The sequence below is a fragment of the Bombiscardovia coagulans genome, from assembly GCF_002259585.1.
Lineage (GTDB): Bacteria > Actinomycetota > Actinomycetes > Actinomycetales > Bifidobacteriaceae > Bombiscardovia > Bombiscardovia coagulans.
On sequence record NZ_MWWS01000004.1, the window covers coordinates 344890 to 402560 of the forward strand.

50 protein-coding genes, 1 tRNA gene and 1 CRISPR repeat array (2 of these 52 only partly in view) are annotated in these 57671 nt (G+C 48.3%); of the genes, 17 read left to right on the forward strand and 34 right to left on the reverse strand.

Annotation, left to right across the window (positions count from 1 at the left end; all coding sequences use genetic code 11):
• The 10 genes from BOCO_RS03185 to BOCO_RS03230 form a co-directional block, all read left to right on the forward strand.
• Positions 1-192: the final stretch of a DUF58 domain-containing protein gene (locus tag BOCO_RS03185; protein ID WP_094722642.1), read on the forward strand. Its footprint begins 750 nt before the window's first position; the window shows 192 of its 942 coding nt (coding positions 751-942); the start codon falls outside the window, past its left edge; the stop codon is at positions 190-192.
• Complete coding sequence (locus BOCO_RS03190) at positions 189-761, forward strand: hypothetical protein (RefSeq protein ID WP_094722643.1); 573 nt, start codon at positions 189-191, stop codon at positions 759-761. Before BOCO_RS03185 ends, BOCO_RS03190 begins: the two co-directional genes overlap by 4 nt.
• Positions 758-1861 carry a vWA domain-containing protein gene (locus BOCO_RS03195; protein WP_094722644.1) on the forward strand — a complete coding sequence of 368 codons (1104 nt, stop codon included), beginning with the start codon at positions 758-760 and terminating at the stop codon, positions 1859-1861. The genes BOCO_RS03190 and BOCO_RS03195 overlap by 4 nt, the downstream gene beginning before the upstream one ends.
• Positions 1858-2883: a vWA domain-containing protein gene (locus tag BOCO_RS03200; RefSeq protein WP_094722645.1), complete on the forward strand. Its 1026-nt coding sequence runs from the start codon at positions 1858-1860 to the stop codon at positions 2881-2883. Before BOCO_RS03195 ends, BOCO_RS03200 begins: the two co-directional genes overlap by 4 nt.
• On the forward strand, positions 2880-3440 hold the full coding sequence (locus tag BOCO_RS03205) for a DUF6466 family protein (protein ID WP_094722646.1): 561 nt from the start codon (positions 2880-2882) through the stop codon (positions 3438-3440). The genes BOCO_RS03200 and BOCO_RS03205 overlap by 4 nt, the downstream gene beginning before the upstream one ends.
• Positions 3441-3542: 102 nt before the next feature.
• The gene (locus BOCO_RS03210) at positions 3543-3833 is read left to right on the forward strand and encodes a hypothetical protein (RefSeq protein ID WP_094722647.1); all 291 of its coding nucleotides are present in this window, start codon (positions 3543-3545) and stop codon (positions 3831-3833) included.
• Positions 3830-5341 (forward strand): esterase/lipase family protein, encoded by a 1512-nt coding sequence (locus tag BOCO_RS03215; RefSeq protein WP_094722648.1) that lies wholly within the window; start codon positions 3830-3832, stop codon positions 5339-5341. Before BOCO_RS03210 ends, BOCO_RS03215 begins: the two co-directional genes overlap by 4 nt.
• Positions 5342-5387: 46 nt before the next feature.
• The gene (gene purB / locus BOCO_RS03220) at positions 5388-6812 is read left to right on the forward strand and encodes an adenylosuccinate lyase (RefSeq protein WP_094722649.1); all 1425 of its coding nucleotides are present in this window, start codon (positions 5388-5390) and stop codon (positions 6810-6812) included.
• A gap of 2 nt (positions 6813-6814) precedes the next feature.
• The gene (locus BOCO_RS03225; protein ID WP_094722650.1) at positions 6815-9256 is read left to right on the forward strand and encodes a lysylphosphatidylglycerol synthase transmembrane domain-containing protein; all 2442 of its coding nucleotides are present in this window, start codon (positions 6815-6817) and stop codon (positions 9254-9256) included.
• 213 nt (positions 9257-9469) lie between these two features.
• Positions 9470-9754 carry an HU family DNA-binding protein gene (locus tag BOCO_RS03230; protein WP_033490389.1) on the forward strand — a complete coding sequence of 95 codons (285 nt, stop codon included), beginning with the start codon at positions 9470-9472 and terminating at the stop codon, positions 9752-9754.
• Positions 9755-9925: 171 nt separating this feature from the next.
• Here BOCO_RS03230 and BOCO_RS03235 read toward each other — a convergent pair whose 3' ends face one another.
• The 14 genes from BOCO_RS03235 to BOCO_RS07470 form a co-directional block, all read right to left on the reverse strand.
• Entirely contained in the window at positions 9926-10756 is an 831-nt protein-coding gene (locus BOCO_RS03235; protein ID WP_094722651.1) for an inositol monophosphatase family protein, read from the reverse strand.
• Positions 10757-11110: 354 nt separating this feature from the next.
• Complete coding sequence (fmt, locus tag BOCO_RS03240; RefSeq protein WP_094722652.1) at positions 11111-12085, reverse strand: methionyl-tRNA formyltransferase; 975 nt, start codon at positions 12083-12085, stop codon at positions 11111-11113.
• A gap of 68 nt (positions 12086-12153) precedes the next feature.
• Positions 12154-12858, reverse strand: a complete 705-nt coding sequence (locus BOCO_RS03245; protein WP_094722653.1) for an HAD family hydrolase — start codon at positions 12856-12858, stop codon at positions 12154-12156.
• 143 nt (positions 12859-13001) lie between these two features.
• Positions 13002-15248, reverse strand: coding sequence for a primosomal protein N' (locus tag BOCO_RS03250; RefSeq protein WP_094722654.1), 2247 nt, complete (start codon positions 15246-15248; stop codon positions 13002-13004).
• Positions 15249-15273: 25 nt separating this feature from the next.
• On the reverse strand, positions 15274-16488 hold the full coding sequence (metK, locus tag BOCO_RS03255) for a methionine adenosyltransferase (protein ID WP_094722655.1): 1215 nt from the start codon (positions 16486-16488) through the stop codon (positions 15274-15276).
• Positions 16489-16562: 74 nt separating this feature from the next.
• A complete protein-coding gene (gene rpoZ / locus BOCO_RS03260; RefSeq protein WP_094722656.1) occupies positions 16563-16850 on the reverse strand; it encodes a DNA-directed RNA polymerase subunit omega in 288 nt (95 codons plus the stop codon).
• Positions 16851-16956: 106 nt separating this feature from the next.
• Positions 16957-17634, reverse strand: a complete 678-nt coding sequence (gene gmk, locus BOCO_RS03265; protein WP_094722939.1) for a guanylate kinase — start codon at positions 17632-17634, stop codon at positions 16957-16959.
• 147 nt (positions 17635-17781) lie between these two features.
• The gene (gene nusB, locus BOCO_RS03270) at positions 17782-18390 is read right to left on the reverse strand and encodes a transcription antitermination factor NusB (protein ID WP_094722657.1); all 609 of its coding nucleotides are present in this window, start codon (positions 18388-18390) and stop codon (positions 17782-17784) included.
• Between the two features lie 22 nt (positions 18391-18412).
• Positions 18413-18976 (reverse strand): elongation factor P, encoded by a 564-nt coding sequence (efp, locus tag BOCO_RS03275; RefSeq protein WP_094722658.1) that lies wholly within the window; start codon positions 18974-18976, stop codon positions 18413-18415.
• A 210-nt stretch (positions 18977-19186) separates the two neighbouring features.
• Positions 19187-20386, reverse strand: a complete 1200-nt coding sequence (gene tuf / locus BOCO_RS03280) for an elongation factor Tu (protein WP_094722659.1) — start codon at positions 20384-20386, stop codon at positions 19187-19189.
• Positions 20387-20574: 188 nt separating this feature from the next.
• Positions 20575-22701 carry an elongation factor G gene (gene fusA, locus BOCO_RS03285; RefSeq protein ID WP_094722660.1) on the reverse strand — a complete coding sequence of 709 codons (2127 nt, stop codon included), beginning with the start codon at positions 22699-22701 and terminating at the stop codon, positions 20575-20577.
• 25 nt (positions 22702-22726) lie between these two features.
• The gene (gene rpsG, locus BOCO_RS03290; protein ID WP_094722661.1) at positions 22727-23197 is read right to left on the reverse strand and encodes a 30S ribosomal protein S7; all 471 of its coding nucleotides are present in this window, start codon (positions 23195-23197) and stop codon (positions 22727-22729) included.
• A 2-nt stretch (positions 23198-23199) separates the two neighbouring features.
• On the reverse strand, positions 23200-23571 hold the full coding sequence (rpsL, locus tag BOCO_RS03295) for a 30S ribosomal protein S12 (protein WP_094722940.1): 372 nt from the start codon (positions 23569-23571) through the stop codon (positions 23200-23202).
• A 644-nt stretch (positions 23572-24215) separates the two neighbouring features.
• Positions 24216-24392, reverse strand: a complete 177-nt coding sequence (locus BOCO_RS07470; protein ID WP_158520405.1) for a hypothetical protein — start codon at positions 24390-24392, stop codon at positions 24216-24218.
• Positions 24393-24858: 466 nt separating this feature from the next.
• On the opposite strand from BOCO_RS07470, the gene BOCO_RS03300 reads away from it, so the two are divergent.
• Positions 24859-24934, forward strand: a tRNA-His gene (locus tag BOCO_RS03300).
• Between the two features lie 184 nt (positions 24935-25118).
• Positions 25119-29671: direct repeats of the CRISPR family, unit length 28 nt; unit sequence GGATCATCCCCGCATGCACGGGGAACAC.
• Between the two features lie 327 nt (positions 29672-29998).
• On the opposite strand, the gene BOCO_RS03305 is transcribed toward BOCO_RS03300, so the two are convergent.
• Positions 29999-30724, reverse strand: coding sequence for a FadR/GntR family transcriptional regulator (locus BOCO_RS03305; RefSeq protein ID WP_094722662.1), 726 nt, complete (start codon positions 30722-30724; stop codon positions 29999-30001).
• A gap of 185 nt (positions 30725-30909) precedes the next feature.
• On the opposite strand from BOCO_RS03305, the gene BOCO_RS03310 reads away from it, so the two are divergent.
• The 3 genes from BOCO_RS03310 (at position 30910) to gnd (ending at position 34010) form a co-directional block, all read left to right on the forward strand.
• On the forward strand, positions 30910-32355 hold the full coding sequence (locus tag BOCO_RS03310) for a GntP family permease (RefSeq protein ID WP_094722663.1): 1446 nt from the start codon (positions 30910-30912) through the stop codon (positions 32353-32355).
• 34 nt (positions 32356-32389) lie between these two features.
• On the forward strand, positions 32390-33064 hold the full coding sequence (locus tag BOCO_RS03315) for a gluconokinase (protein WP_094722664.1): 675 nt from the start codon (positions 32390-32392) through the stop codon (positions 33062-33064).
• A 67-nt stretch (positions 33065-33131) separates the two neighbouring features.
• Positions 33132-34010 carry a phosphogluconate dehydrogenase (NAD(+)-dependent, decarboxylating) gene (gnd, locus tag BOCO_RS03320; RefSeq protein ID WP_094722665.1) on the forward strand — a complete coding sequence of 293 codons (879 nt, stop codon included), beginning with the start codon at positions 33132-33134 and terminating at the stop codon, positions 34008-34010.
• 1481 nt (positions 34011-35491) lie between these two features.
• Here gnd and BOCO_RS03330 read toward each other — a convergent pair.
• From BOCO_RS03330 to BOCO_RS03345, 4 genes are all read right to left on the reverse strand, one after another.
• A complete protein-coding gene (locus BOCO_RS03330) occupies positions 35492-36016 on the reverse strand; it encodes a hypothetical protein (protein WP_094722667.1) in 525 nt (174 codons plus the stop codon).
• A 72-nt stretch (positions 36017-36088) separates the two neighbouring features.
• Positions 36089-36892, reverse strand: a complete 804-nt coding sequence (locus tag BOCO_RS03335; protein ID WP_094722668.1) for a MerR family transcriptional regulator — start codon at positions 36890-36892, stop codon at positions 36089-36091.
• A 125-nt stretch (positions 36893-37017) separates the two neighbouring features.
• Positions 37018-37935 carry a sensor histidine kinase gene (locus tag BOCO_RS03340; RefSeq protein WP_094722669.1) on the reverse strand — a complete coding sequence of 306 codons (918 nt, stop codon included), beginning with the start codon at positions 37933-37935 and terminating at the stop codon, positions 37018-37020.
• A gap of 36 nt (positions 37936-37971) precedes the next feature.
• Entirely contained in the window at positions 37972-38646 is a 675-nt protein-coding gene (locus BOCO_RS03345; protein WP_094722670.1) for a response regulator transcription factor, read from the reverse strand.
• A gap of 163 nt (positions 38647-38809) precedes the next feature.
• Between BOCO_RS03345 and BOCO_RS03350 the strand changes: the two genes are divergently transcribed.
• Entirely contained in the window at positions 38810-39742 is a 933-nt protein-coding gene (locus BOCO_RS03350; RefSeq protein ID WP_094722671.1) for an ABC transporter ATP-binding protein, read from the forward strand.
• Positions 39735-40511, forward strand: coding sequence for an ABC transporter permease (locus BOCO_RS07380; protein WP_148140051.1), 777 nt, complete (start codon positions 39735-39737; stop codon positions 40509-40511). Before BOCO_RS03350 ends, BOCO_RS07380 begins: the two co-directional genes overlap by 8 nt.
• A 9-nt stretch (positions 40512-40520) precedes the next feature.
• Here the strand turns inward: BOCO_RS07380 and BOCO_RS03360 are convergent, their stop codons facing one another.
• From BOCO_RS03360 to BOCO_RS03420, 13 genes are all read right to left on the reverse strand, one after another.
• Positions 40521-41237 carry an HAD family hydrolase gene (locus BOCO_RS03360; RefSeq protein ID WP_094722672.1) on the reverse strand — a complete coding sequence of 239 codons (717 nt, stop codon included), beginning with the start codon at positions 41235-41237 and terminating at the stop codon, positions 40521-40523.
• A 54-nt stretch (positions 41238-41291) separates the two neighbouring features.
• Positions 41292-43385, reverse strand: coding sequence for a DNA primase (gene dnaG, locus BOCO_RS03365; RefSeq protein ID WP_094722673.1), 2094 nt, complete (start codon positions 43383-43385; stop codon positions 41292-41294).
• A 64-nt stretch (positions 43386-43449) separates the two neighbouring features.
• Complete coding sequence (locus tag BOCO_RS03370; protein ID WP_094722674.1) at positions 43450-44733, reverse strand: deoxyguanosinetriphosphate triphosphohydrolase; 1284 nt, start codon at positions 44731-44733, stop codon at positions 43450-43452.
• A gap of 93 nt (positions 44734-44826) precedes the next feature.
• On the reverse strand, positions 44827-45285 hold the full coding sequence (locus BOCO_RS03375; RefSeq protein WP_094722675.1) for an Ohr family peroxiredoxin: 459 nt from the start codon (positions 45283-45285) through the stop codon (positions 44827-44829).
• A gap of 113 nt (positions 45286-45398) precedes the next feature.
• Positions 45399-46757: an alanine racemase gene (alr, locus tag BOCO_RS03380; protein ID WP_094722676.1), complete on the reverse strand. Its 1359-nt coding sequence runs from the start codon at positions 46755-46757 to the stop codon at positions 45399-45401.
• A gap of 87 nt (positions 46758-46844) precedes the next feature.
• A complete protein-coding gene (locus BOCO_RS03385; protein WP_094722677.1) occupies positions 46845-47444 on the reverse strand; it encodes a hypothetical protein in 600 nt (199 codons plus the stop codon).
• Between the two features lie 285 nt (positions 47445-47729).
• On the reverse strand, positions 47730-48212 hold the full coding sequence (locus tag BOCO_RS03390; RefSeq protein WP_420835391.1) for an S-ribosylhomocysteine lyase: 483 nt from the start codon (positions 48210-48212) through the stop codon (positions 47730-47732).
• Positions 48213-48288: 76 nt separating this feature from the next.
• A complete protein-coding gene (locus tag BOCO_RS03395) occupies positions 48289-50217 on the reverse strand; it encodes a RecQ family ATP-dependent DNA helicase (protein WP_094722678.1) in 1929 nt (642 codons plus the stop codon).
• A gap of 85 nt (positions 50218-50302) precedes the next feature.
• Entirely contained in the window at positions 50303-51088 is a 786-nt protein-coding gene (locus tag BOCO_RS03400) for an ABC transporter ATP-binding protein (RefSeq protein ID WP_211278677.1), read from the reverse strand.
• A gap of 13 nt (positions 51089-51101) precedes the next feature.
• Positions 51102-51887, reverse strand: a complete 786-nt coding sequence (locus BOCO_RS03405) for an ABC transporter ATP-binding protein (RefSeq protein ID WP_094722942.1) — start codon at positions 51885-51887, stop codon at positions 51102-51104.
• Complete coding sequence (locus tag BOCO_RS03410; protein WP_094722680.1) at positions 51887-52714, reverse strand: ABC transporter permease; 828 nt, start codon at positions 52712-52714, stop codon at positions 51887-51889. Before BOCO_RS03410 ends, BOCO_RS03405 begins: the two co-directional genes overlap by 1 nt.
• 92 nt (positions 52715-52806) lie before the next feature.
• The gene (locus BOCO_RS03415) at positions 52807-53784 is read right to left on the reverse strand and encodes an ABC transporter permease (protein WP_094722681.1); all 978 of its coding nucleotides are present in this window, start codon (positions 53782-53784) and stop codon (positions 52807-52809) included.
• 12 nt (positions 53785-53796) lie between these two features.
• Positions 53797-55539, reverse strand: a complete 1743-nt coding sequence (locus BOCO_RS03420; protein WP_094722682.1) for an ABC transporter substrate-binding protein — start codon at positions 55537-55539, stop codon at positions 53797-53799.
• Positions 55540-55671: 132 nt separating this feature from the next.
• On the opposite strand from BOCO_RS03420, the gene BOCO_RS03425 reads away from it, so the two are divergent.
• The gene (locus BOCO_RS03425) at positions 55672-56454 is read left to right on the forward strand and encodes a type III pantothenate kinase (protein ID WP_094722683.1); all 783 of its coding nucleotides are present in this window, start codon (positions 55672-55674) and stop codon (positions 56452-56454) included.
• Positions 56455-56484: 30 nt separating this feature from the next.
• Here the strand turns inward: BOCO_RS03425 and BOCO_RS03430 are convergent, their stop codons facing one another.
• Positions 56485-57231, reverse strand: coding sequence for a pseudouridine synthase (locus BOCO_RS03430; protein WP_094722943.1), 747 nt, complete (start codon positions 57229-57231; stop codon positions 56485-56487).
• 32 nt (positions 57232-57263) lie between these two features.
• On the reverse strand, positions 57264-57671 hold the final stretch of the coding sequence (glmS, locus tag BOCO_RS03435; RefSeq protein ID WP_094722684.1) for a glutamine--fructose-6-phosphate transaminase (isomerizing). The gene runs 1485 nt beyond the window's last position; 408 of the gene's 1893 nt are visible here — the last part of the coding sequence; the start codon falls outside the window, past its right edge; its stop codon occupies positions 57264-57266.

The window sequence follows — 57671 nt, forward strand, 5'->3', positions numbered from 1 at the left end:
TTAGGTCTAGAAGTACAGACCCACCGGCATTACCAGAATTTAGCTTTGAAACGAGACTTAACTCGTACAGGCTCACAACTCATGCATGTGAGTTCCAGCGAAAGCATGCTTACAGAATTTACCCGCACACTATCAACTGCTCATTTGACTTCCTCGAAGAGACAAGTCAGACAACTGGGAACGGTTCAATGACGGCAACATTACTGACATACCACCCTCTCGCCATAAACCACACAGGGCGTTTTTTACTACTGAAACTGCCAGAAAATAAGCCTCTACCGCCACTGTCCTCCGAGCAAATACTGATAGGAATCGGTCTGCTATGCCTTGTAACAGCCCTGACCCTATGCCTACTCATTGCCTTTCTGTCCAAACCCAAGAAAAAGAAACTACCACCGCCTACTGAGTCTCGTATATTGACCGACAAGGATAAGTGGAAACATAGGATCGCCGAGGTTGTGAACAGCTATGAGAACGGGCACTATAATCAAGCTCAATCTATGGAACAACTAGCTGAAATTGTACGTTCTTTTGCCTCTCAGGCCACCGGAACTGATCTGACTACCCTAACCTTGGCCGAGCTCAACCAGCAGCCAAGAACGAACGACAATCGCGAACAACTCGACTTATTACGGCAAACGATCAGCGCGCTCTATCCGCCAGAATTCGCGAATCCCAAGATCAACAAACAAGCACAAGAAACTCAGGTTAGTGAAGCAGCTCACTGGGTCTCAACATTTGTGGAGAGGTGGCAGCAATGATAAGCTCGAACCTCACTTGGCGCTGGCCATGGTTGATGGCAATACTCGTCATCGTTACTATCGCAGCAAGCTTATTGACCTATTGGATAGCCGGGAAAACCCGAAAGCCTACGAATACTCTCTCGAACGACAAGCAGGGTACAGCTGTGGTCTACAGCTTAGCTGAAGACTTAGAGACTGAATCAGCTAAGACAAGATACCAAACATGGCATCGATTAAGTCGTTTTGGCACCCTTCTGCTTGCATTGATTCTATTAATTGCCACTCTCCTATCTGGTCGCCCTTCGAACGTAGACCACAGTCAAGTGAACAGTCGTTCACGCGATATTGTATTGTGCTTGGACGTTTCAGGCTCGACGCTACCTTACGATAGAGAAGTACTGAAAACCTATCTTGACTTGGTCAAGAATTTTCAAGGCGAACGAATAGCGCTCAGTATCTTTAATTCGACATCTCGTACAGTGTTTCCTTTAACAGATGACTACGAACTTGTTCATAAGCAGCTGACTCAGGCCAACACCATTCTCAAGGGAGTGCAAACTCAGCATGATATTGATAGGATGAGCGACAAACAATATCAAGCTATTTCCGATTGGTTGGAAGGCACACAAAATCGTAAAGATACCACTTCCCTCATTGGTGATGGATTAGTCGCTTGCGCTGCGATGCTGCCAGGATTCACCGCAGATCCCAATAAACAAGGTTCTCAAAGCGCTAGTAAAACACGTAGTTCTTCTATTGTATTAGCCACTGATAACGTCGCCTCAGGGAAGCCAACTTACACCCTTGAAGAAGCCCTTAAACTGACTCATGCTGCCAATATTAATGTAGATGGGCTGTATTCCGGTCCCCGTCAGAGTGAGCAAGACGAAAGCACCCTGCAGATGAAAGATCTCATTGAAGCCCAAGGAGGCGTATTCTTGCTCCAAAACAAGAATGATTCAATTAGCTCTTTAGTTACTGAGATTGAACGTAGACGGGGCAATGACGCGGATCACACAGAGGAATCTAACCTTGTAGATACTCCTGGTTGGTGGACTCTGACACTCTGCCTCCTCCTAGGCTGCTACCTACTATTGGTCTGGAGGTTACAGCGATGAGAGCCTGGACATTACATCCTTCATTAGGTTGGATTGCAGGAAGTATTATTGCCGCTATCATGCTGGTTCTTGCTATAGTAGGACCAATTCTGTACCACCGAACAGGCAGTAATACTGACACTAGCCGGATAGCAGTAGTTCGACGTAGCCTTATGGCAATCGTGCTAGCATTCATGGTCCTCACACCTAGTCAAGTTCAGCAGGTAACCAATAAGGCTGTGAGCGCCACAGATGTCTATATTGCTGTGGATGTGACCGGCTCTATGGCTGTTCAAGATGCTCACTATGGTTCCCAAGAGACGCTGACACGTCTAGCAGCTGCACAAAAAGCTGTCAATGATATCGTTGCCACATACCCTGCGGCATCCTTTGCTGCTATTCATTTCGGAACGAACGCAACCATAGACCTCCCTATTACTCCTGACGCTCGTGCTGTGACCAACTGGGCAGACAACCTTACCACCGAACCTACATCCCTATCGTCTGGTTCAAGTCTGGATGCCCCTATTGATCCACTTACAATAGCAATGAAAGAACGAAAAGATCAGCATCCCAACAACCGCATTGTTTTATACATCATTTCTGATGGCGAGCAAACAAGTGCCCAGCAAAGAAAATCCTTTTCTACCCTGCGCGCATATCTTAATACTGCTTTCACTGTTGGGGTAGGTTCTAGCCAAGGCGGAAAAGTACCAGTCAGTGATATTGGATTCAACGAGCAGAAACAAGGTGGACAATGGGTTATTGACCCGCAGACTGGTCAACCCGGTATTTCTAAGATGGACGAGCGCGAACTCAGGAACATTGCTGACGAAACGAGCGGCACCTATTTGCCAACCGATAGTGACCATACCGTTGCCAACGGTCCGGCAGCTAAGAGTTCTTCACGTTACCAGGTGCAAACTACTCAGAGTAAGCACGAACGAATCACTGCTGTGGTATGGCCCTTAGCTTTGCTTCTATTGGCCCTGCTTGTTTGGGAAATGATAGATTGGATTGTCAGTTCGAGGAGACTGCTATGAGCATCAGACATACCCCAAGTAAGCCAAAAACACGAGCGCCTCTCGCTTTGAGGATATTACTAGGTTTGTTAGCACTGCTTATTGTATGCGCTGGCTTCTTCAGCCTGTGGAACGCGCATGCTGTCAAGTCGTATAACCAAGCAAGCACCAGCTTGACAGATAATCTCAAAGCTGCCCGCCAGCCCCAGATTGACGTCGACAAACTTGCACATGCACAACAGCAAGTTGACACCCTCTTTTATGAAGCCCAACAGGGGTCCTTTGTCCTTCTCCCAACTGTGCGCCAACATATAGCTCATAATGCTGAAATATCTCAAGCTTTTACTCAAGCTCTCATCCAAGAACAGAGTAAGACCCAACCCCACACGAATTCCAAACAGTTAAGTGAGCAGCATTCCACAGAGAAGAAAGACCAGGATTCACAAGGTCTAACTCCAGAGCAACGACAGCAGGTTGAAGACTTACTGAAACGTAATCAAGATTTGCAAAACGCAAATCCTCAGCCCAGCAATGCACCTTCGAAAAGTAGTTCTAACAAACAGACGAAACCTTGGTAGGCTGCCACCTTTATCCACAGTATGTTGTAGCTATAAATCGACCTTTGACCACAACACAGTTATTCGTTGAACTGCGAGCTTCATAAGCAGTCAAATAGGGGTATGACGATATTTGAATATACACATCCATCGCTACACATCGAGGATGCTACTAACTGTCCCTGCCACAACATAGTCCAAGAATGCGTAAATACCATTGAACAAATACTGGCCTCTAGCACTCGCACTCTTGACGAAACCGAAGAAACCCTTGCTTCTGCCAGCAGGATCGACTGGCAGGGAGATGCTGCTCAGGCTTACCGAGAAAACCTGCAAAAGACGCAACTCATAATCAAACAGCACAGACACAATCAGGTCGACTGCCAACGCATATTGGCTCAGGCTCAGCTATGAGCAGGCAAGTTCGAGCCGCACTCAGCGGACAAGGTCTCAGTCAAGCGGAACTAGAACAATTTTCTTCCATTGCCCTAGCACTACAAGGAGCTTGCACCGATGTGAGGACGCTTTCGAAAAGTTGGGGGCAATTGTCAGGATACCTCATGCAAAAGCATGCCGTCATCAGTCAAACTCCATGCCGCTTATTAGGAAATGGTTCTGTTAGCGGACACGCCAATATAGCATTTGCAGCTATTGCATCCTCAGCAGACAATTATTCACAGACATGTAAACAGCTTGGCGATCACTTGGAAAATCTTGCCGCCAACTTAATCCGTACTTACTCACTCTACTCGCAAGCTGAGGAAAGATTAACGAGTCTGCTGAGCAGGGTCACACAAGGGGCTTTTAATACAGCACCTCTTTTCTTTGGCCTTGTTGCTACTGGCGTGGGTACTGCTCATGCAATTTTCGACAATCTAAAAGATGGCAAAGGTGTCGGTTTAGATCCATACGATATAGCGAGACATACCAAAGGAATCCATGAAAGCTTTATGGAAGGGTTAGCCAACAATCTTTACAGCAACAAACGATTAATAGCACTGCTGGCACCGAATGGTGAGCTTGATGTCGATCATAGTGTAAATGCATTTTCAGGTAAACTTTCTGTCCTCTCCTCTCGCCTGGCACATCAAGCAAGGGGAAACCATCTGAGTGTGACACAAGTACAACCGACTGAGAACTGCTTGAGCAGTTCCCACACCATCGATCAAGCTCTGAGTAATTTACACCGGCTTGGAAGCTGTGAACGAGGAATAAGCTACGCGACCGTTGCTGTCCAAAAATACCGGCATTCAGATGGAAGTGTGGGTTGGATTGTCACTATTCCTGGCACTAACGACCATCCGGACTCCCCTATGGGATGGGAGCAGAATCTTGAACTAATGAGCAACAATAAGCAGCAACGCATGCAGGCAGCTAGTGCGCGTTTCGTTCATGAAGCTATGCAACAGGCAGGAATAAAACCACAAGATTCAGTAGCTTTAGTCGGACACTCACAGGGAGGGATAGTTGCAGCAACCATCGCAAGCGATCTCAGTGAGAACTACCGTATTGAGCATGTCGTCACAGCAGGATCACCAATTGCCAACCATCCAATACCAAGGCGAACATGGGTGACATCGGTAGAAATGGATGACGAAATAGTAGCCAGTCTAGATGGAACAAAGAATCCGAAACGTGACAACTGGTTAACGGTGACAGGAAGCACCTTGCCTATACCTAGTTCAATGCCTGTAGCCGGACACACACCGGTAGCAGATGCTCGAGAAAGCCGTGAACTCTCACACGGCATGAATTACCAAAGAGCCGCATGGCAAAACGCCGTCAGCCAAGGTAGACCAGCCCAACGTCGGCATGACGACCATTTTGCTAGCATCAGCGAAGGTAGCTTGGAAGAAACCAACTATTATCAAGGCCGCCTTCACCATCAACAGGATGAAATCTCATCAAAAAGAACCCCCTAAACAACACTGAAACGGGCTGTTGAGACTCTCGCGTAGTCTAGAAAGCATGGAGTTGAGCAAGATAGAGCCGATGATTACTTTAAGTCCCTTGGATGGACGTTACCGCACTCAGACAGCGCCACTGGTAGAATTTTTGAGTGAGGCCGCCCTCAACAAAGAGCGTGTCGAAGTAGAAGTTGAATGGATGATCCTCCTATCAAATGGATACAACGGCAATGGTTCAAAGCCAGTACTAGAAGGTTTACAACCGCTCTCACGAACTCAAATAAGCTACTTACGTTCACTAGTTAGCGACTTTAATAGATCCAGCATGGATGAATTAGCAAGTTTCGAAGCTCAAACTCATCATGATGTTAAAGCGGTAGAGTATTTCATTGATAGCCGATTAGACCAATCACGAGATCCGCAACTCTCTGCTATCAAACCTCTCGTTCATTTCGGCTGCACCAGTGAAGATGTCAATAACATCGCTTATGCCCGTGCAATTAAAACAGCAATAACGCAAGTATGGCTACCGAGCATGCAGTCTTTACTGGAACAGTTGGAAGATATGTCGCAAACATATCGTTCCCTCCCCCTTCTCTCCATGACACACGGACAGCCAGCAACTCCCACCACCCTCGGTAAGGAATTAGCTGTATACGTCTATCGCTTGCGACGACAGCTTCAACACCTTGAACAACAGGAGTATTTAGGTAAGTGGAACGGCGCAACAGGTACATTTGGTGCCAGCTTCGTTGCAGTTCCGCACGTAGATTGGATAGCTCTGTCCCAACATTTCGTTCGCGAACGCATGGGTTTGGACTGGAATCCTCTGACAACGCAAATCGAGTCACATGACTGGCAAGCTGAGGTATACTCCACCATCAGCCACAGTAATAGGATCCTACACAACCTAGCAGTAGATATATGGATGTATATTTCCCGTGGCGTATTTGCGCAAGAACCTGTACAAGGTGCAACTGGATCTTCGACCATGCCGCATAAAGTGAACCCTATTCGTTTCGAAAACGCCGAAGCTAACTTGGAACTCTCTTGCTCGGTATTAGAGAGCCTGGCATCCACGCTCGTAGAAAGCCGTTGGCAGCGCGATCTCACTGATTCAACTACACAGCGCAATGTCGGTGTAGGCCTGGGGCACAGCTTGTTGGCAATTGCCAACCTACGCAGCGGTTTACAAGGTATTCATCCCAATACTACTGTCATGGAAACAGAACTCGATAGTAATTGGGAAGTACTAGGAGAGCCAATTCAGACTGCTATGAGGGCTGCTGCCTTACAAGGACAGAGTGGCATGGATCATCCTTATGAACGAGTGAAAGAGCTCATGAGAGGAAAAGACATCAACCAAACAGATGTTGAACACTTCATACACTCGCTTAACTTTACAGCACAGGATCAAGACCGTTTAGCCAGTCTCACCCCAGCTCAATACACAGGCTTAGCAGATCAACTAGTAGATTTTGAGTAACGATGTCCCACCAGCAACAGCAGCCACAAAAGTCACAACAAGTACAGATTGACGACATACCACCTCAACATGTACACGACTTGAACGACGTAATCCAAGCTGTCGTTAGTCTGTTCACTGTTGTTATCGTCACACTAATCGCTGTATATTTGCGAGGAGTTGCCGCTGGTGTAGAGTCAGATGTCCATAACGCCGGGCGCAAAATGGATTGGCTGGCCGATATCCCAAGCTCGCTACTCCAACAGAGCGTCACTATTGGCGTTGTTATTATTGTTTTAGCCCATCTCCTGCTCAGTAAGGAATGGCTACAACTCATCACTGCCCCTCTAGCTATGTTCTGTGGATACGGCGCCTTATGGCTAACCTCGACGCTTATAGTCCATGCTCAATCAGCACCTCTAATTAGTGCTTTTAGCTCCCAGTCAACCATCGGAACTTCAGTGCTGCTACCAGACATCTATGCCGGCATGGCAGCCTTCTTGTGTGCTGCCGGCCCCCGGAGAATGCGTCAGAGTGTAAAGTGGAGCTGGAATGCCCTGTATTTGCTAGCACTCATCATGGTTGTCATCTCAGCACATTCTATCAGTGCTGTTTTAGTTTCCTTCTCCATAGGCTGTGCTATTGGCTTGCTGATACGATTCGCTGCGGGCACGCAGAACAAGGGGATCTGGGGAACAGCCTTAGTTCAGAGTTTACAGTCAATCGGTCTTGAACCCACTCAATTAAGTCGTGTCACTACCGAACAGGATGAGAACAATCTGCTGGCCCCAACTCTCGATGATGATCTTGTCGAGTCCTCTCGAATTTATAGCTTAGAAACTCGTAATGGGAATAGATACATTGTTTCTGTATTGGATGGACAACTCCGTACAGCTGGGTATTTACTTCAGCTTTGGCAATGGATCAAGTTGTCAGGTGTATCCATGCGCCACGATCGTTCTGTACGAGACTTGACACAGCACCATATGGCGATACTCCTGGAACTTAAAGAACTGGGACTACCAGCTATGCATCCATACGGAATGGTAGAAAACGGTGAATCATTAGTCTTTGTTCTCAGTACTGATGAGCGCTTACAGGAAGTTCACCCTGCCGAGATGAGTGCGGAAGATGCCAGTGAACTCATGGAATACCTGTCCACTGCCCACAAACGCGGGTATACACACCGTCGCATAACACCCGATACCATTGCCCGTGATCAAAACGGCCACATGGTTATTGCCGGTTGGCATAACGGTGATAGCGCCTCGTCTGCTGCAAATATTGCTTTCGATAAAGTACAGCTTCTAGCACTCATTGCTTCGTATCTGGGTGTACAACAAGCACTTACTGGTGCCCGTAAAGCATGGGGAGATGAGACATTAGTGAGTCTTGTTCCCTTTATTCAAATGGTAGCTGTGCCCAAAACCACGCGTATGCAACCACAATGGTCTAAGCAGGTTTTGAGTGATTTACGCGAACAAATTCGTGCCTTAGCACCCACCCAAACAGCTGCTGTTGCCTCACCGGTAACACTATCGAGATTTAGCCTGCGCTCCTTTTTAGCAATAGCACTGCTAGTCGTAGCAGTTATTGTTGTTATCACTCAACTCAACTTCCAACAAGTTATTCAGGCTGTGCGAAGCGCCAACCCCTGGATGGCTGCTTTAGCTTTTGCTTTTGGATGTTTGGCATGGGTTGGTTGCGCCGTCACCCTTGGCATCTTTATAGATAAACAAAAGAGGCACCCATTCTCAATTCTGGTTTCGCAGGTAGCCTCTTCCTTCACCTCCGTATCAATGCCAGCAGGTGTAGGCCCAGCTTTCGTCAATCTTCAATACCTTCGCCATTGCGGATACAGCACCACGTTAGCGACAGCGATTATGAGTGCCGTAGTGGCTGTCCAATTTGCCACTACATTCCTACTACTCATTGTGATTGGGCTTTTCACTGGGCGCAATACACTTTCCGGCATGATACCAACCAATACCTTAGTGATCGTAATTGGCGTTGTTGCTATAGCAGCTGCTCTGGCGATGGCAATCCCCTATACACGTCAACTCATTGTTGACAAGCTTCTTCCTATAGTGTCTTCATATGCCCATCAACTCATAGATATCTTAACCCAGCCTCAACAATTAAGCATCGCTGCTGCAGGAGCTGTTCTCCAGTCAGTTGCTTTAGGGTTTAGCTTTTGGGCCTCCCTGTTGGCTTTCGGCTGGCATACCAATGTATTCGAGACCACCTTCGTCTTCCTCATCGCCAATACGTTAGGTTCAGCCGTTCCCACTCCAGGAGGACTCGGAGCAATTGAGGCAGCTTTGTTCTCTGCTTTCAGCCTAGCAGGAGTCCCCTCTGCTATAGCAATTTCTGCAACTTTAGTCTTTCGCGTAGCCACGTATTGGCTCCGGATTCCCATCGGAGCAGCTGCCATGCGTTGGTTAGGTCAGCGTAACTTAGTATGAATCTTTCTTTTTTTATGGCGCAAAAAACAGTTTTGACTGCATACTTGTGTTCATTTCCCTCTAAAAACTACTTAAATTAGCAAATTTCGCGTAAAAAATGACCAAAACCCGCTAGAATCCAGCATTCTTCTTCAGATTGCGCTAATATCAGACATGAACATTGGGTTTCCTGGAATAAGCAGGGAAGCCCCCATAAGTAAGAAGGATACTTTTATGGCATACAACAAATCTGATCTGGTCTCGAAGATTGCTCAGAAGTCTAACCTGACCAAGGCTCAGGCTGAAGCAGCTGTCAACGCTTTCCAGGATGTCTTCGTCGAAGCCATGAAGTCTGGTGAGGGCCTGAAGCTCACCGGTCTGTTCTCCGCTGAGCGCGTCAAGCGCGCCGCTCGCACCGGCCGCAATCCTCGCACCGGCGAAACCATCAAGATTCCAGCATCCTATGGTGTTCGTATCTCTGCTGGCTCCCTGCTGAAGAAGGCTGTATCTGACAAGTAAGCTCTCAGTCGCCAAAACGCTCGTCACTCTTGTGAGGACGAGCGTTTTTTATTTTTGTGTCACCATGGAGCTACAAGTATTGACATCACTCCCAACAGGAATCTTGAAAGAAAAGCATGCACCGGGCAAGCACCGTCAAATTACTCGATACCCATGTGCCAACATACATTCTTACCGCAAGTATTGTGCTAAATCCTGTGCAATCAGACCATTTGAAGCGACCACATCATTGTTATGATCCCAACTGACAGGTTCACCATTCCACTGGCTCAGTTTCCCTTCAGCTTCCCAGACAACTACGGCACCGGCAGAAACTGCGGGTATGTCCCATGAGTGAAGCATGGGCTCAAAATAGGCATCGTACGACCCATCAGCCACCCTGCATAGGTCGAGAGATGTAGGCCCTACCCTTTTGATGTCAGCAGGTTTTCCAGCCATTTGTACCACAGTTTTCAAGGCTCGTTCTGACTCACGTGGGAAATAAGACATGCCGAAACTCACAACTGCACCTTTGAGAGCAGGAGTGGTTGAAGGCATAACTTTCTCACGCTTATCACCCACTGTTGTCCGGCGAACTCTGATAGCTCCCTGCCCTTCAGCGGCCATGTAGGTAACTCCAATAACTGGAGCATGAACAACACCTAGAATCGGCCTAGCCTTACCCGAGTGGTCAACTTCGAATAAGGATATGGTGATTGTCCACTCGGCCATATCCCGTACGTAGTTAATAGATCCATCAATGTGCCCCAGGCACCAATACCGTCCGCCAGGTTTACGGTCAGATCCTACATCTTCCCAAAAACCGTCACATGGATCAAAATCGACAATTTTAGTTCGACAATAGCGTATAAGACGGTCGTCGATCTCTGAAACAAAGCGCGAATTTCCTTCTGACCGCACCTGGTTGCGCAAATCATGTGGATTTATTTGGTCCTGTAAAGCATGACGGCCGGCCTCAACAGCAATATGGGCTGCCTGTATGGTCAAATCGCGTAATTCCATTTCCCTTTACTGACCTCCCTCATGTTCCTGACCCGGTCATAGTGAAATAACCCAGAACGAATAGATTACTCATCATCTCCCTCGCAAAGACGACTTTCAGAAATACCTCGTAGCAATGTTATGAGTATCGGGTCAACCCCTCAACTGAACCTATTCGCACTAACTCAACTCTGTCAGCGCACTGCCGAGCACCACTGCTATTACCTAGTACTCTATCATCTGTGTTAACTGACTCCAGCACATGCGCATGTATCAACTGAAGTCTCGATTCTCAGGACCAAGTTAGATACAACCTCTGCTGCTGAACCAAAGTGGGCTCTTGTAAACTAGCTCTTGTTTCAAGAACAAGAGGGCTTAGTCGCAATAACTTTGCGCACTGAGTCGAGCCCCTCTTGCCCAGTCAACCGCCTTCATCGCTCTCTTTCCGGCTGCCTTTACTTCCAGAAGCTCGATGGATTCGGTCTTAGTACCAACCCATACAGCATGCTTACTGACAGCGATGCTACCAGCTGCTAGCTGTTCACTAGGATGCTCACTCTCTGACGGTACTGGTCTAGCAGACAAAATGTGCAACAGAATACCATCGTCGGAATGATCTGAGTGGAGTAAGCACCATGCTCCAGGGTCAGGTGTGCATGCTCGGATTTGTCGGTCAACAGCAAAAGCTGGCAGGTCGAAACGGATATGAGCATCATCCGTCGTAATTTTGTTAGCAACTTCATAAGCACCTTGCGGCTGCGGCTGCGGCAGTGCCCTGCCCTCAGCAACAGCTTGTAGGGAAGCAAGCAACAGTTGTCCACCATCTTTAGCTAAGCGTCCCAACAATTGTCCAGCATTTTCATGTTCACCAATTGTAACTGTTGACTGAGCAAGGACGGGACCTTCATCCATCCCTTTAGTCAAACGAAATACACTCGCCCCAGTGATGGTATCTCCGGCCCAGATCGCACGTTGAACGGGTGCTGCCCCCCTCCATTGTGGCAAAAGAGAGAAATGCAGGTTGTACCAGCCCTGTTCTAAGGCAAGTAAGACAGGCTCTTTTAAAATTCGTCCATAAGCTACTACGGCACCACACTGTGCACCTGTGGCAGCTATAGTCTCAAGAGAATCCGGGTTAGAGGGATTATCTTCAAGAACAGTAATACCATGAGCCAGTGCTACTTGTTTGACTGGACTCGGTGTTAAACGTCGCCCTCTACCCTGAGGTGAGTCCGGTCTCGTGAGTACAGCAACTACCTGGAAATGCTCAGCATCATCTAGTAGGAGCTCCAGAGCTGGTACTGCCACTTGAGGAGTACCAGCAAATAACACTTTAAGAGGTTGACCCATCACATCACCTTTTCATCTTTGGCAAACTTACCAGAGTTGACTAATATCTATAAGTTTACGTCTTGCAATTACTGTACTTGTGGAATAGTAATACCAGCTTCAATTAAGGCAGTCCGAAGCCGGTAAGGATCTTCATAACGCAGCCCGCGTATACCAGCTGAATTCGCACCCAGCACGTTTACCCCTAAATCATCGATAAACAGAGTACTTCCAGCAGTGATTTTGAACTGGCTAAGAGCCAACTCAAAGATGTCGGTATGAGGTTTACGCATATGCACAAAACCAGAAACTACTTTACCGTCCAAAAGATGAAGAACCTCATATTGTTCCCAGACCAAAGGGAAAGTTTCATCAGACCAGTTAGACAGCCCCCACACACCGATTCCTGCTGCTTTCAAATCTTCAACCAGCTTGCGAGCTCCAGGCATTGGTCCAGTTAAGGCATCGACCATATTATCACAGTAGTAACGGAACATACTGGCCCATGGCTCACCATAGTGTTCACGAATCCATGCAACGATCTCATCTGATTTGTAACCTTCGTCCATCATGTCATTGGCATCATAAAAACCAGAACAGTTATTATCCATCATTTGTTCAATGTGTTCGCGTGAGTACCGACTGATGAGCGCAGTGGCAGGATCCCAATTTACTAAGACATTACCAAAGTCGAAAATAATATCAGTCACATGATTGCCCTCGGCCTGCGCTGCTTTATCTGTGGCAACGATAGTATCAGCTGGAAGATTTACCTCTCCTGGATATCCACTCATACCTACCCCATCCTTTGTTTGTAGCACACTCACAGCAGTCCATTACCGTTCTTATGGAACCGCCAGCATGTAATCCTTATGCAAGCACTGTGCATCGACTCACCTAAAGCAGTATCACGAAACTTAACGATGGCAAAAACTGCTCATGTAAGATCCTTGGGGTCCATACAGAACTTAAGTTCACCTCGTCCTCTTGTGGCAACGTATGCAGACACAGCTGTATGCAAGCGCTGCGCTAAAAGATCGCGTTGACTGGGAACGACTCGGACTAAAGCCCGCACCCGATCCATAGTTCCTTCCAGCGGCTGTATGGTGAGCTTCGACTCAGGAGCGATTGGAGCAGGACCCCATACACTAGGTACATGTTCCCCTGCAACGTTGAGACTTGATATATCGCCCGCACCCGAAGCACCTGCTTGCTCTAATGCCCAGTCAACAGCATCCCTACTGCCCCACACACTAGCCGCCGCAGTAGATGGAGGTAGCCCTGTCTGAGTTCGGTCTTCAAGTTCAGCAGCAGACAACAAATCTGGTCTCCACGTCATCAGTGCCTGAGCCAGACTTGGATCAGTTTCACCCAAAATTAAAACCTGACCTCCCTTTTCACGTGACTGACACAAGGAGACAATTTGCATCCAAGAGGTCAACATATCTAGCCTTGCATCAACACCCCAGGCGTATAGCGAAGTCCAAGCGTCGACAATAGCTATAGCTTGGTATCCGTTTACTAATCCACTGCCTGCCTTCTCAATACGAGGTTCTGCCCCTGGGGTGGCTATGACAAGTCTGGGCCGATCGTCGATGCTTTCTACGATTCCTCTAGGCTGTGCAGGAGTCGAAATAGTGATAGGAACACCTTTAAAGAGCAGACGCAGTTCTTGAGCAGTACCTGTAGCCCCCACTCGTACAAGCCGCATTCGATCGGACCCGCAGTCCTTGCACTGCCAGTTAACAGCCGCATGACCACACCAAGCACAACGAGGGGCATGACCAACCGTCTGTATAACAATAGGACCAGTGCAGCGTGGACACCGAGCCATCTTATGACAGGAAGCGCAAGTGAGAGCTTGCGATTGACTGTCTTGGGGAATCGAGAGAAGGACAGGACCTGTTTGCAGTGCCTTGGTGAGAACAGTAACCGCGGTATGAGGTATACGAGCACCGATGGCAGGATCGGCTAGACGAGCTAGTTCGTCACGATTGAGCCAACGTACCCATGGTAGACGGGCAGCTATTGCCTCACGGCTAGGAACTAGTGCTTGGGCAGGTCCGGTTACTCCTGATGTTACTTCTTCAGCGTCAGTTGAAGTCTCCCATTGGGACCGAGCCGAACGAGCATGACTTATCGTTAAAAAAATTCCATTATGGAGCTTTGCCCTCAAGCGCAAGACTCCACGAGCATTAGCGTATGGAGCCATCCCATCCGTATTCTGGTATGCTGCATCATCAACAATTGCAAAAACCGCTGACCCTTCCACGGGTGCATACATAGCAGCTCGTAAGCCCAACACACACGAAACCTGCCCTTGTGACAAGGCTACATAGGAGCGGTAACGCTCAGCTGGTGCCATAGAAGACCCCATGAGCACAAAGTGACCATTCCAAGAGGTTTCTCCATCTCCATGAGGAGCGAAAGATTGTAAACCGAATCTTTGAAGCTGACGAGATAGGCTTTCCATATGGCGTACATCTGGTAAAACCACAACGACTGGCTTGCCAGCTTGAAGAGCTTGAACGATAATCCACAAGCAGGTAAGCTCCCACTGTTCCGGACCCGGTAATGCGTCTAGGGCGAAGGTAGCAAACGCATGTCCTGCTAGAGCACTTGAGAGCATGTCTAGCTTCGGATACGCCTGGCCTAGGTCCTCCCTCAACTGGGTGAGTAATTGTCCTGCTTGGGCGCTCGACTTGGTATCGAAGATTGGAAGCTGTGTACCAACCTGACCAGCCTGTTCCTTCTCAATGCGGGCCACCCGTGGAGGCAGAGCCAATCGAAGAATGTTAGCACAAGTTCCACCGTAAGCTTTGGCTATATTTTCAATATCTCTGCGGGTAGTCGACGATACCAGGGCCTTCGTGCTGAGTATTCGCTCTATATATTTTAAAGAACCGCTCGGCGCATCACTGTGTTCAACTCTTGCCCAAATGACTCCAGTAACCCGCCTGCCACCAAATCGAACACGAACTAACGTGCCTGGTTGCGCTGAATCGTCGTCTTTAGCATCAATAAGATAATCGAAAGTCCGTCCTAGATGGGCTGCTTGCACATCGAGTACAACCTGAGCCACAGGCATATGCTCACACTGCGTATGCCTGTGCTGGCGGTTCTTATGGTGGTTGTTTGGAACCAAACCATCAAAAGCTAACTGCTCCGCTACCGGTTGCCCCAAGGCACTCCTCCAGCACTACTCACAATCAGGCGTTGACTACTGCCTTCAATTCGTTCACTTTGTTGGTGCGCTCCCAAGCGAAATCTGGATCATCACGCCCAAAATGCCCATAAGCCGCAGTCTTTGCATAAATAGGTCGCAGCAAATCAAGCTCATCAATAATGGCAGCAGGTCTGAGATCAAAAACCTGACGGACCGCTTCTTGAATTTGTTCACGGCTGACACCCTGCTCAGTTCCATAGGTTTCCACATTTACGGAAACAGGATCCGCCATACCTATAGCATACGCTACCTGAACCTCAACCTTGCGGGCTAGACCAGCAGCAACGATATTCTTGGCTACCCAACGAGCAGCATATGCTGCAGAGCGATCAACCTTTGTTGGGTCCTTGCCAGAGAAAGCACCACCGCCGTGATGTGCTGCACCACCATAGGTATCAACAATAATTTTGCGTCCAGTTAAACCAGCATCTGCTGCGGGACCGCCCAGTATGAATGAACCTGTTGGATTCACCAGTAATCGATAATCCTCATGAGCCACAGTTGAGCCACAGACCTCTGCTAAGACAGGATCAATAACTTGTTGTGTGAGCTGTTTTTCTAGCCATTTTTGATCGATATCTGGATCGTGTTGTGTAGAAATGAGCACAGTATCGACCCGCTGTGGACGTTCGTTTGTGTCATACTCGATGGTTACTTGTGTTTTCCCATCTGGACGTAGATGAGGAACAATGCCTTCCTTACGAACCTGAGCCAAACGATGAGCCAACCTATGAGCGAGGTATATAGGCAGGGGCATAAGGGCGTCTGTCTCATCGCATGCATAACCAAACATGACGCCTTGATCACCAGCCCCCTGGGCTTCATATCGCTCTTCGCGGGTAGCTACACTTTCTTCAGTTACCGTAAGCTTATCAACACCTTGGTTGATCTCTGGTGATTGTTCACTAATCGCAACCGTCACTCCACAGGAATCTGCATCCAAACCAATTTGTGAACTGGTATAGCCAATACGTCTGAGAACTGAGCGAACCTGCTGCTGAATATCTACATAGCCCTGAGAACTAACTTCACCAAAAATGAAAAATAGGCCGGTAGCCGCTGATGTTTCTACAGCAACGTGGGAACGAGGATCTTGAGCTATAAGATCATCTAATATTGCATCCGAGATCTGATCGCAGACCTTATCAGGATGACCTTCTGTCACTGATTCAGCTGTAATTAACCGTCGTTCCAACATCTACAACCCTCACCGCCTTCAGTACATCCAGCCCAAGGCTACTTGTTAGTGTTTCATGTCGGCCTGGGGTGAACTCAGTTTCCTTCGCTTAAATCGTCTTCGCCCAGAGTCTCTTCTAATAGACCTTCATTAATTTCTCGGAAGGCAATAGATAAGGGCTTTTCCTGATTCTGGTATTCCACTAAAGGACCAACATTTTGCAGAAGGCCTTCATTGAGTTGGGTAAAATAAGAGTTAATTTGACGAGCTCGCTTTGCAGCGAATATTGATAGAGCATACTGAGAGTCAGTGTGCTCCATTAATTCGTCAATGGACGGGTTTGCAAAACCTTGCGGCTGCGGCTCTGTACCAAAAGATGCCATGAAACGCTCTCTCCAATGCGGTGAGTGACTCTGATTATGTAGTTTGTTTTATGTTATCTCCCTGCCTCGATTTTTGAGGCAGGTAATCCTTAGAGCTTAAGTGCACTCATAAGTTGTATTCCCTAGCAATGATCTCCCACAGTGCGCTAGCTGCTTGCTTTACAGTGTCATTGACGATCGTCACGTCGAATTCAGATTGGCTAGCCATTTCCAATTGAGCTGTCTCTAAACGCTTACGGCGTTCTTCAGCAGTCTCAGTACCCCGCTCATTGAGGCGGATAATAAGATCATCAAAAGTGGGAGGCGCCAAAAACACATATACCACTTCTAGGCCCAAGCTGGGTGCGCACTGGCGAACCCTATGAGCTCCTTGTAAGTCGATCTCTAAGATGGTGGGTTGTCCTTCAGCAAGGTGCTGTAGTACAGGCTTAAGAGGTGTTCCGTAGTGGGACATGCCATGAACGAGTGCTGTCTCTAAGAATTCGCCAGCTGCCTGTCTGCGCGCAAATTCTTCCTCAGACAGGAACCAATAGGTAACCCCATCTTTCTCACCAGGACGAGGAGCTCGAGTAGTTGCCGACACAGAAACCCATACCTCCGGGTGATCCTGACGCAGTTGCGCTTCGACTGTCCCTTTCCCAACCGCTGTCGGACCAGTCAGTACAATAAGGCGTCGGCGTCCATCTTTTTGTTCTGCGGAAGGAACAGCTGTTAGACCACGGGAATCTTGAAACAATGTCTTGTCTTTGCTTCCTTCGCACTGTCCTGTACCAGGCCAATTCATATATGACATTCACTTCCCACTATATTCGTGTTTACCTACCTGTATTAGGAGGCACAGGGCCTGCAAACCGCCTAATATAGTCGTTTGTTACAGGCTAGCCTACACTCCCTCAGAAGAATACAACTAGCCTGCTTTTAGTATATCGTTTTACTGATCTACTTCACCACTGTCCGGGTCAAAAAAATCCTGTACACTCTGAGGAACAGTAATTGTCATATCATCTAAGGAATTACCCTGATCATTGAGAGAAGCATTCGCTTCAGATTCAACTTTAGCTGCTTCAGTTTCAGCCATAGCACTGATTCGAGCTGCTTCCTGGACCCGTGCCTCTTTCTCAGCTTCCGTTACGAGTGTCGCTTCATAGTCACGAACTATGGAACTCAGTAAACCATGAATAAAAGCAGGTGAATCTGCTTCGCTGAGTGTTTTTGCTAAAGACAGGGCTTCATCAATGGCGACTTTATTAGGCACTTCCGGATTGTACATAATTTCCCAAGTAGCAATACGCAGAATATTACGGTCGATAACCGCCATTCTACTCAGGGGCCAACTCGTTGAATGATCATCAACAGTTTGGTTAATTTCAGCGAGATGATCTGCCACTCCCTGAACAATCTCTATTGCGTACTGAGGCAAAGGAGTTTGAGCACCAGGATGAATAATGCGCTCCTGAAGCAAGGAAGGAATATCTTGTTCCTTTTCATCAGCCTCATAGAGAGTATTCAGGGCTCGTTTTCGAGCTGTGGAACGTGCCATTAAATCGAGTGTCCTCCAGATCTCAGTTTTCGCGGCCTAGGTAAGAACCATCGCGCGTATCGACTTTAACTTTCTCACCTTCGCCCACAAAGAGAGGGACCTGAATTTCTGCACCGGTCTCGACAGTTGCTGGTTTAGTACCCGCATTAGAACGGTTGCCTTGCAATCCTGGCTCAGTATGAGTGATTGTAAGAATCACTGAAGCGGGCAACTCTACAGACAGCGGAGTCCCATCGTGGAAGGACACTATACAATCAGTGCCTTCGAGAAGATAATTCTCTTGACTTCCAACTAACGATTCAGGAATATTGACCTGTTCATAAGTGCTCATATCCATGAATACAAACTGATCTCCATCACGGTATGAGTACTGCATAGATCGATTGTCTACGGTCTCGAACTCCATTTTCATACCAGCGTTAAAGGTACGTTCTACGATCTTTCCTGATAGAACATCCTTGATGGTCGTGCGCACAAAGGCAGGTCCTTTGCCTGGCTTTACATGCTGGAATTTGATAACAGTCCATAACTTGCCATCGATGTTAATAACTGAACCATTTTTAATATCATTAGAAGTCTGCGCCACGTTTACCACCTGTTCTTCTACATGTTGTGCTGATTGCTGATAGATGATCTGTGCATAGTTGTAACAACAACCGGCAGATCCTTATACATGCCTATTATGCCATGCCATGTGAACACACATAGCTAAAGCCTGTCATATACACCAAGAGCCCCGAAACGCATAACGTTCCGGGGCTCCGGTAACAACCTCGACTAATAGGAGGTCAATAAACTACTCGAGAACCTTGGTTACTCGACCTGAACCAACAGTATGTCCGCCTTCACGAACTGCGAAGGTCAGGCCTTCCTCCATTGCGACGGGCTGAATCAGCTCGACGGTAAAGGTTGCGTGGTCTCCAGGCTGTACCATTTCGACGCCTTCTGGCAGAGTGATAACGCCAGTAACGTCAGTGGTACGGAAGTAGAACTGAGGACGGTAGTTTGAGAAGAATGGCGAATGACGGCCACCTTCATCCTTGGTCAGAACGTAGACTTCGCCCTCAAACTTGTGGTGAGGAGTTACGCTACCAGGAGCAGCCACAACCTGGCCACGCTCCACATCTTCACGACCAATACCACGTAGAAGCAGACCGGTGTTGTCGCCAGCCTCAGCTTCATCCATCTGCTTGTGGAATGTCTCGATGGAGGTGACAGTGGTGGTCTGTGTATCGCGGATACCGACGATCTCAACATTGGAGTTGATTGGCAGCTTACCACGCTCAACACGACCGGTAACCACAGTACCACGACCGGAGATGGTGAAGACATCCTCGATTGGCATCAGGAATGGCTTATCCAGATCGTGAACTGGAGTTGGGATGTAGTCATCCACAGCATCCATGAGATCCTTGACGGTCTGAACCCACTTGTCGTGGTCAGGAGCATCATCGTGCAGGGCGCCGTATGCAGAAGTACGGATGACTGGGCAGTCGCGGTCGAAACCATTTTCGTCCAGCAAATCACGAACTTCTTCTTCAACGAGCTCAACGAGCTCGTCGTCTTCGACCATATCGCACTTGTTCAGAGCGACAAGAATCCTTGGCACGCCTACCTGACGAGCGAGCAGCACGTGCTCACGAGTCTGAGCCATAGGACCGTCAGTGGCAGCAACCACGAGGATTGCGCCATCCATCTGAGCAGCACCGGTGATCATGTTCTTCACGAAGTCGGCGTGGCCTGGGCAGTCGACGTGTGCATAGTGACGCTTTTCGGTCTGATACTCGATGTGAGCAATGTTGATCGTAATACCGCGGTCCTTCTCTTCAGGAGCTGCGTCGATTTGATCAAAATCATACTCTGGGTTAACGTCTGGGTACTCATCGTGCAGTACCTTGGAAATAGCTGCGGTCAGTGTTGTCTTACCGTGATCAACGTGACCAATAGTACCGATATTAACGTGCGGCTTAGTCCGCTCGTACTTTTCCTTTGCCATTATGTTTTGTCCTCCTGGACGTCTCGTAGTTTACTTGTACGAACCACGCACAAGATACTCGCTACATATTACTGGGTAATTGGGATCTTCGCCACTTATGCCCTCCGCCCAGTCAGCGTTAGAAAGTTTAACGCTGACTTAAGACAGAAAGCTAAGTGTTATTACTCTGACGGCATGTCAGAATTGGCTTACTCCCCGCGCTGTGCCTTGATGATTTCCTCGCTGACGACCTTAGGAACTTCAGCATAAGAATCCATCTGCATAGTGAACATGGCGCGGCCCTGAGTCTTTGAACGCAGATCTCCGATATAGCCGAACATTTCTGAAAGCGGCACCTTAGCGTCAATAACCTTAACGCCAGTTGCATCGGTCATGGACTGGATAGAACCACGACGGGAGTTAATATCACCCATTACGTCGCCCATGTACTCTTCAGGAGTACGTACTTCCACTGCCATAATCGGTTCAAGAATGACTGGCTTCGCCTTGTGAGCAGCTTCCTTAAAGCACATGGAACCTGCAATCTTGAAGGCCATTTCCGAAGAGTCAACGTCGTGAATTTGACCATCAGTCAACGTTGCCTTGACACCGACAACCGGGAAGCCTGCCAAAATACCGGACTCCATAGCTTCCTGGACACCTGCATCTACTGAAGGAATAAATTCCTTAGTAATATGACCGCCGGTAACCACGTTCTCGAATTCGTACGTCTCTCCAGACTCAGTGTCTAGAGGCTCGAAGTTCATGAGAACCTTAGCAAACTGACCAGAACCACCGGTCTGCTTCTTATGGGTGTATTCCTGGTTCATGACAGCCTTGCGGATGGTCTCACGATAGGCTACCTGAGGCTTACCAACGTTGCACTCCACATGGAACTCTCGCCTCATTCGGTCTACCAAGATGTCCAGCTGGAGCTCACCCATACCTGAAATCAAAGTCTGTCCTGATTCTTCGTCAGTCTTGACCTGGAAGGTAGGATCTTCTTCAGAAAGCTTCTGAAGTGCGATGCCCATCTTTTCTTGATCAGCCTTTGTCTTTGGTTCGACAGCAAGCTGAATCACTGGTTCAGGGAAGGTCATGGACTCTAGAGCGACGGGTTCCTTCTCATCGCACAGGGTATCACCAGTTGTAACATTCTTGAGACCAACGAACGCATAAATATTACCTGCTATAGCCTCTTCAACAGGATTCTCCTTGTTGGAATGCATCTGGAAGAGCTTACCTATGCGTTCCTTCTTACCCTTAGTAGCATCCAAAACAGAATCGCCTTGAGAAACTCTACCTGAGTAAACGCGCACGTAGATGAGCTTGCCATAGAAGGGGTGAGTAGCAACCTTAAAGGCCAATGCTGAGAATGGTTCATCTACAGAAGGCTTACGATCGATTTCGACTGATTCGTCACCAACCTTGTACCCCTTGATAGCTGGCACATCCTCTGGGCTAGGCAGGAAATCCACCACGGCATCAAGCATAGGCTGCACGCCCTTATCTTTGAATGCCGAGCCGCAGAATACTGGGAATGCCTCTTGAGCAATAGTGAGCTTGCGCACAGCAGTACGAATCTCAGCTTCGCTGATCTCCTCGCCACCTAAGTACTTTTCCAGAAGGGATTCATCAGATTCAGCAACAGCTTCAATGAGCTGAGTACGGTAATCCTCGGCCTTTTCCTTGAGATCTTCTGGAATTTCAATGGTGTCGTAGCTAGCACCCAAATCCTGTCCGTCTTGCCAGGAGTATGCAACCATACGTACCAAGTCAACCACACCACGGAAGTCGTTCTCAGCACCGATTGGTAACTGCATTACGAGAGGCTTAACGCCCAGCTTGTCCTTAATGGTGTCAACTGAGTAGTAGAAGTTAGCACCCAACTTGTCCATCTTGTTGATGAAGCAAATACGAGGAACTCCATACTTATCGGCCTGACGCCAAACGGTCTCTGACTGAGGCTCAACGCCTTCCTTACCATCAAAAACAGCTACAGCACCATCGAGCACGCGTAGGGAACGCTCTACCTCAGCGGTAAAGTCGACGTGACCTGGGGTATCGATGATGTTGATCTGATAACGGTCTTTGGTGTCATGAGACTGACGGTTCCAGAAGGCAGTGATTGCAGCAGACGTGATAGTGATGCCGCGTTCCTTCTCCTGATCCATCCAATCCATGGTTGAAGCGCCGTCGTGCGTTTCACCAATCTTATAGTTGACACCGGTATAGTACAGAATACGCTCGGTCGTTGTTGTCTTACCAGCATCGATGTGAGCCATGATGCCAATATTGCGGACCTTAGTTAGGTCTGTCAGCACGTCTTGTGCCATAATCGTATTTCTCGCTCTCTACTTATTACCAGCGATAGTGGGCGAAGGCCTTGTTTGCCTCTGCCATCTTGTGCGTATCTTCACGCCTCTTGACAGATGCTCCCAAACCATTAGAGGCATCGAGGATCTCGTTAGCTAAACGCTCAGCCATAGTCTTCTCACGACGAGCACGGCTATAATCGGTGAGCCAGCGTAGAGAGAGGGTGTTGGCACGGTTTGGCTTAACCTCCACGGGAACCTGATAGGTAGCACCGCCGACTCGACGGGAGCGAACCTCTAGGGATGGACGAATATTGTCCAAAGCGCGCTTGAGAACTGCAACGGGTTCTTGGTCAGTCTTGGCCTTCACCTGTTCAAGAGCGGAATATACGATGTCTTCCGCGATGGACTTCTTACCATCAAGCAGAATTTTATTAATCAGCTGAGCTACAACCGTCGAACCATAAATAGGGTCTGGCAGCAGCTGGTGCTTTTTAGCTGGTCCTTTACGCGACATGCTTACTTAGCCTTCTTTGCTCCATACAGGGAACGACCCTGCTTACGATCCTTGACACCCTGGGTATCGAGCGCACCGCGCACGATATGATAACGCACACCAGGCAAATCCTTAACACGACCTCCACGTACTAGCACGATGGAGTGTTCCTGCAGGTTGTGACCTTCACCAGGAATGTAAGCACTAACTTCAACACCCGAGCTTAGACGCACACGAGCGACCTTACGAAGTGCCGAATTAGGCTTCTTAGGAGTGGTGGTGTACACACGGGTGCAAACGCCGCGACGAAGCGGGCTACCCTTCAAGGCTAAAGTCTTCGACTTACGAGTCTTAGCCTTGCGTCCTTTACGGACGAGCTGTTCAATTGTTGGCAACTGATTCTCTCCGATTCTTTTCCAACTTGTTCCGTTACTTGTGGAGCCGCCACTGTGCTGACTCAACCCAACCGAAACCCTATCGGAGAGCAAAGATGCCACAGTCCACCGGCCCGATGGCCCACAACCCTCCCGCTGCCACATTACTGTGCGCTATCTAACAGGTTGTTAGGATATCCCAGCACCCACAGCTATCACATAAGCTATGCTACTGGCACATACAGGTTTTAATATAGCACATGCCCTGACCAAGTAAATCTATGCGAATATAAGCTTGACCTTTGAACCATACGTAAGGCCTTCCCAACTCGCTAACGATATCTGACTACCTGCATGATTCTTGGACTTCTCGCTCACTCAAACCAGTTAATGCCTATGTTCACAACGGCCGAGTATCCCCTTTTGTACTTTTTACAGTAATCACCATTGCACGGTCAGCTAATATACTATCGGATTTCAGTTCTCCACCATGTAAGTTCTCTACCATGTATCACCGTTGTGTATCACTGTTAGGCTTAAGCACCCTGGCAGCTTTCCCTCCGATATGCGGGCTCTTCTTGTCGATGCACTTCTCTTTCTCAAAGTCAGCCTCATCGCCCCCCATCCACCAGTGACACCTATCCGTATAGGCAGGGTGGAAACTGTTAGTAGCGTAGCGCTTTACCTTCGTTGTTGAAACGATCCCCTAATGACTTTAACGGTAAAGCAAACAAGGGGCTGACATCGCGTTCAACGGTGGTAAACAGGCGCAAAACAGAAAACCTGGGAAAACCAAAAGCAGAATTAGCGTCCCATAAGCCTTTGTGTTCTGCACTCGCCATAGCAATAGTTAAAGGGTAAAGACTGTTACCACCAGTCTATTATCTGAGCACAAAGCGATATTGCGATGCCCTTTCCCTTACAGGCGACAGTAACATATTTGGTGACTCGTACGACAAGCCTGTTGTCATATTAAAAAACACCGGAATCAAAGCCGTTCGTATGGGCTAGATACACCAAAATACTTGACAGGGGGAAAGTCAGAAACCTGGACAACGAGTTGATATGCCAACCGTAAAGATGTTTTGGGCCAGCCTCGAGAATACAGCTGAGCATAACGATCCCATGTTTACCATCTCAGACGACGCCCAAGTCATATTCAAACGCTTTCTTCCTTTCAAACACAGAACAACTTGTAATAGCCCAAAACATGTACCTGTCAGCTAATTTCATCCTATCGGCGCGCTTAGTCAGAGGTTAGTGTAAAGTAGTCATCTGTTGCAGCGTATATCACATGCACTGCGCATGGTGGCTATAGCTCAGTCGGTAGAGCACCTGATTGTGGTTCAGGAGGTCGCGCGTTCGAGCCGCGTTAGCCACCCCAGATCAAACCCCTACTCCCACAAAGGAATAGGGGTTCTGTTTTATCTCTTCCCGAAGCGAGTCCGAGCAAGACTTGTGCGCAATTTGTACCCAGCTATTGCCAAAGCCAAATCAGCGAGCACATCACTTGCCCCCGTCCGCAGGTGAGGAGAACACAAGCACACCTAGGAGCATCGACCGGACAAGGACTATCCCCGCATACACGGGGAACACTAAAAAATTTGCCAACGTAAATGTACCGCACCAAGGATCATCCCCGCATGCACGGGGAACACGCGATTGGTAAGCTCGTCTGTGAGCCTGTCCGCGGATCATCCCCGCATGCACGGGGAACACGTGTGGAGCGTCACCACATATTGCCCTGCAACGGGATCATCCCCGCATGCACGGGGAACACCTTCTGGTATTACGACAACAAGTCCCACCGTAGGGATCATCCCCGCATGCACGGGGAACACCCGATAATCGCGTACCGTCCCTGACTAGGACAGGGATCATCCCCGCATGCACGGGGAACACATACCTAATAAGGGACATTTCTTCGTCGAACCAGGATCATCCCCGCATGCACGGGGAACACTCAGCTGATGAGCAGTGGCATTCCTGTTTTGCAGGGATCATCCCCGCATGCACGGGGAACACCGTATGAGTGACAAAATCGTTGCGATGCATACGGGATCATCCCCGCATGCACGGGGAACACTCTTTAACGCTACCTCGTGGCGGTGTTGGGTCCGGATCATCCCCGCATGCACGGGGAACACGAGGTGAGGCAATAATAGCTCATACTAAAGATGGGATCATCCCCGCATGCACGGGGAACACTGCTTTCAAGACAGCCGATAAGCAGCTCAAGGAGGATCATCCCCGCATGCACGGGGAACACATTTCCAGTCGGTCTGCCTCGTTCTCTCCCTGGGGATCATCCCCGCATGCACGGGGAACACCTTCGGCTGAATCCCCGGAGACGAAGGCATGGAGGATCATCCCCGCATGCACGGGGAACACACAAGGCAAAAATTAACCAGATGGCAGCATCTAGGATCATCCCCGCATGCACGGGGAACACGATGGCTACGAGGTTTTAGGCAGATTCGGACTAGGATCATCCCCGCATGCACGGGGAACACCTCGGTCTAGTGGCGATGATTGAGCTTGTCGAGGGATCATCCCCGCATGCACGGGAAACACTCAGTGAGACTGAGCATACAAGTAAGTAAACAGGGATCATCCCCGCATGCACGGGGAACACTTAATGAGTATCAATGAGGGCGTGATGCCGCTAGGATCATCCCCGCATGCACGGGAAACACGATTTGTGAAGGGCTGATTAAGATTGAGTCTGAGGATCATCCCCGCATGCACGGGGAACACCACGTCCTTATATCGGCTCGGGCGTGCTGCCTGGGATCATCCCCGCATGCACGGGGAACACAAGTTGTGTTTTCGATTGCTTTCCACATATCGGGGATCATCCCCGCATGCACGGGGAACACGATTCAGTGAATCCTTGCACTCACAGCAAGCAGGGATCATCCCCGCATGCACGGGGAACACGAGCTAATGTAGCGGCCGACTATACTACTGCGGGGATCATCCCCGCATGCACGGGGAACACGAGAGTATCAGGTGTATAATACGTTTCGCGATGGGATCATCCCCGCATGCACGGGGAACACTGCCCCATCCTGCTCATTGCGCTTCCTCCGTAGGGATCATCCCCGCATGCACGGGGAACACGATTGCAGGTTTTAGTAACAGCCTAGTAGCGTGGGATCATCCCCGCATGCACGGGGAACACGGTCCCCAAGGTATCATCAAGCATGATTCGGAGGGATCATCCCCGCATGCACGGGGAACACTACTCTATCATATGTGTAATTTACGCCGATAGGGGATCATCCCCGCATGCACGGGGAACACACCTATGAGCATACAGATAATTACAATTTAGACGGATCATCCCCGCATGCACGGGGAACACTCATGGGGAGGTAGAAGAGCGCTAGCAAAATGGAGGATCATCCCCGCATGCACGGGGAACACTAGGATGGTGATTTTTCGTTGGTGTATGTGACGGGATCATCCCCGCATGCACGGGGAACACTTTTAAATCGCTATAATCTGTCGCTTTCGTCTCAGGATCATCCCCGCATGCACGGGGAACACCTTTTATCGAGCATAGTCGCTATCATGCTTTCGGGATCATCCCCGCATGCACGGGGAACACCGTGGCACCATACAGCACGCTGACCTCGCTTTTGGGATCATCCCCGCATGCACGGGGAACACCGCATATCACTAGTAGTGACGGCATGGAGCTCACGGATCATCCCCGCATGCACGGGGAACACCTGGTGAGTGTCGGCATTATCGGCGCTTTTAGGGGATCATCCCCGCATGCACGGGGAACACTCGGTAGTAGATGGTACTATTGATTCTTCTAAAGGATCATCCCCGCATGCACGGGGAACACAGAATCCTCTACAGCCCAGCCATCAGCCTGCCAGGATCATCCCCGCATGCACGGGGAACACCCCACGGATCACAAAGTGAACAACAAGTGGCTGGGATCATCCCCGCATGCACGGGGAACACTGAGCGTGCAGATGCTTTCGCTGCTGCACTCCAGGATCATCCCCGCATGCACGGGGAACACTGTCAGATACAGGGCGGCGTGTCGTACTTCAGTGGGATCATCCCCGCATGCACGGGGAACACTAATCCCACATCCTTTAAGCCTATCGGCGTAAAGGATCATCCCCGCATGCACGGGGAACACCCACGGCAAGCCCAACGTCAAATGGCGAAACGGGGATCATCCCCGCATGCACGGGGAACACAATACCGGGATCATAGGCTTCCCATACTCCTTGGGATCATCCCCGCATGCACGGGGAACACCACGCGCTGGCGGGGCACAATATCCCGCCATGAGGATCATCCCCGCATGCACGGGGAACACATGCTCTTGTCAATCGCATTTGCGGAACGTACAGGATCATCCCCGCATGCACGGGGAACACAGGGACCAAAGGCATTCAGTGGGGACACGTCTAGGATCATCCCCGCATGCACGGGGAACACAATACAAGAAACTACTAAAAATTAAAAAGAACAGGATCATCCCCGCATGCACGGGGAACACACAGGTAGCTTTTACAAGGTAGCTTTTCGACTTGGATCATCCCCGCATGCACGGGGAACACTATAGCTACTCGTGGAATACGCCCTTTGAAGAGGGATCATCCCCGCATGCACGGGGAACACATACGCCAATATTTAGTGATAAATTGCGTACCAGGATCATCCCCGCATGCACGGGGAACACAAAACATCATCAGCGTACCTGCCTTTAGCGATGGGATCATCCCCGCATGCACGGGGAGGAACACTTATGGACATCACGGAAACGGGAGGAACACTAAGGATCATCCCCGCATGCACGGGGAACACTCTACCACATCCTGAAGTACATGGTGATATTAGGGATCATCCCCGCATGCACGGGGAACACGTAAATCCAATTCCGGAATCTCTGAGTGAGCTAGGATCATCCCCGCATGCACGGGGAACACGGCCCGCAAGGTGTTATTAAGCACGATTCGGCGGGATCATCCCCGCATGCACGGGGAACACAATTTTGGCTGACAGTTTTTACGATTGCTTTTGGGATCATCCCCGCATGCACGGGGAACACCGTGAGGGATGGTAGAGGTGGCAATAGTGAAAGGGATCATCCCCGCATGCACGGGGAACACGAAGACGGAGCCTAAGACACCAAAAGAAAGACGGGATCATCCCCGCATGCACGGGGAACACATACGATCAGCTACCGCGCTTTGCAGGATCTGGGGATCATCCCCGCATGCACGGGGAACACTGTCATCACCTGGAACAATATGATCACAATCAGGGATCATCCCCGCATGCACGGGGAACACGATGACAGGATTTTACAGCGATTTACGTACGGGGGATCATCCCCGCATGCACGGGGAACACTTTACTTTCTATGCAGCTTTATCGTTCGCATAGGGATCATCCCCGCATGCACGGGGAACACGGGTCCCAAGCATTCTGTGAATACATTCTACGGGGATCATCCCCGCATGCACGGGGAACACAGGCAAGAGAGTCTCCAGAGGGTGTCTGGAGGGGGATCATCCCCGCATGCACGGGGAACACGCACGGTCTTCATCCCGCCTAAAGCGCAGGCGAGGATCATCCCCGCATGCACGGGGAACACTTGGTGTGAGTGATAGGACTTTGCGCCGATATAGGATCATCCCCGCATGCACGGGGAACACGCTGATGTCGACAAGTCAGAGCGTGTACCGATAGGATCATCCCCGCATGCACGGGGAACACTGTAGTCGATGTTTTGCTTGCCATTGTCCTCGGGGATCATCCCCGCATGCACGGGGAACACGTTGTAGCTGTCGCTAGCTTCGTTGGCCATAAAGGATCATCCCCGCATGCACGGGGAACACCTCACGGTCGAGTACCCGGATGGGGTGGAAATGGGATCATCCCCGCATGCACGGGGAACACGAAAACAGGATTAGCTCGATAACAGAGGAACCAGGATCATCCCCGCATGCACGGGGAACACACTACCTACTGGCTTCAACAAGCAAACGCTGGCGGGATCATCCCCGCATGCACGGGGAACACGTCAGATACAGGGCGGCGTGTCGTACTTTAGTGGGATCATCCCCGCATGCACGGGGAACACACTTAGAAAACACTGTAATAAAGCGGTTTAATTATAGCATTGTAGCGTAATTTTATTAGTTTGCTCTGTATCTGTACATATTTTTATTCTATTTGTTCATAGACTCATGCGCATATTACACGGGCTCACCTCAGTGCTTCACCCCCCTTCCCCCAAAAAATGACACTCTGCCATAGAGTACAGCCTTACTATTGTATTCTCCCGCATGCAATCATAGCGAATTAACACCTCTTGCTTCACTTAATTATCCGGAACAGTCATGTGCCCATTGGTACCATTGAGAAATCATTAGAAAAGCAGACTCACAGCGAGACTGATGATCAACACTTACCGAGAGTCACCATCATTGCAGGCATTTGCACAAGCCATGACTTCGATAGCCTGTTCGGATTCATCAACGATACTTTCCATTGCACTACGAGCGCCTGCGCTGTCACCTTGTCGAATAAGAGCAGCGACATCACCATGCAGTCGAAGTGCTTGTTCGTTTGCCCTTCTAGGCATAAGCTCATAGCGCGTGCGGCCCACTAAAACTGAGGAAACCACATCACTGAGAGCCGCAAACATTCTATTTCCTGATGCTTCCAGCACAATCCGATGAAAGCGCTCATCAGCCTCAAGGTATTCTGGACCGTCGGCATGATTGGAATGAGCGACCATATCTATGGCGGCCTGGGTAAGTGCTGACCACTGGTCCGGTGTTGCATGAACCGCAGCTAATTGTGCAGCCATAGGTTCAACACTTGCTCTCAATTCTGAAAGCTCGTGTAGCGTTTGCCTACGATCTGGCCCACGTAGCCTCCACTCTATGACCATGGGATCATATATGTTCCATGAGCCTGCCGGGGTGACCGTAGCACCTACCTTGCGTTTCACCTGTACCAGACCCATAGATTCTAAAACCCTTGTTACCTCTCTGATAACCGTGCGTGAGGGTGGTTCTTGTCCCTCGTTAGGAATGGTAAGCCTATCCCCCTCTCCTACATCACCTCTAACTATGCTCATACCCCATTGATCTAAGAGCTTGTCATGTAAGGAGAATTCAGCTTCCATATCTTCATAATATCAATGTATCGACTACGCATCTGGACAGGTAAGAAACAACATGTCAGGCATGATGTCGTGTATACTAAAGCTTATTAAGTCATACGTATTATTGCACATATAATATTACGTCATACAAAAGAAGTCGGATTCAGAAAGTTAACTTTCCGGCATCCCTCAGAGAAGAGGTAGCCATGCAATCTATATTGCACCTAGCAAGTAGCAGCTCGTTACTACTGTCCGAGAGTCCCGCCATTAGACTTGATAACACCCGGTTAAGCATCAGCCTAGTCCTCAGCTTAGTAGTTCTGATTTTCTTGGTGACCGTCGTCAAACTGCATCCCTTCATATCTTTACTCTGTGCCAGCTTAGTTGTCGGCATAGGTTCGGGACTTGGTCCTGTCTCTACACTCGCTAGCTTCACCAGCGAATTTGGCAATACCATGGGATCCGTTGGCATTCTCATAGGTCTTGGAGCCATGATTGGTAAAGTTCTCATGGATACGGGTGCCACAGACCAGGTAGTCAATACCCTAGTAGCAAAGTCCTCACCTGCCACCATTGCCTGGATCATGGCTCTCATTGGAGCCTTGATAGGCCTGCCAATGTTTTTTGAAGTAGGATTAGTTATCTTGGTACCAGTCATTATCCTGGTAGCACGCCGGACACAACTTCCGCTTATGCGCGTAGCAATCCCCACCCTAGCAGGCCTATCAATCATGCACGCATGCGTACCCCCTCACCCAGGTCCCCTTGCAGCCCTCAGTCAATTCAAGGAAACCGGTAATGTGGGGCTTACCATGATGGTTGGGATACCTTTTGCCCTCATTACCCTCATGCTTGTGGGACCGTTGTTTTCAAAGATCGCCTCACGATGGGTCCCTATCGAAGCTCCAACAGACTTCCTTGCAAAGAGTGAGGAAGCCAGCAAAGAAGAATCCAAGCTGCCTTCCTTCTCGCTCTCAGTCTCATGCATTCTTCTACCAGCTATACTCATGCTCCTCACATCTGTCTTTGAGATAGTGAACCCAGGATTTAAAAACCGTACCGACAGCTTTGCGCAAACAATCAACTTCATTGGTAACCCTGTCATGGCATTAGCAATATCCCTGATAGTATCCATGCTAGTTCTCAAGGTAGCTTCTGGTATCTCATGGAAAACAGTCAATGATTCATTGGGAGCTTCCCTACCTGCCGTCGCCGGGATCCTCCTTATTGTTGGTGCTGGTGGCGGCTTTAAGGGAGTGCTGGTTTCTACAGGTATCGGCAAGATCATTGGCACTTTTGTTGAACATTCCAACATATCCATCTTCCTACTAGGCTGGATTATTGCTGCATTCGTTCGAATCGCTACAGGTTCAGCAACAGTTTCTATCCTCACAACTGCAGGAATTCTCAGCAATGCCATGTCTATGATGCATGCCAGTCCAATGGCTACAACATTACTAGTGATCGCCATTGGTGCGGGATCCATATTCCTTTCCCATCTCAATGACGCAGGTTTCTGGCTCATCAAGGAATATTTCGGTTTGAGCGTAGGCGAAACCTTAAAGACTTGGTCTATTTTAGAGTGCCTCCTCTCTGTTGTTGTCCTTGTTTTGGTCATGATTACGAGTATTTTCGTACCCATTGCTGGCTGAGGCCCCACTTACAATAGATCCTAGAAAGGTTGTTATGATACATACTTCATCCGGCAATACAAAAGCTGCAAGAGATTTTCCTATCCCCTCAGCTATCGAGAATACAGTGCCTAACGATTATCTAGACAACAAAACACCCGTACTAGTCATCATGGGAGTATCCGGCTGCGGGAAAAGCACAATGAACCAACATTTGAGTAGCAAACTAGGATGGGATGTAGCTGAAGCTGATGATTTTCACCCTCAAGCTAACATTGACAAAATGGCCAACGGAATCCCTCTCAACGATGAGGATCGCTGGCCTTGGTTAGACAAGATTCATGATTGGATTGAGAACCACATGGACCACAAGACTCCTGGTACGGTTACTTGTTCAGCCCTAAGGAGAGCATACAGAGAGAAAATTTGGATGCCAGGCGTCGTTTTTGTCTACCTGAGCGGAGACTACGACTCGATTATGGAACGACTGTCCCATCGGCAAGGACACTTCATGAAACCCCAAATGTTGAAATCTCAGTTCGATACACTAGAACCACCAAGCAAGGACGAGATTCACATGACTATTGACGTAGGGCTACATATGACACCCGAGGTTGAGGCAGAAGAGGTAATTGATACGCTGAATTTACAGTGCGCTGTAGAAGCACACAGTGAACAGGTCATAGCAGAACGAGCAAGACAGGAAGCAAGGAAGTCTGAGCAAGGGTAAGTAATGCCAGTGGAGATTATTGTAATATCTCCCAATACCTACAAAAATCATCGAAAGGAATGAAATAGTGCAAATTGGAATGATAGGTCTAGGACGCATGGGAAACAATATGGCAGAGCGTCTGAGAAGTGGAGGGCATAAGGTTGTCGGATACGACATTTCTCCGGACTCAAACAGAGATGTCGATAGCTTACAAGCCTTAGTCGACGCTCTAGAAGCACCACGGGTTATTTGGGTCATGGTGCCTGCCGGCAAACCCCTAGACTCCACCATTACTCAACTGAGCAATCTACTCGGCAATGGTGACCTGATAATAGACGGAGGAAACACCCGGTTCACTGAAGATCAAGAGCATGCCAAAACATTATCTGCAAAAGGAATTGGATTGGTTGACGTAGGTACTTCTAACGGCATCTGGGGTAGAGAGAACGGATATGCCCTGATGGTAGGAGGCTCTGATGAAAATGTAGCCCGCATCCAACCCATCTTACATACCCTTAAACCTGAAGGAGATTTTGGTCTGGTCCATGCCGGTGGGACCGGTGCTGGCCACTATGCCAAAATGGTTCACAATGGCATTGAATACGGGATGATGCAGGCTTTAGCCGAGGGTTATGCAGTATTAGAAGCTTCCGACTTCATTAAGGATGCTGATGACGTAGTCCAGTCTTGGCGGAAGGGGTCAGTCATTCAATCTTGGCTTCTAGACCTCCTGAGTAACGCCCTTCACAAGGACCCACATCTCAGTCACATTGCAGGTAAAGCAGATGAAACTGGCGAAACGAAGTGGATGATTGGTGATGCCTTAGAACTTGGCATCCCAACACCGGCCATTACTGCTGCTTTATATGCCCGTCAATCCTCACAAATTCAAGATCCGGCGACCATGAAGGTTGTTTCTGCATTACGTAACGAGTTCGGCGGTCACTCCATAGCGAAAGATTAACCAGCCGTCAGGTACCCCTCCTATTACAGCTGTTAATGAGTTGTAATAGGAGGGGTACTTGTATTTATAGGGGTATCTGTATCTATTCAGTCATAAAGAAACCTCAAACGCTATCACTCCCCAACAGCCACAGTCATGCCAACTATCCCGTCTGTAGCGTTAGGTCATACTAACTTCAGCCATGCTTGAAACTACAACAACTCGAATGCTTGTGGCATCCTACTTGTTAACGGTAACCTAGCGTTCAAAACTGCCCTCTAAGCACCAGTGACAGCTACTTTGGGGCCTGCACATACAACTTATTAATGGTGTATCAGGACTATAAGTCGCCTTCCTTTTCAAGAAGGCAAAACTACAATCCACCTCCTCCACTTGAATCATTAGTTTACAAATACAGAAATATCTATAATAAGTACTCCCGCCGCAATGTATAGTAAGTGCATTACTTTATTTGCCACAGCAACTTACCCCACAATATTTCAAGCATCATCCCCGCATGTGCGAGGGAAAACTCCGTAGTTTTTACCGGACAACTTGCGTTCTGATTCACATAATCAGGAGCCTGACTATCATCCCCTAGACCCAGAGGTGAGTCCTGCCAACCCTGTCCATCCAAGAACATTGTGGTTGATCCCCACCTAATCTGTTCGCAGGTTGATTCGATGAATCTGGAGTCGTCTCCCTTCCAATGTTCGGGATGACCCACTAGATGCTTCTTCTTTCAGTCCTTGTCCCTTGAATTACCCTCCCCTGTCGAGCGCCCAGGGGGAAACTGACAGACGGACGCACCAATGAAGCAACACTGCCATTTGTGCATCCCTTTTCCAGAGTTAACCTGTGCCCACTGTGTCAATGGTCGAACGCCAGTCACCGTTGTTACGTGATTCACGCAAGAATGAGCTTCTGGACAACAAACAAGGAGAACACCCAGGCACCTTCGAGGCCGAACCTGCAACCATCGCCCTCGACATCCATGGCTATCAGGAACGCATAGGGTGAAGTTGACACATGAAAGCCTAAATGCCTGTTCCGATGACATCTTCTAGGTAAGATGGACATCGCCGTCCTGAGGCCGGATGTTTTAACTAGTTTAATTGTATACTCACCGAATTCCCTTTCAGTAATCCACATTCAACTAGTTTTTAATTACGTGACCTAAGCAAGTAAACAAGTCGACTGCAAGCCGTATAGGTATATATGTTCTTCTCATCTACTAGATGGATAAGTTGCTGTCGAGTGAGACTTACCTGAACCAGCACTTTGCACTACAGACAGCAGGACCACTCAATGAAAGCTTCTCTTTTGGAGTTGTTTGAACACATGCAAAATCCTCTTGGTCACAGACACATAGCTTGTGACCAAGAGGATGGATAGAAGTCTAAATGCTCAAATCAGGTGTGAATGCAGTACCTCATTGTCCATCGCGATTACCTAGAGGTTCTTGCATATCCTGATTTCAGTACAGTGCTCAAAACCTCTGCTCATTGAGCGTATTTGCTGAGGTAGGCTTCAGCCTGTTTCTTATCGACAGACAATGCGGCAGTCAGGGTAAGAGTCAGGCCTTCTGGCGTTTGTATTTTGGCTTCGATAGAGTTCCACGGCATACGAATTGGGGCAGAGGTGGAACCTGGTCGCAGTTTTTCACAAGCTTCAACCATCTCTACAATCTGAGTTTCAGCAACAGCTAGACTGAGACTTCCTGGTGATTTTATATCAGTCTGAGCGCTGCCCGAATTAGGGCCGCTTTTGCGAATAAGCACATCCTGGAATGCCCACCGGCGTAAGTGGATCATCATGCCGGGCATAGCATATAGGTTAATGAAACCCAGTCCCTTAGTCCAGAAGTCTTCTGATTCCTCCAGATTGCCACTTGTAAGGGTCATGAACATGGGCATAGAATAGATGCCCCGGTAAGGTTCCGTTGGAACGGCCGCTCCCGGCTGTGGAACGGGACTGATACTTGCAGCATCGTATGTTGATTCTGCAGGCTGGTTGTAATCGAACATGACTACTCCTCATTGTCGGTTTGATTAATGAAACAGCTCAGTGAAGCAGAGAGCCGTTGGTCTATCTCTCTGTTATTCCCATTGGGCGGTGGCAGGGTCTACTCCGTGGGCACGCGCAGCTGATTCGATAGCAGTCAGCATCCACTCCGCTAATCCGGGTTCGAACTGCTCATAGTGGCGATTGAATCGCTGATCGGCGACATACATGCGCCCCAGCATCAGGTGCATAGACGGGGTCACATGGAACCATGCCAAAGCTTGCCGGTGCTCCTCAATCAGCTCAAAAGCTTTATCGCCAGTTGGATCCAGACCATTGCGCTTGGCCTGCCCCAGCTTCGTTTCCACTTTTTCCAGATGATCCATGTCCTGCTTCTGCTGCTCACTGGTGCGCGAAGCTTTCCGCTCAGCATATTCCAGCCATTGTTGGCTAGCACCCCAGCGTTCTTGTGCCTCATACAACTGTTGGTCTGCTTCTTTGATGATTGTCATTGCTTGTCCATCCTGTGGCTTTACCTCTGCGATGGCTACGAGCCGGTCTAAGCAGCATACAGTTTCTTCAAGAAGATGGATCTTCTTCTTCATGTGGGAGCGCTGGCCCCGTAGTTCCTCCAGTGCCAGTGGAGTCTTGGAATTCAACAGAGCCTTAATCTGCTGGGCGTTAAATCCCATCTTTCGGTAAATCAGCACCCGCTCAAGGTGTGCGATATCCTCTTCCGAGTACTGACGGTAACCCGACTGGCTACGCATTGGCGAAATCAGCCCTGCTGCTTCCCAATGCCGCAGCATCCGCTGGCTGACCCTCATCAGCTGAGCAATCTCGCCGATACTTAGCAACGGTTGACTATAATCGCTTTCGTAGTCATTATCTCGTGTCATACCCGGATTCTAAACCCTGCCATCATGTCAAGGTCAAATCAGCAAACAAAACACATCTCCCACATGGAGGAATTGGTCAGTGTTAAATAATTACAGATGACGCTCCTGTATAGTGTTGAACAGATTTATGAAGTGTGGTGCAATAAATTACTGAGACGCACGATAACTTCAAAGAATCCAGGCTTCGTACGTAAGCACAACTGCCCTCCAAGAGCATCTACCAACCCTTGCACTATATGTAAACCTAATCCAGAACTGTCTTTCACTACTTGGCCATTCCTCGTGTTCTGAAAACGTTGTCCCAACTGGCGCGCTTGAACGTATGGCTGGTCAGTCTCGTTAGAAAAGACTAGTTCCACAAAACCGTCGTCTTTCTGATAAAGGTGTACCTGAGCTGTTCGAACCGCATATTTCAACCAGTTCCCCACTAGGTTTTGCATAATTCTATGAAGCAGTGTTTCATCACTAAGAATGCTAATATTCATCTCAATGTTGGGATCCACTTTAAGGACTTTGCTTTGCAACTGATCAAAGGCTGTAAATAAATCTTCTTGCACAAGAAGGGAAAGATTGACTTGACTCAAGGTTAAGCTCTCAGTTTTTTCATGCAAAAGATTGAAATCCATGAGGTACTGCAAGTAATAATCAACCGAATCTAAGCTAGAAGCCGCTTTCTGGCAGTACTGGCGTATGTCACTGTCAACTTGTTTATCGAGCAGCTGCACATAACCTCTTGCAACAGTCAGTGGAGTCTTTATATCATGCGTCACATTGGTTAACATCTGTCGAATTCGTAATTCCCGACTGAACTCTTGCTCTCTCACTCGACGGTTGCGCAAGAGATTCTCATTAATAGCAGTTACACAGCGGCGAGTTAGAGGTAATCCTGAATTGACCGTTACCATTGCTTTAGTATCATGCTGATGAATATATTCCAAATCCTTACTCATACGTGCCATATCAGACACAGTAAGCGCGAGGAAAACTGACAACACTACAAGCGTCACCAATAGTACAGCAATGAGCAATACTGCTAATATCATCGCACACCAACCTTCAAGTCATCCCAGGCAGTGCTGTTACACAAGGCGTACCCCTATCCCCCAGACCGAAATAACATAACGAGATTCACCCACTAATTCATTCAATTTCGTTCGTAAATTACTCAAATGAACATTCAGGGTATTTTCTGCGTTAATGTAGGGTTGTTCCCAAACCGCTTCATATAGACTTGCTTTGTCGAACACTTGATGCGGTCGTTTCATCAATACAGATAGAAGAGCAAACTCCTTCTTTGCCAAACTGATCTCTTTGTCTTCCATACGAACTTTATAAGTAGCCAAATCTATACTTAAGTCTCCAACGTGCATAGTTGTGTTTTTGTCAGACAGCTTTGGGCACTGCTCTCTCAGCTGCACTCCAATGCGAGCCAGCAGTTCATCGATATCAAAAGGTTTGGTGACATAATCATTCGCACCTTTTGTAAGGAACTCAACCGTACTCGTTTTGTCTTGAATAGCAGTAAGTACTATCACAGGGACTGAAGAAATCTTCCTTATCCAAGAGAGCACACTTTCTCCTGTTACATGAGGAAGCATTACATCTAAGAGCACTAAATCTGGTTCCTGTTCTGTGAACATCGCTATAGCCTCGGAACCGTTTGTGGCTTGTCGAACTTCATAGTCGACGTTTAATACGGTAGTCAGCAAGTCCCGTATATCTTGGTGGTCTTCTACAACCAAAATAGTAGCCATAGCTTCTTTGCCCTCCGTTTGTCAACCTCTTTATATGGCATTCTATCGTTGATGGTTCACACATTCGCTAACTTTAGTATTTCTTAAGAGTTTCTTATACAAGAGCTTTATCCTGATTGTCTACCGTAGGGTGGTGGGTGAAAGCAAACAGAAAGGATACCTCATGGAGCAAGCAGTGCTTGATATTCGTGACGTGAGCAAACAGTTTGGTACATTCAAAGCCCTGAGACATTTCAATCTCAACATCCGCCGCGGAGATATTTATGGTCTTATCGGAGAAAATGGTGCCGGCAAAACCACTCTTATGAAGCTTATTACTGGTCTATCACCTATGCAAAAGGGAACAATAACCCTTCTTGGAGAACGCGTAGGCTCTCATCAACAGGCTTTACGTAGAATTGGCGCTATCATCGAGAGCCCTGTTGCGTTCGAGAAACTGAGTGTTGAGCAGAATTTGAAACTGTCTGCCATTCAGCATGGTTTGTCTGGCTCTTCATACATTGATCAGGCCATAGATTTTGTAGGGCTGAACGAGAAGCGTAAAACGCAAGCAAAGCATCTTTCTCTTGGTCAACGCCAGCGCCTCGGATTAGCCTTATCTATTCTTCATCACCCCGATTTTCTCATCCTTGATGAACCGATCAATGGACTTGATCCTTCAGGAATGATGGAATTTCGCAACTTATTAAAACGCTTAAACGAAGAACTAGAAACAACCATTCTTATTTCTAGCCACATTCTTACTGAACTGTATCAAGTTTCCACCCGTTTTGGCATTATCCACCGAGGCACAATGGTGAAAGAGTTAACCAAGAATGAACTGGACACAGCAAACAAAGCAGGTTATGTGGTCACTGTAGATAATACACCCTTAGCAACACAAATTATGGACCAAGCAGGTGTGGGTCCATTCGAAGTTACCAACAAGCACAGCATACTCATCCGAAATGAAAGTCTAGATCCAAGTCAGATCAACTCTCTTCTCATACAAGGCGGAGTACTAGTCAGTGATTTTAGACAGCAAGAAGGTTCGTTAGAGAGATACTACCTGAACCTCATAGAAGGTCAGAACAGCAAGGAGACCATCAATGATTAACCAAATGAGAGCCGACTTGTATAGGCAGTTCCACACAGTTGGTTTTTATATACTGCTTGTTTTCACTATTGCCTTTAGTCTTTTCTTGACCCTAACTCAACAGGTTGGGGGGATCATGGTCACAGACGACAATAAAGCCAAGCAGTTAGATACTCTGAGCCACTCACCATGGTCCGTCCTGTCTGGCCTTAAGGCAGTGACGATGTCTACCAGTATCCTACCCTATGCCTTCATAGCTCTCTTCATCATTGTGATCGGTTATGAGTTTTCTCAACAAACTTATAAGAACACCCTACTCTCAGGCATTTCTCGCCTTCAGTTTATAGGGGCGAAATATTGTGTACTGTTGATTGATTTATTAGCACTAACGCTCGTATACTACGCAACTTCCCTACTCTCAAGCCTTTCGGCCGGCCGAGAAGCCGGCGAAAGTTGGGACAATCTCATAGCCGATACAATAATCATGACCTTAGCTATTGCCTTCTTCATGTCCGTCATATTCAGCATAGGAATTATCATGCTGGTAAGTACTGGCTCTAGTATAGTTTCAGTTGTTCTGATAGTAATCTGGCCTGTAGCAATATCCATGTTAACGGTATATGCTCACTGGTCCTGGCTCAAGTACATTGACTTTGTAACAGTTGGACTGAACGTTGCTTTCTCCATCATTCCTATAAAACAACTATGGCCATATATTGGTGTCTCAGCATTGACACTAGCTGTCACAATAATTGGGTCATCAATCATCATACAAAGGAAGGAACTATGAGAAATCACATTATTCAGTGAATGTGAGAGACCTGCGGCTTGCCACGTAGGCACCCAGAGTCTGAGCTGTTACACCCAAGTACGAATCAATAGATGCGAACTGAGGTCCAGCTGAAGTATCTTTAGGGTTAGAGCCTGTGAAGGCAAGTGTAGTTGCCCCAGAAGCAGCAGCTGATGTGAGACCAGTTATACTATCTTCTATAGCAACACATGCAGCCACATCTCCGGGATTGATCCCTGCTAAGGCAGCTGCATGTATGTAAGGAGCAGGATCAGGCTTCATCGCCAACCCATCATCTCCACAGATATAGGCCATAAAGACACCTTGAGGGGCCTGCTCCACAACAGCTTGTGCCACATTTCGCGGCGAAGAAGTAACCAACAATGAAGGCACACCAGCTTCTTGTAACGACTCAAGAAGTTCAACCACTCCTTCGATCCAAGGTATACGTTCCTGCTCTCTTCGAGCCACACCTTCAATGATTTCTTGCGCAATACGTTCAGCTGGTGCGTCAGCACCCCTGGCACACATAGCTTTCGCTGCATCGATGATTGGCGAACCAGAAAACTGCCAACCTAATTGTTCACTCCATTGACCACCATGATTACGCGCAACTTCAACCTCGCTGGCATGCCAGTAAGGCTCAGAATCAATAATTGTTCCATCCATATCCCAAAACACAGCTTTGGGTAGTATTGCAGAGTCTTTGCCGTAATCGTTTGCCATACTCCATATCCTAAGAGGAAGTATGGTCTGTATAGAACAGAGCTAGGCCCAAGATCATACGGCATTATTATATATTTGATCTTGAAGATTTTTACGAGCTGCCTCAAACTGAGTAATCTGCCCCAAGAGGTCAAATTTATCCTGCCCGTCCGGCAATCTGTTCATCTGTCGTTTACTGGCAGCAATTTTACGCATATATCCTGCGTCAAGTAAGCGAACCAACAATTCTGTAGCATACTGTTTCTCATCTGCTGTTGCTGGTCTCAATTGAATTTCAGCCGCATTGGTTGCTTGCGTGTTTGAGTCCTTCTCTTGCTGACTTCGATCCCCTGCCCCATATTGAACATTAGAAGCATGCTGCTCCTGTTCTGACTGTGGCAGAGGCAAGGGCATTACAGCTAATTCGTTAATAGCTGATTCAAACAGTGGCCCAGCTGCCTTAGTAAGATTGTGCATCCACAAGCCTTGCGGCACATTATCAGCTGGTATGCCACCTGCAGCTTGGACTGCTTGAAAGAGCGAACGAAAAATAGGAACATCAAAATTACTATTATCCAACTGGTCGAAAAAGGTTTTATCGATAGCTCGAGGACTTTGTATCAAAAGCCCCAAAAATTGTTGTTCACAAATAAAGACGGCATCATTGATATGGTAATACCCCTGCCGCTCAGCGTCTAAGGCTTGCAGCTGCCGTCGAGCACCAGGATCGCCCGAAGCGGTCTTGTCCGCTGACTCACGACTATCTGCAAAAACCCGACGTCGAGGAGCATATGCATCTTCATCACGAACATGCATGCTTCTTCTGGCTTGGCGTACCTGAGAGGCTAGTATATCGAGGTCAACCCCTATTCGACGGGCAGTTTTGCGGGTATACATATCGACTAGTGACCGATCACGAATCTGCGCAATAACGGGAGCTACAGCTTTAACGGCCCCCATCTGTCCTGTCGTATACTGAGTATCAAACATGTCTACAGCGGTATCAATAACGAATTCATACAAAGGGGTTGCGGACTGAACAAGGGCTCGAACTGCTTCATCCCCCTGCTGTATTCGCAACTCACAGGGATCTAAATTATCTTGAGCTACGGCAACAAATGTTTGGGTCAGAAAACTACCGTCTAAACCGAATGCATGTAAAGCAGCCTTTTGTCCGGCTGCATCACCGTCAAAGGTAAAGACCACCCGGGAACCCTTCACGGGACCAACAAGCTGCAGTCCCCCTAGAGCATCATCTGAAATAAGGCGGCGAACAATTTTAGCATGCTCTTCACCAAAAGCTGTGCCGCAGGTAGCAACGGCGGTATCAACTCCTGCGAGGTGGCATGCCATAACATCGGTATACCCTTCAACGATAACCACCTGACGCTTGTTTACAATAGCTTTTTTGGCATGGTCAATACCGTACAAGACCTGATTCTTGTGGTAAAGAGCCGTATCAGGAGTATTTAAGTATTTGGCAGTTATACTGTCATCTTCATAGAGGCGGCGAGCGCCAAATCCTAAGGTCCGCCCAGATGAATCTCTAATCGGCCACGTTGCTCTACCTCTAAAGTAGTCATAAACCCCGCGTTGTCCACGTCGAGCCAGACCAGCATCGAGCATTTCTTGCTGAGTAAACCCTTTAGAAGACAGATACCTTACTAAGTTATCCCAGCCACGAGGAGCGTAGCCACAACCAAAATAAGCACAGTCAGCCTGAGAAAAATTACGACCAGCCAGCAGTTTACGAGCCGCCAACGCTTCTTTAGTCATGATTTGAGAGGCAAAATACCGCTGCGCTTCTTCATTGGCTTCCAGCAGCCGTGCACGCTGAGAACCCTGACGCTGTGAAGGGCGTGAAGAGTCATAATGAAGTTCAATATGGTATTTATCTGCCAGAATCTCGATAGCATCGCCAAATTCAACGTTCTCTGTCTTTTCCACATAGTCAAAGACATCACCACCTAAGCCACAGCCAAAGCAATGCCAGACACCTAATGCTGGCCTCACCGAAAAAGAAGGCGACTTTTCATCGTGGAATGGACACAATCCCATATAGGTACCCGAACCAGAAGCTTTTAAGGTAACAGTTGCTGAGACGATGTCATACAGATCTGCCGTCGCTCGAACCTTCTCGATGTCTTCCTTCTTAATCATGCCCTGCATAAGTCACCAGCCTACCTGCGGGCACCGAAGTCGTCATTCAATCTCATCATAAACGTATGATTCTTCAAGCACACATAAGCGAGTGCAGAGCCATGGCCGATCCGTCAGTAAGACTTGCTACTTGGTCTATTGCCACCCTCAACCGTTCGTTATCATTAGATGCCTGATACCAGTCCTCTAAAAAGACTGTTTCTAAAGCATCACATGGCCGCGGTGAGTCAGACATCATTACATCTACAAGATCGCTAATGATTTTGAGTTGTTCTTCATGGAACGGTTCACGCTCACGCGGAACCATAACGAAGTACACCGCTATACCTTTGAGCGCTATGATCTCATATGAAGTTTCTTCAGGGATGATGACCGAAGCTGAATACCGAGTTAATGGCCCTTGCCCGAAGCGCTCGCGTGTAGCTGATTCCACAGAATCAGCAAATCGTCCTATCAGGGCACTAGTTATATTTTTCAACTGTGCCAGTGCTCGTCGAGAACCGTTGAAATGAGAAGGCAATTGGGGTTTGAGCCGATCAAGTGCAGCCACCAGGAGGTCAGGATCCCACTGCTGTCCGTACCATAAACGAGTTGCACTGACAACAGCATCCACTATTCTTGGATCTGTTAGAACTATCGGATTGAAAGAACCACCGACAATAGCATCCTCGACATCATGCACTGAGTAAGCAATATCATCTGAAAGATCCATGACCTGACATTCCATAGGTGTCTGCTTACTGGGCGCACCCTGCTTGAGCCATTTGAAAACTTCTTCGTCATCCGGATAGACACAATATTTGAGCGTACGTTCGCCTTTGTCGTGCTGCTGGGCTTCTCCCAAGGTCCACGGATATTTTACAGCTGCATCTAGGGCAGCCCTAGTCAGATTAACACCAGCCGAACGTCCATCAGCACGAAATACTTTAGGCTCTAGACGGGTCAACAAACGCATAGTCTGAGCATTGCCTTCAAAACCGCCGATATCCGTAGCTATCTTTGCTAAGGCTCGTTCACCATTATGCCCAAATGGTGGATGCCCCAGATCATGGGCCAAGCAGGCGCAATCAACCACATCTGGGTCACAACCAAGCATTACCCCAATCTGCCGGCCAATCTGAGCCACCTCGAGAGTGTGAGTCAGCCTTGTACGTGCAAAATCATCAGATCCCGCAATGAGAATTTGCGTTTTAGCTCCAAGCCTTCTTAAGGCTGAAGAATGCACTAACCGGGCCCTATCACGTTCGAAGGCCGTGCGAGACTGAGACTTAGGAGGTTCCAGAGCCCATCGTTCTTCATCGGCCTCATGGTAGCCTTCAGCCAGTAAAACCTGCTCGCCATCTTCAGTAGTGATCAAAACTACCCCTTCCTGAGAGCTGTTTACCGGCGGCTATACAGGTGACTTTACGGAAGCCCGCAGCAAAGCACCTGCACTGACCACAATACCGTATTACTCCATAGAATCTACCAGAACTAACTCCGTGGGAACGTTACCTTGAGTTGCCTTTGAGTATGGGCAAAGCTCTTGAGTACGTTCAACCAACTGTTGAGCGGTCTCAGGATCAATACCTGGCAAGTAAACTTCTATTTTCGCCTTGATCCCGAATGACTCACCTTCATCACCTAAAGATATATGAGTCCTCACCTTACTTTGAGCCAGTTTTGTAGCTGCTACACGTAGCTCCTTACCAGCAAGCCCCATCGCACCTTGGAAGCAGGCACCCCATCCAATGGCAAATAACTGCTCAGGGTTGGTTCCTTGCCCCTTGCCACCCATAGCAACCGGAGTATCTAAATCTAGGGAGAGGTCTGGCTCGCGACTATCAGCGTGACCGTTACGTCCACCCGTGATTTGAGCTACAGCTGTGTACGCAATATTGTTCGGTTCTTTACCTTGATATGTTGTCATACTTTTATCTCATCACGTTCTTGTCACGATTGCAAGCATGCAATGCTATCTTGTAGCAGAAAGTGACACAAACGACAGTTACTCAAGCTCCAGCGGACCTTAGTCTGATTGAACTAGAGGATACTGGCAGGATCAAGCAAGCTCAGGTCGTCGGCCGAAAGTACTTGAGGAGCGTGCAAGTAGAGCCGTGGAATACGGTTACGTAGGCAGGTAAAGATCTCATAGCTAATGGTTTCAGCAGACCTAGCCCAATCGTCGGCTGTTGGCTCAGCAAACTCCTCTCCTCTACCAGGGCCGAATAGGACAACAGTATCGCCTTCCTGAACCCCTAAGTCGGAAGCCATGGCATGCAAATCCAACACGCATTGATCCATACAAACTCTTCCCGAAACCCGCACTAGTTTCGGACCCTGCTTGGTCATCAGACGCACTGGACCACCTGGATGGGTGCGACCAGTAGCACCAGCACTATCGAAGCCTGATGCGGATCGATGGATACCGTCCCCATAGCCTAATGGCATAATGGCGCTAGATGTAGCACTTTGCGTAAGATAGGTACGTCCGTACGAAATTCCATGTCCCGCTGGCAAATCCTTAATAGTTCCAAGTTGAGCTTGTACAGTCATAGCTGGTTTCAAACCGTACATTGTACAATCGCCCATAGCTGGATCGGGCTCATAACCATACAAACCAATCCCGGGACGAACCAGCTCATAGTGGACATCAGACCTAGTCAAGGTAGCGGCTGTATTGGCCAGGTGGCGAATCTCAGGTTCAAAACCCGCACGCCGCATACGAGCTGTAAATTCTTCAAAAACAGCTATTTGCCGGTCAGTAGATTCCACGAATTCCTTAACCAATGGCATGTCTGCAACTGCAAAATGGCTCCATAAACCCACAACCTGGACATTTCCACGGGCAGCAGCATCCTTAAGTACAGCAAGAGCCTGATCGAAACAAGATTCAGTGAAACCATTACGGCCAAAGCCTGTTTCGACCTCGACGTGAATGCGGGCAGGTCGACCCAACGCATCTGCCGCCCGGACTACCCCATGAATATCAGCGAGAGAGCCCACTGATATATCGATATCCTGAGCAATGAGCTCCTCAATCGGAGCCGAATGAGCGTTATACATCCAAACCAGCATGCGGCAACGCTCTGGACCAATACCGGCTCTACGGACCATGAGTGCTTCACGTGCTTGAGCAGAACCCAACCAAGTAGCACCTCCAGCCAGTGCTGCGAGCGCAGCAGCTAGCGCTCCATGCCCATAACCATCGGCCTTGATAACACCCATTACTTCAGTCTTACCCACAGAAGAAGTGACAGCTGTAACTAGCGTTTCCATATTGCTTTTAAGCGCTGCTAGGTCAACAACTACCTGTCCGGGGTACAAACGTAACGCCCGATCATAGTTCCGTTTACCGGCATCTGAAGAAAAATCCCATTGAGGAGCAGCGTTTAGACTCATCCTGTCATTGTGCTGCAAAGCAAGTTACAACATGCCGGTTACGCTGATACTCTAACGGAACCAGCACGTATTGGTCATGCTACTTGTTTAATGATCATGCCTATGGTATGCAAGTCTGCTTTCATCCATGTCCGGATTTTGATTATCAAGCACACCAATGGTACCGCAGCGAATAAAATGGTGGGTCTCCAAAATATGTTGCATAGCAAAATTGTTGGGACCTGTGTCAATCCGAACATTGTGATAGTGGCGCATACACCATGAGATGATGTCGCTAGCCGCTCTTTTACCCAACCCCGAAGAGGCTACCCGGTGGATAGTCATGTATGGGTCATTATCCAGCCAAGCACCGTTAATGTCACCATAAGCAGGATCTTCACCATCAAACAGTGAGAACAAACCGATGATGCGCTCGTGGTCACCGCGAACTTCTTCCAGCTCTGGAGCTTCAAAGGTGCCGTTAGTAGCATCTGGTGTTTCTCCAGCATTGTCAACCAAAAGATACGTGTTGCCATTGCGAACGTCAGCTGCGATCATCTCAGGGTATGGGTATTTAGTCCCCCACTGACGAGGGTTACCTCCTTCAGCCATGACTTGCCTGGCATGAGCAAAGACTTTTTCAATTGCTGGAATATCTTCCACGGTAGCGTGACGTAGCCACCGCTGCCCAGGGTTGCTGTACTGCATATAACCCTCTTTTCTCTTTACGAATCATCTCGGCCAGCTTTAGAGTTATAAACTGGGCCGAGAAAAGAGTTTAACGGGTGACCTGACAATACAAGACACGTCCGCACTGGGCGAACTTGGGAATAATAGATCAGTTGACGAATTACAGTCAGACTTCATTGCCTGGCAAGCCAAATGAACTCTACCAATTTGAACTGTATACATGCGGGGGGCTAGAACACACTTGGACCAGCCCCGCCAGATAAACGACCTTCTTAACTAGCAACCGTTAAGAAGTTGTCCTACTCACACAATTTTGCGTTCATATGGGTCAGAAGAGATTCCAGCTTCCACAATGTCTTTACTCCACTGCTTGGCCGAGAACAGCGAATGATCCCTGTAATTACCACAGGACTCTATCTGCGTACCTGGTACATCATCCCAGGTTGCCTCATTAGCAATAAACTCTAGAGACTCCTTTACAGCCTTAGCAACCTCCTCAGTTGAGTGACGGCCCCAGGCAAGTAGGTGGAAACCTGTCCTACATCCAAATGGAGAGCAGTCAATATACCCCGGAATGCGTTCTCGCAGCAGAACAGCTATCGTATGTTCAATAGTATGCAGACCAGCTGTAGGTATAGCATTCTCGTTTGGTTGAACCAAACGCACATCGTAATTCGAGATAATGTCTCCCTGTGGACCTTTCTCTTCATCAATCAAACGTACATATGGAGCTTTGACCTTAGTATGGTCTAATTCAAAACTTTCAACTAACGGTTTATCTGCCATAATCATTTCCTTTCGTATGCCTGCCTTACTTGCTTTCATTCTATGCCCATTCGCCTATAGAATTCTCTATTCCCTATCAGGCAAACTTTCGAATTGCCTCCATAAACTCCTGCCCATAGAGATCTAATTTATGTTCTCCCACACCTGAAACTTGCATGAAGGCTTCATCGTCCTTGGGACGGAGCCTACACATATCACGCAAAGACTTATCAGAGAAGACAATGTACGGAGGTTTTCCTATCCTACGCGCTATCGATGCCCGAACCTGACGTAGGGTTTGGAAAAGGCTTTCATCTTCTCGACTCGCCTGCACCGAAGTGAGGTCAGATTTGGCACCCCTATCAGTGACAGTAAGTCGCTTTCGCTGAACCTGCTTGATTTCATAATGAAAGTCACCACGAACAGTTTGAGCTGCTTTAGGACCAAACTGCACCAACGGTAAGCGTCCCTCAGTAATAGTCAAGTACCCATCGGCAGCCATCTGATTAAGAACATCACGTACCCGTGCTGCATGCTCACCTTGCAGGGCACCATATGAAGGACACTTGTCTAGATGACGATCGAGTATGTCTTTCGATTGCGATCCCAACAGAATTTGAACAATTTTCCCAGCACCAAAAGCTTGATGGACATCGTGAACACACCGAGAAATAGTGCGGGCCATCCGCGAAACATCTATAGTGGCAAAAGTCGACAGACAATTAGAACAGGTTTTACAACTTTTTGATACTTCTTCACCACCGTCATTGCTGTCACAGACCATATCTTCATTAGGAACAGCAGGAGATAGACCTAAGGATGCTTGGCCAAGGTCTTGCCCAAAATAATGGAGCATATATTCGTGCAAGCAAGATGTTGTCCTACAGTAACCAATCATGGTCTGCAAAAGTTGACGATGGCTGGCTTTTACAAGTTCACTTTGCTGGGTGGTCAGACGGTCATTCCCTGAGTCCATATCTAGCAGACGCCGACGTGTCACGATATCAGATTCGTTCCACAGGAGGGTGCACCGAGCATTTTCTCCATCTCTACCTGCGCGACCTGCCTCTTGATAGTATGCCTCAATAGACTCAGGCATATTGTGATGGATAACGAAACGCACATTTGATTTATCAATGCCCATGCCAAAAGCATTTGTTGCAACGACTACTTGAACATCATCATTGACAAATTGATCCTGCGCCTTGTCTCTTTGCAGCGGAGCCAGACCGCCATGATAATTGCAAGCTGTAATACCATGGCGGTTGAGCATCTCACAGAGCTCCTCTGTTTCCTTACGCGTAGCACAATAGACGATCCCTGACTCGCTCTTATGGTCTTGAATATACTTGCAGACCCAACGGTTTTTATCCCTGGTTTCCAGCTTGACGACATCAAAAAAGAGATTGGGTCGGTCAAAACCTGTAACAGCCAGATAAGGATCTCGCAAACGAAGCATGGCAACAATGTCACGCCGCACATGCTCTGTAGCTGTGGCAGTAAAAGCTGCGACCTTGGGACGGTGTGACAACTGATCTATAAAATCACCAATTCCCAGATAAGCAGGCCGAAAATCTTGTCCCCACTGAGAAACACAATGGGCTTCATCTATTGCCAAGAGTTCAATGTTGACCTGCTGCGCAAAAGTAACGAACCTAGGTGTCTCTAGTCGCTCCGGTGCCACATATAACAGTTTATATTCCCCCTGGCGAGCCTGCGCCAAGGTTAGCGCCTGTTCGTCAGCACTTTGAGTAGAGTTCACAAAACCAGCATGTATACCAGCCTCTTCCAGACTGTCAACCTGATCACGCATCAGTGAAACCAAGGGCGAAATAACAACTGTTAGTCCTTTGGAAACTATGGCAGGTATTTGGTAGCAAATAGATTTACCAGCACCTGTCGGCATGACTCCCAAGCAGTCCCGGCCTTCCAAAATAGCCTGAACCAAACTTGCTTGCCCGGGACGGAAAGCATCATAACCGAAGTATTGCTTGAGGGCAGAAAGTGCCTGTTCCATACCTGTCATAGTTCACCAGTCTATGTGCTTGTACATCCAGAAATACACCATATAAGCGACGCGCGTGAATACTCTAAGTACCTTGACATCGGTCTCATTGACTCACAGCCTCAAGCAGAGCACGTGTATAGGCACTAGTAGGATGACTCAGTACCTGATTCGTTGTCCCTTCTTCCTGAACTCTCCCATTATGGAGCACGAGAATGCGATCAGCCATATGCTGAACTACACCCAAATCATGGGAAACCAATATCAAAGCTGTTCGTGGATTGTCCTGACGTAACTTCTGAAAGGTAGCTATAAGATCCTGACGAGCAGAAACATCTAAGGATGACATTGGCTCGTCAGCCAGCAGTAGTCGAGGACGAGTCACTATTGCCCGTGCTACAGCAATTCGTTGAGCTTGACCTCCAGAACAATCTCGGGGAAAACGTCCTGCGAAGTCTTGCGCATCTAATCCCACTGCTTCCATGGCTGCTAGTGATCGCTGCTGAATCTGCTCATCAGAAAGCGCTAAACGCTTGGCGTGTATACGCAATGGCTCACTAACGGAACGTAAAGCGCTCCATCGAGGATCTAGCGAAGTAAATGGATTCTGGAAGATTAATCCTGCCTCACTGCGCAGAGCCTGATATCCCAAACTATGTCGCCCTTCTACAGCTTTACCCCTGTAGGTGACAGTACCTTCGCTTGCTTCCAATCCAAGTAAAATCCGAACAAGTGTAGATTTACCTGAACCAGAACCACCCACAATTGCTAGACAGCTACCTTCATACAGTGCGAGAGAAACCTGGTCCAGTACCTGCCGACGCTGGTGTCCACGACCGTAGAATTTGCTGATTGTTTGCGCTCGTAAAAGAGGAACTCGATGTTGGCTCACTGTACCTCCCTCTCTACTGTCCATGATTACTCACATGCAGAGTAAGCGTACGAGCTGCTTTCACAAGCTCTTTCGTTACAGATTCCTGAGGTTGCTGTAATAGCACTTGTGTGTTACCACCCTCGATGACATCACCATGGTCAATAACATAGGAACGCTGGCATACACGGGATAGGACAGCAAAATCGTGAGTAACAAAGAGCAGGGAAGCTCCAGAACGATCTACTAGACAGGTAAGAAGATCAATAATAGAACGCTGCGTAATTGCATCTAAGGCAGTTGTAGGCTCATCAGCGATGATTACTTTTGGTGAAGTAACGAGTGCTGTAGCAATAGCCACCCGCTGTTGCTGTCCTCCAGAAAGCTGGCTAGGATACTTGCCTGCAACGTGCCCATCCAATCCCACCTCATCTAGCATAGACTCAACCCGCTGCTGGCGCTGTCCCTTGCTGAGCCGGTAATGCAGACGTAGCGGCAGTGACACCTGCTGGGCGACAGTCAAAACAGGATTCAATGAATCAGAAGGATTTTGGAAGATGGCACCCATGTAAGAACCACGGAGATCAGCCATTTTCTCTTCACCAATACCAACAAGTTCTTCGCCAAAAAGACGGATAGAACCGTTCACCGTAGCCTGCTCAGGAAGTAAACCTAATATTGCTTTAGTAATCATCGACTTACCTGAACCAGAGGAACCTATCAGTCCCACACGCTCACCGTCAGCTACCTGGAAGCTGACATTACGCACGATCTGACGTCCAGATATTTCGACGGAAAGCCCCTCCACTACTAAGCTCATCATGCAGCCTCTCTCAAAGCGGAATTTGACTGGGGATCGATGGCGTCTCCTATGGAGTCTCCAAAAAGATTGAGGCTCAACACCACTAGCGTCACCAACAGACCGGGCCATAAGGCTGTCAACGGGTATACATTGATCAGTTTCACTGAGGTTGCCAACGAATGGCCCCAGGAAGGCACACCTGAAGACACACCCACCCCCAGGTAAGTCAATCCAGACTCAGCCAACACTGAGCTACCAGCAGATAAAGAGAGTTGAACAGCTACCACCGGCATAATGTTTGGCAAAATATGGCTAACTAAAATACGCCCAGCACTAGCACCAGAGACTTGAGCTGCTATAACATAATCAGACCTGGCAGCTAAGAGAGCTTGAGGGCGCGCAACTCGAGCCAAATTGAGACCATAACCTAGGCCACATGCCAACACAATAACCACTACTGATGCCCCCAATGGAACTGCCAAAATAAGAGCAATAAGTACTGTCGGAATTGAGATAAGCGCATCCACAAGGACTATAGAAGTATTGGCTACCAGTGCGGACCTTGACACAGTTGCCGCAATCAACAAAATTCCTAGCGCTGCCGCACATGCAACAGTTAACAGGCAAATAAGTAAGTTAGTAGCTGAACCAGCCATTAACCAGCTGAATACATCTGCTCCCGTGCCATCTGTGCCCAACCAATGATTATGCGATGGCTTCTGCCAGACTTGTTGACCGTCTGTTGCCCACAAAGGCTGAGGGGTCCACACCAACGAGAGTACGGCCATGAACACCCACACCAATAAGATACTCAAAGCAAAACGTCCCTCTACCGTAGACCACATCGCTGCTCCTAGGAGGCGCAAACGCTTAACGGTGCGAATGAAGCAATTTCTGAAAGTACAACTTGCCTTTATTGTTATTGTTTCACGATGTTTCATGAACGACCACGACCCGTCACAGTAGATTCTTTGAGGCGAGGATCCAGAAGTCGGTGCAACAGGTCTACGATAAGGCCTATCACCAAAAAGAAAGCTGCCAACATAAAGAGTTCACTTTGGACCGCAATGAGGTCTCTGTTGCCGATGTCCGTAATTAGCCCTGAACCTAGTCCCGGCAAAGCAAACAAGTTTTCAACCACCATTGCACCAGTTATCATTTCAGCAAAGGTAAGCCCTACCACAGAAACAAGCTGAGGTAAGGTAAGGCGTAGACCAACACGCATCAAAGCCTGGTTGCGGGTCATGCCACACGATCTAGCCATATCAATCCAACCCGATCCAGCTATGTCATTGAGTGCAGACCGGGTGTAACGAGTGATACTAGCCCCCACCACAAGACCTAATGTTGCAGCAGGTAGTGCCATTGTTTGCAATGCCTCAGCAGGCCTACGCCAACCTGTGTCAGGAAAACCTTGTGAGGGGAAAATCTGTATGAGTCCTGTGCCACGAGAAAATAATAGAATGAGCAACAGCCCTCCCCACAGTACTGGTATAGACCCCGCTACAAGAGCAAGCATATGGCAGAAGGAACGCAAACGGGTGCTGCGTGCCATAACGGCCAAACATCCCATCGTCAGACCAATTACAAGAGCCAGAACGATACCTAAACCAACCAAAGGAAAGGTCACTGACGCCCGTGCTGCCACCTGCTCAGAAATGGAACGGCCAGTCAACATTGAAAATCCAAAGTCACCGTGTACTAGATCCTTCAACCAAGACCCATACTGAGCTGGCAACGGCCGATTTAAACCCAACCGCAGGCGCAGTCCAGCTACTTGCTCCGGTGAGGAGTTAATTCCAGCCATCACAGTTGCTATATCTCCAGGCAAGATGCGTAGGGACGCAAAGATAAGAATGGAAATAGCCCACAATGCCAGAATAAAGAGCACGATTCTGCGAACAAGGTAACGCATAATCCCCCCCACTCAGCCCGCAATAGTGTATTGCAAGAAGGTAGCGTGGTCGGAACTTCGCCACTTCGGTCTGTCGTACAGGGCTCGAGCAGCCGGACCTGATGTTTTTGGCTTATCAGGCGAGTAGCTTATTTTCCAAGCATTCAACAGAGTCTGATTTAAATTAAGAGGAAACCCCCGCAATCCCGTGAGAGTCACGGTGGTAATTCTGTAGTTAAAGAGCCAGTCAGCAGGCGCATCTTGACTGACTTGCTGGGCAGCTTGCGCAAGGTAATGGTCAGTGTCTTCTGCCTTTCGGGCTGCCATAGCCTTAGCATACAGATCGCGAACTACCTTACTATCATAGCCATAGTAATAGTTAGGATTGGTCCATTGCGAAAAATCATGACTCTCAGAATGATCCACTAAAGATAGGTCATAATTATGATTTGTGTAAACGTCCTGCATCCAGGTAGAAAATTCAACTACTTGTAGCTGCAAATTAATTCCTATAGGTTTGAGCTGGGATCGCAGTTGATCCCCCAGCTCAGTACCATATGTATTTGGATACGTCAGCCGAAGTGTCAATGGCTTATCGGGCGTATACCCCACTTGTGCCATAAGTCGCTTAGCCCGCTCAGGATTATGAGGATACAAATTGGTTATATCTCGATATCCCGGATCTACGCTAGGTATAGGTCCGCCCATGGGTTGATCAACCCCACCACGCGAATCGATAAGGTCTTGATGGTTAATGGCATAACGAATTGCCTGCCGCACTCGCATGTCACTAGTTTTTGAACCTTTATTATTAAACGCTAGAACGTACTTATCACTGCCAGCGCCCGAATGAACAGAATAGTGCTCAGTATCCTTTGTAAACGGTGCGGCAAGATTGGCGGTTATTGGAGCTAGGACTTGTATATCTTGAGATTTCAAAGCATTGACTGCTGCATTATCGTCAGCAAAATATCGTAGATGTAGAGTTTCAGTTTTTGCCCTGTGCTGGCGACCCCAATAACGAGTGTTTGCCTTCAGAACTAAGGAACTATTAGGCGTAAAACTCTCGACAGTATACGGACCTGAACCTACTGCCTGTGTTTTAGGATCGTACTGAGCCTTACGGTCAAATACTAAACCGGCTCTACCAGTGAGAACCCACAGGATATTGGCATAGGGAGCTGTGAGTTGCAGTTGTACATGGTCCTTATCGATAGCTTTCACTGACTGGAAGTTTTGTAATTGGTCTGCATCATGATAATGGTGTTCCATAAGCTGATTGATGGACCAAGCAACATCCTCTGCATCTAGCTTGTCACCATTTGAAAAGGTAAGGTTCGGATTCAGATGAAAAGTATAAGTCGTAGCATCTTCACTAATTTCCCAACTATTAGCCAAGGATGGCATAACACGGTTGGTCTGATCCCTCGACACCAGTCCCTCATACACATTACCGATTAACGCTTGGTCTAATGCAGCACCTGACTGATTACGAATATCCAAATTAGCAGGCGCCAGTCTGAAACCTATACTCACACTCTTGCTTATCCCAGCGGTTACTCCTGCTGTCGGCTGCTGGTAAGATCGTCCAGCCCATAGCACAGCAATGAGGACGACTGCTAAGAGAGCAGATACTAGCTGCCAAGGTAAGGGATTGCCCTTACGCGGTGCTTTGAGACGCTGATTCAGCACGGGATCAGTGCTCGGACCTGCAGTCGTATCCTCATGACGGACGGTACCTTCCTGCACATCTGTCTTCAATTTTGAACTACTCATGTAGAATCACCTCATGGTTTGGTTGGCCGCCATTAGGGTCGACCACCTCCCATCAGTGTAGACCTCTAAACCGACCTGTGGTAGACCTACAGCCGCTAGAATGATTCTCGGGAGATACATGAGGAGGACAGTATGCTACTAGCGGTTGATATAGGCAATACCAATATAGTTATTAGTTTCATGGAAGGAGAACAAGTCTGCTCCACCTACCGAATTGGCACCCATCCAGAACGAAGCACAGATGAATATGGGCTGATTCTCAACGACTTCCTACGCATGAGCCCCTACCAGGCACATGATATTCATGGCGCGATTATTGCATCGGTTGTTCCAAAGGTCTTACACTCACTCCGTTCTGCCATACAGGATTATATGAAAGTCGAACCAGTCATTATTGGTCCTGGTATTAAAACAGGGATCAACATCCGTCTTGACGATCCCAAATCGTTGGGGGCTGACTGTTTAGCTGACTGTGTAGGAGCCTACGCCACGTACGGGGGATCCGTTGTTGTAGCTGATTTTGGTACGGCAACGACTTGCAATTACATAGATCCCCAAGGCGCAATTTGCTCTGGTTTGATTACCGTAGGCATCAATGCTGGTTCTGCCGCCCTATGGTCTCAAACCGCTCAGCTTCCCGAGGTTGAGCTAGCAAAACCACGCACAATTATTACTACCAACACGAAAGACGCCATGCAAGCAGGCCTCTACTACAATTTCCTAGGTGGCTTCGAACGCATTATCCTTCAATTCCGAAAAGAAATTACAGACGATTTTCAGGTAATTGCCACTGGTGGCTTGGGACGAATGTTCGCAGACGAAACAGACCTGATCGATTCGTACGATCCCGACCTCATGTTCAAGGGAATGGCAATCATGTACGAGCTCAACCAGCATCCCGCACCCAGTACATGAGGGAAAACAAGAACTCCCCCATTCACTACACTAACAAGTTAAAGGAATTCTAGAAGTAAACACCATACGCTGTCCCGTATACGGATCCCTGAAGCTGAGATTTCGAGCAACCAACTGCAGTGGCTGACTAAAGTCATCACTAGGCTGCTGACGAACTATCGGGTACAGATCATCTCCGAGTATTGGAAGCCCGAGAGAGGCCATGTGAACTCTCAGCTGGTGAGTTTTACCAGTTTTGGGGTACAACTGATATGGCCGGTACAACCTATTACTGTTACAACCATAAGCTTTAGATGGTCTATACAGTCCACCGAAGTGATCTAAACAGACAGTTGTTGTTGCATTGGTTGTTCCAGGCAACTCAAAAGCCTGAATCCGTCCCTGCTGCTTCTCAATTCGAGAACATCTCCTTACAGGGAAAGGCGCTGGCGGATTCAGTTTAGTGACAGTTCCGTACTGTGGCACGGATGTGGGACATGCAGGAGCCAAACACTCATATATCTTGTCCACTCTCTTATTTTGAAAGAGCATCTGATAGGCCCCTCGAGCAGATGGCTCGCGGACAAAAATCAAAACTCCTGCCGTAGACCGATCCAGGCGATGAGCTGGCGTGATTTGCGCTTCCCCAAAACGCATCCGTAAACGCATCAAAGCTGTGCTTTGATACCACATTCCCCTGGGAGTAGTTGGCAAGAAATGGGGCTTATCAACCACAATAATGTGCTCGTCTTCATAGATGACAGAAAGCTCAAAGGGTATGTCAGGCTCGCTTGTCACCCACCGATGGCGCTTGAACGACACAACGAGGCCTACTCTACCGTTACAGATTTAGCCAAGTTTCTAGGTTTATCTACATCAAGACCCTTATCTTTTGCCATTTCCAAAGCAAACAGTTGCAAAGGTACAACATCAACCAGCGGACTCATGAGTGTGGGGCATGTTGGGCGCCAGAAGACTACATCTGCATAGCGGTCAACATCCGGGTCACCTTCTTCTGCCACAGCAATAACAAAAGCACCACGTGCTTTTACTTCTTCAATAGATGAGATCACCTTGTTATGCAGTAAGTCCCTACCACGAGAACTCGGTACGATTACCACGATTGGCTCACCCTCTTCGACCAGGGCAATAGGGCCATGCTTAAGCTCACCAGCTGCAAAGCCTTCAGTGAAAGTATAGGCAATCTCTTTCAGTTTTAAAGCACCTTCCAGAGCAAC

What these genes read in the sequence shown, in the direction of transcription:
- BOCO_RS03200 (WP_094722645.1), top strand. Translation starts at nt 1,858, where the DNA reads ATGAGAGCCTGGACATTACATCCTTCATTAGGTTGGATTGCAGGAAGT.
- gmk (WP_094722939.1), bottom strand. Translation starts at nt 17,634, where the DNA reads ATGAATTGGCCTGGTACAGGACAGTGCGAAGGAAGCAAAGACAAGACA.
- alr (WP_094722676.1), bottom strand. Translation starts at nt 46,757, where the DNA reads ATGAGTCTAAACGCTGCTCCTCAATGGGATTTTTCTTCAGATGCCGGT.
- tuf (WP_094722659.1), bottom strand. Translation starts at nt 20,386, where the DNA reads ATGGCAAAGGAAAAGTACGAGCGGACTAAGCCGCACGTTAATATCGGT.
- fmt (WP_094722652.1), bottom strand. Translation starts at nt 12,085, where the DNA reads ATGGGTCAACCTCTTAAAGTGTTATTTGCTGGTACTCCTCAAGTGGCA.
- BOCO_RS03195 (WP_094722644.1), top strand. Translation starts at nt 758, where the DNA reads ATGATAAGCTCGAACCTCACTTGGCGCTGGCCATGGTTGATGGCAATA.
- metK (WP_094722655.1), bottom strand. Translation starts at nt 16,488, where the DNA reads ATGTTGGAACGACGGTTAATTACAGCTGAATCAGTGACAGAAGGTCAT.
- BOCO_RS07380 (WP_148140051.1), top strand. Translation starts at nt 39,735, where the DNA reads ATGATTAACCAAATGAGAGCCGACTTGTATAGGCAGTTCCACACAGTT.
- BOCO_RS03360 (WP_094722672.1), bottom strand. Translation starts at nt 41,237, where the DNA reads ATGGCAAACGATTACGGCAAAGACTCTGCAATACTACCCAAAGCTGTG.
- BOCO_RS03245 (WP_094722653.1), bottom strand. Translation starts at nt 12,858, where the DNA reads ATGAGTGGATATCCAGGAGAGGTAAATCTTCCAGCTGATACTATCGTT.
- BOCO_RS03225 (WP_094722650.1), top strand. Translation starts at nt 6,815, where the DNA reads ATGTCCCACCAGCAACAGCAGCCACAAAAGTCACAACAAGTACAGATT.
- BOCO_RS03390 (WP_420835391.1), bottom strand. Translation starts at nt 48,212, where the DNA reads ATGGCAGATAAACCGTTAGTTGAAAGTTTTGAATTAGACCATACTAAG.
- BOCO_RS03215 (WP_094722648.1), top strand. Translation starts at nt 3,830, where the DNA reads ATGAGCAGGCAAGTTCGAGCCGCACTCAGCGGACAAGGTCTCAGTCAA.
- BOCO_RS03385 (WP_094722677.1), bottom strand. Translation starts at nt 47,444, where the DNA reads ATGCAGTACAGCAACCCTGGGCAGCGGTGGCTACGTCACGCTACCGTG.
- BOCO_RS03340 (WP_094722669.1), bottom strand. Translation starts at nt 37,935, where the DNA reads ATGATATTAGCAGTATTGCTCATTGCTGTACTATTGGTGACGCTTGTA.
- BOCO_RS03350 (WP_094722671.1), top strand. Translation starts at nt 38,810, where the DNA reads ATGGAGCAAGCAGTGCTTGATATTCGTGACGTGAGCAAACAGTTTGGT.
- BOCO_RS03415 (WP_094722681.1), bottom strand. Translation starts at nt 53,784, where the DNA reads ATGCGTTACCTTGTTCGCAGAATCGTGCTCTTTATTCTGGCATTGTGG.
- BOCO_RS03420 (WP_094722682.1), bottom strand. Translation starts at nt 55,539, where the DNA reads ATGAGTAGTTCAAAATTGAAGACAGATGTGCAGGAAGGTACCGTCCGT.
- rpoZ (WP_094722656.1), bottom strand. Translation starts at nt 16,850, where the DNA reads ATGGCATCTTTTGGTACAGAGCCGCAGCCGCAAGGTTTTGCAAACCCG.
- purB (WP_094722649.1), top strand. Translation starts at nt 5,388, where the DNA reads ATGGAGTTGAGCAAGATAGAGCCGATGATTACTTTAAGTCCCTTGGAT.
- BOCO_RS03190 (WP_094722643.1), top strand. Translation starts at nt 189, where the DNA reads ATGACGGCAACATTACTGACATACCACCCTCTCGCCATAAACCACACA.
- BOCO_RS07470 (WP_158520405.1), bottom strand. Translation starts at nt 24,392, where the DNA reads ATGGCGAGTGCAGAACACAAAGGCTTATGGGACGCTAATTCTGCTTTT.
- BOCO_RS03405 (WP_094722942.1), bottom strand. Translation starts at nt 51,887, where the DNA reads ATGAGCTTAGTAGTGGAGGGGCTTTCCGTCGAAATATCTGGACGTCAG.
- dnaG (WP_094722673.1), bottom strand. Translation starts at nt 43,385, where the DNA reads ATGCAGGGCATGATTAAGAAGGAAGACATCGAGAAGGTTCGAGCGACG.
- BOCO_RS03230 (WP_033490389.1), top strand. Translation starts at nt 9,470, where the DNA reads ATGGCATACAACAAATCTGATCTGGTCTCGAAGATTGCTCAGAAGTCT.
- BOCO_RS03205 (WP_094722646.1), top strand. Translation starts at nt 2,880, where the DNA reads ATGAGCATCAGACATACCCCAAGTAAGCCAAAAACACGAGCGCCTCTC.
- nusB (WP_094722657.1), bottom strand. Translation starts at nt 18,390, where the DNA reads ATGGCACGTTCCACAGCTCGAAAACGAGCCCTGAATACTCTCTATGAG.
- BOCO_RS03315 (WP_094722664.1), top strand. Translation starts at nt 32,390, where the DNA reads ATGATACATACTTCATCCGGCAATACAAAAGCTGCAAGAGATTTTCCT.
- BOCO_RS03410 (WP_094722680.1), bottom strand. Translation starts at nt 52,714, where the DNA reads ATGTGGTCTACGGTAGAGGGACGTTTTGCTTTGAGTATCTTATTGGTG.
- BOCO_RS03235 (WP_094722651.1), bottom strand. Translation starts at nt 10,756, where the DNA reads ATGGAATTACGCGATTTGACCATACAGGCAGCCCATATTGCTGTTGAG.
- BOCO_RS03345 (WP_094722670.1), bottom strand. Translation starts at nt 38,646, where the DNA reads ATGGCTACTATTTTGGTTGTAGAAGACCACCAAGATATACGGGACTTG.
- BOCO_RS03335 (WP_094722668.1), bottom strand. Translation starts at nt 36,892, where the DNA reads ATGACACGAGATAATGACTACGAAAGCGATTATAGTCAACCGTTGCTA.
- BOCO_RS03330 (WP_094722667.1), bottom strand. Translation starts at nt 36,016, where the DNA reads ATGTTCGATTACAACCAGCCTGCAGAATCAACATACGATGCTGCAAGT.
- BOCO_RS03375 (WP_094722675.1), bottom strand. Translation starts at nt 45,285, where the DNA reads ATGACAACATATCAAGGTAAAGAACCGAACAATATTGCGTACACAGCT.
- BOCO_RS03395 (WP_094722678.1), bottom strand. Translation starts at nt 50,217, where the DNA reads ATGACAGGTATGGAACAGGCACTTTCTGCCCTCAAGCAATACTTCGGT.
- BOCO_RS03305 (WP_094722662.1), bottom strand. Translation starts at nt 30,724, where the DNA reads ATGGAAGCTGAATTCTCCTTACATGACAAGCTCTTAGATCAATGGGGT.
- fusA (WP_094722660.1), bottom strand. Translation starts at nt 22,701, where the DNA reads ATGGCACAAGACGTGCTGACAGACCTAACTAAGGTCCGCAATATTGGC.
- BOCO_RS03310 (WP_094722663.1), top strand. Translation starts at nt 30,910, where the DNA reads ATGCAATCTATATTGCACCTAGCAAGTAGCAGCTCGTTACTACTGTCC.
- BOCO_RS03210 (WP_094722647.1), top strand. Translation starts at nt 3,543, where the DNA reads ATGACGATATTTGAATATACACATCCATCGCTACACATCGAGGATGCT.
- BOCO_RS03425 (WP_094722683.1), top strand. Translation starts at nt 55,672, where the DNA reads ATGCTACTAGCGGTTGATATAGGCAATACCAATATAGTTATTAGTTTC.
- rpsG (WP_094722661.1), bottom strand. Translation starts at nt 23,197, where the DNA reads ATGTCGCGTAAAGGACCAGCTAAAAAGCACCAGCTGCTGCCAGACCCT.